The following is a 57,671-nucleotide window of genomic DNA, read 5'->3' on the forward strand; positions in this document are numbered from 1 at the left end:
CTTAACACCTAATTCCTGCGCCATCTCCACTAATTGCGGAATTGCTGGTACATTAGCTTTAGCAAACCCTTCTGCAAAATGCTCCGCTCCCACAGGCATAGGTAATGCATGCATTCCTTGCTTATGAATTAAATTTAATCCTTCGAATGTAAAGAAGATCGCTACTTCTTTCTCTGTAGCTGCCGCTGCCGTTGCAATATTGAACACTTTATACGCATCGAAAAGACCACCATTACTTGCAATTATCGCTACTTTATTTGACATAATAAATTCCTCCTAAATATGTTTTGTTAAATGTCCCGTCCAGGAAGTCATCCCTGGTAGAACGTTAAATACTTTTGTAAAACCGTGTGCCGCCATCTTTTGAGCAGCTAAATCACTACGCTTCCCAGTTCGACAAACGACATAAACTTCTTGCTCTTTATCAAGTTCAGAAAGGCGTCCCTCTAGCTCACCCATCGGAATTGACTTTGCTCCCTCGATATGACCAAAAGCAAACTCTGCCTCCTCACGAACATCGAGGATAAGTCCTTCTCTTGCCATTGCCTCTTTTAACTCAATTGTATGTTCAAAAGTTTGCTCATCCATCGTGTCGTTTGAGCATTTACGAATATAATGTTTAAGCACACTTTCTTCTTCCACTGTCCCAACATATTGATGACCCACAGATTCAGCCCACGCAGCAATATCCGCCTTCGAACCCTTATCTGTTGCTGATACTTCTAAAATTTGACCATCTACTAAATCAGCCATCGCCTTTTTCGTTTTAACAATTGGCATAGGACAAGAAAGCCCCTTGGCATCCAGCTGAAAATCTGCCTTAATACTCATAACTTCCTCCCTCATACCTATACAGGTATTATTTTTGCTAAAAAAATATAGTTAGCGCAGCGCATCCTCTTATTTTACTTCACCATTCCAAGCAAGCATACCACCAACCATATTAGATACATCAAAGCCTTGGCTTTCTAAAAACTGAGTAGCACTACCACTACGACCACCTGATCGACAGACCATAACATATGGTTCATTTTTATTTAGCTCATGCATACGAAATTCAAGTAAGCCAAGTGGGATATGAATAATGCCGGGAATGTGTCCTGACTCCACTTCATCTACTTCACGTACGTCGATTAAATTTATTTCCTGCCCTTGCTCTAAAGATTGTTGTACTTCCATTACTGAAATTTCCTTCATACTATTCTCCTCCTAATACGCGCTCATGCCTCCACGGACATTTGTCACACGCTCAAATCCTTGTTTCTTCAGTTGTTTACATGCCTGGCTACTGCGCATGCCGCTTTGGCAAATGACAACGATCTCTTTGTCCTTCGGTAACTTGTCAAAGCTAGAACCGAGCGGCATATTTTTGAATTGCGGAATATTTCGTCCCTTATATTCGGCCGGTGTACGCACATCAACAAAAACTTTATCCTTATCATTTAGTATATTTTTCAATTGTGCCGCTGAAATTGACTGCACCCCTTTCGTTGGCTTCATTCGCCAAATGAAAAATGCTATAACAACAGCAAGTATAATCCATGCTTCCAAGTAATATCGCCTCCAACTTGATACTATTAAGGGTATATAAAATCTATCTACTTTTAACGACTAAATCCATCGCTTCTTGGATGGCGTTATTCATTTTTCCCGCATCCCCTTCAGCAGTCGTTACACACTCCAATAAATTTTCACTAACGATTACTCCGATAGTTCGATCAACCGCAGAACGCACGGCAGATAGCTGTGTAATCACATCTTTACAGTTTTTTTCTTCTTCCATCATGCGTAAAACACCACGCAATTGACCTTCTATTCGCTTTACTCGATTAGCTGTCTTTACATCGTAAGCCATACTGTTCACGCCTCCTTTCAAAACGATTGATTGAACTTGCTTACGAGATTCATAATATACCCCATTAGGTATATTGTCAACATGAAACCTCTATTTTTTTCTTAAACGTCATTTCCATGTTACACCCCTTCTCTATCAACGTTTTACCACGTTAATCTCAGGTAGTTATCTACATTCCCCTTTAATTTTTCAAAAAAAAAAAAAAAAACGAGAAATTCGACGATGCTATCATCGAATTTCTCGCTTTATGAACTTTAAATAATTATTTCTTTTTAATCGTGATTGTCCAAGCCGCATCGCCAACTTGCTCATACTCTGTTACCTCGTGCCCTTCTTCAGCTGCCCAACGAGGAATGGATTCTGTACCTTGTGTACAATCAAATTGCACTTCTAATTCATCGCCTGAATGTAAGTCTTTGATCGCTTCTTTTGCCTCTACTAAAGGAAATGGACAAACCATTCCCATAACTTCTAATATTTTTTTCATATGAAAGCACTCCTTTTTTATGCGGGTATTATTTCTGTAGCTTGCTTAGCTTTTTTACTTGGTCGAACGAACACAAAGTAAGATGCAGTCCACGTACCTAAAACCATAAACCCTAATGAAATCCATCCTTGCCAAGTCATCATCGCTGTCATCACTAATCCATTACCAATTGAGCAACCTCCTGCTAAACCTGCGCCGAACCCCATCATAAGTCCACCACATAAGCTGTTAATCGCCGTTTTTGTATCTGGAATACGGAATCTAAATTCGCCACTCATTTTTGCTGCGAATAATGATCCTAAGAAAATACCTAGCACTAGGAAAACACCCCAGTTGATGAAGCTAATTTGTCCTGTAACCAAAAACTGCAAAATATTAGCAGAAGGTGTTGTAACGCCTAACCCACCTATGCGTCCAGTAGCAACACTTAATGGCCACGCTAAAGTTGCAATCACTCCAATAATTGTTGCAGTTATAAATGGATGCCAACGTTTTTCAAATAAAATATGTGCTAATCCTGTTTTTTTCGGCTTTAACCCTGGGATTTTCACTCGTGGCTTCTTTAGCTCACGGTAAATGATAAATGTAACGACTACTACAAAAATCGTAATAATCAACCAGTTATTTACACCAAGTGTCTCGGCAATAGAATTACTTTCGATTTTCGTTTCTTTAATAGCCGTATCCATCGGCAACAATACGCCTGATTTCATCATTGCTGCTACAAGCATATAACCAGCTAATGCAATCCAGCTGCCAAGTAAACCTTCCCCTGCCCGATACCAAGTACCTGTCGCACAACCACCTGCGAAAATAATGCCAATTCCAAAAATAAACGAACCAACAATAACAGCTACGATTGGTAGCGAACCAGCACTGAATTCAAATACCTTTAAACTAATTAAGGTATATACACCCACACTTTGGATTGCTATTGCAATAAGTAATGCGTAAAACATACGGTTATCTTTTGTTAAATACATATCGCGGAATCCGCCAGTTAAGCAAAAACGACCACGTTGCATAACAAATCCAAGTAAAGCTCCGCAAATAAGTCCTGTAATAACCATTTGAACCATCCGTCATTCCCCTTCCAATACCTTAGTATTCTTATAGTGTATAATACCACTTGTTTTACTATGAATCCAATAACTTTTTTTACTATTTTAAATACAATGACTTTTTTCATATTTGCGCACGCAAAAACCCCTTGCTACAAGTGCAGAAAACTGCTTCTTATAACAAGGGGTTAGATTATTATTTATTTGGCTAACTGCATTGCTGGACCAAAGAATTCATAATGAATTTTTTCGTCTTTCACGCCAATCTCATGTAAATTTTCAATGATTGCTTCCATAAAGCCAACAGGTCCACATACGTAAACATCTGCATTATCGGCTACTTTTTCGGCTAACAATTCTTTTGAGATTTTCTTATTTTCATCCGAATACAACGCTGTGTATGATGCATTTGGTAGCACATTTACTTTCTTCTTGATGTCATCGCTAAATGCTACAACTTTTTCATTGCGCGCACACTGGATAAAGCTCACTTCGTTTGTTGCATCGTCTGTTAGTGATTGCAGCATACTATTCAATGGTGTTACACCGATACCACCGCTTATAAATGTAATAGGAGTAGAAGTTTCTTCTAAGACAAATAGCCCCGCTGGAACACTTACATCCACTAAATCTCCCACTTCTAATACGTCATGAATAAAGTTAGATACTTTACCATTTGGCGTATGATCACTTTCACGTTTCACTGAAATGCGGTAGCCATCTTCTGCACTTGCTTGCGAAAGCGTATACTGACGGTTCATTAAATATTGTTCGCCTGGTACTTTCGCACGGATACTTATATATTGACCTGGCTCATAAGCTGGTAGCGGCGTACCGTCTTCATTTTCAAAGTAGATAGATGTAACAAGATCACTTTCTACTACTTTTTTCGCCACTTTCAGTTGTTTAAATAAGCGCCAACCGCCATTACGCTCAGCTTTTTGATATAGCTCTTCTTCTACTTGAATGAAGATATCTGCAATGACGCCATATGCTTCAGCCCAAGCATTAATAATATCATCTGTCGCTGCATCACCAAGCACTTCTTTAATCGCTTTTAATAAGTTTTCTCCAACAATTGGATAGTGCTCAGGTAAAATACCTAGACTACGGTGTTTATGAGCAATTAACATCACCGCTGGTAAAATAGCTTCTAAATTTTCAATATGAACCGCAGCAGCATAAACTGTGTTTGCTAATGCTGTTTGCTGGCGACCTTTTTCTTGGTTTGTATGGTTGAAAATATTTAATAATTCTGGATGAGCTTGAAACATATTTTTGTAAAACGTTTTAGTAATCTCCACTCCATGGACTTCTAATACAGGAACTGTAGCTTTAATAATTTGTACTGTTTCTTGTTTTAACATATCGCATACCATCCTTTCGTGATTACAATATAACGCTATCAATCCCTTAAAGCAATATGTAAAATACATCTTTAACAAAATGGACATAATTGATGTATTTTAAATACATCTTTAAAAAAGTATTGAATTTATTATACTTCAATGTAAAAATGCTATAATTATTTTGAACTATAGAAAGTAGGGTGTTCTTATGCGCTTAACTTTATACACCGATTATTCTCTTCGAACACTCATCTATTTGGGTGCAAAAGATGAAGGCCAATTATCAACTATCCAAGAAATTTCTGATGCTTACAATATATCGAAAAACCATTTAATGAAGGTGACACATCAGCTTGGGTTATTGGGCTATATCGAAACGATTCGAGGACGGGGTGGAGGGATTCGCCTAGCGATTGATCCAAAAACCATTACAATTGGTGAAATCGTGCGTCATACTGAAGAGGATTTTCATCTTGTCGAATGTTTTGACAAAGAAAATAATCTATGCAAAATTGCACCAGAATGTCAGCTAAAAGGCGTATTATATGAAGCATTACAAGCTTATTTATCCGTCTTAGATCGCTATACGCTTGATGATTTTTTACATTCGAAAGAAAAGTTGATGGCACTGTTGCTTGGCGAATAAAAATACCCGCACAACTCAAGTTGGACGGGTATTTCTTATGTCTATATTGTTTTATAATGCCTTTGAAAAGAAAATCATATCTAGTGCACGAATTCCATTTTCATAGATTGGCTCTGGATATTTACTGAAAAAATCTTTTTCAATTGCTTCCATACGAAAACCTGCTTTTTGATAAAATGCAATATTATCAATACTAGAATTCGCAGTTCCAACTATTATCGTTTGATATCCTTGTGTTTGACAAATTGTAGTTATTTGACGAAGCGCTTCTTTTCCAAGCCCTTTACCTTGATATTTCGGTACGATCGCAATATTTTTTAATTCGACTGTCTTATCAGACTGTTCTAGAAGTAACGCTACGCCCGCTAACTGCTCGCCACATTTAATCTCATATAATGCACCATCATTTAAATATTTCCGAACAGCTTCTTCACTTTCATCGGCTAATAATAATTGTGGTAAATAGTCTTCCCTCACGCCTTCCACTTTCTTTAAAGATGTACGATATTGGACAAAATCTTCACGCTCAAAAACATTTAAAACACAAGGCTGCTTTTCTTTGACCTCTAGCCATGAGTGCTCTTTCGGAAAATCATTTTCAACTCCGAGTCGGATAAAAGGCAATTTTTCCTGTGCCTTTTGTGAGCGAATATTGACCTTTCTAGCTCCTGCAAAAACATACTTTAACCCTAACTCAAAAAATGCAATATCTAAAATGGCAATTTTTGATTGAAGATTATAGCCTTTACCCCAAAATTCATAGCCTAGCCATGAGCCAATATGACAGCTCTTTTTATTGTGATCAATAAACATTAACGCCGTTACTCCAATCAGTTGTCCTTCCTCATCTAAGATCACACGAGGAACTGTCTTTCCTGCTTCTTCGTCCACACACTCACGTTTAATAAAATTAATCGTATCTTCCACTTTTCCAGCAGGTAACCCTAGTGCATCTCGAACCTGTGGCATGGAAGACAGTGCATGCATTGCTTCAGCATATTTTATAGCGTGTCTCACTAAAGTTACAGCCATATTCTATTCTCCTTTTAATATGATCGCGCCCTATGCATTAGATTTTTGGATCTAATGGCATAAAGCTTATTCCTAAATTTAATTATATGTTAGTTGCCAAGATACACCGAAACGATCCTGAATCCAGGCAAATTTCTTTGAAAACCCATAATTATCAAGAGGCATTAACGCCTGTCCACCCTCTAAAATTTGAGCAACCAGACTGTCGATTTCATCTATAGACTCACATTCCACAAAGATAGAAGTTGACGGTGTAAATGTAAAGTTATGTTGTATCACACTATCATTCACCATTATTTTCAAACCCTTTAAATGAAGAACAGCCATTGCAACCTGTTGTGAGTCTTCCATATAAGTTAAGCTTTCTACTTGTAACTCTGAAAACCATTGTTGATATTGCTGGATAGCTTCATTGGCTTGTCCTTGAAACATTAAAAACGTAGTGGCACTTTTCATTTATTTAACTCCCCTTCATATTTTGTAATCCATTGTGCTGGTGTCATTTTCGAAACGAGCTCTCCAATTAATTCATACGGAATATTTTTAGTGTTTGTAAAACGAATACAGCTTTTCCCCATATTAAGTTTTGTCGGAACTCGTTTCGCATATTCCTCTTGGAACCACGAGAGTAACGCTTGATTTGCATAAATGCCCATATGATAAACCGCAATATGACGTTTTTGTGCAGCAAGACTTATAAAGGGTAAAGGAGTATTCGGTGTACAATGGTAGCCCTTCGGATAAGTAGATAACGGGACAACATAGCTTATCATGTCATAATTCATACTTTCTTCAAAACCCTCTGGTAAATTGCTTTCTACCACATCTACAAGTTTAGCAAAACCTTCCTGCCATTTTTCATCTACTTGCTCAATATAAGTGTTTTTCATACTCTGTCCCCTTTTCAACATAGTATTTCATAGGATTGCCAATTAGCACGAATATAGCATCATTTAAATAAAACCTCTTTGTTATTTATGCTTTACCTTCTGCTTTTGCTTTTCGGTATAATTCCTTTGTTTTGTAGCCTAGTCTAATAATTTCACGCATCTCCTCCAAGCGCGCTACCTGCGTCTCTTCCTTTTTCGCACTATAAATATAACGGGCCCAGTCTTTTTGATAACCCGGTGTTAATCCGTCATAAAATATTAAATCATCCGTATTTTCCGCAAGTGAATCACGCAATTGAGGAATCATACCTTCATAGTCGCTTACGCACTGACTACTCGCTGTCTTCTTCTTGCCACGGCTTTTGCCATCTCTTTTTATGCTTAAAATTGAAAATGTCTCATCTAAAGACATAAGACTCGCAAATTTATAATCACTGCCAACAATGTATTTTTCATCGTCTACTTGAATAGCCGGGAAGATTTCATCGCGATGAATAAACTGTTCATACTGCTTATTCCCCTTTTTCGGATACACAAAAAATAAATAGCCTTGTTCAACGAGAGTGTTTAACTTTATTTCATTTTGTAAGTACGTTACCATTTCATCAATAGTAAATACAAAGGTAATGATTCGATCATGAGGTGTATTCCCTGATTGGGGTATTCCCTCTAGTAACATATCCTGTGGCTGATTATGAATAGCAATGGACAATCCATCTTTAAGTTTAAATTTCTTTTGCATAGTTTTGACACCTCTTTTAATGATCCATACAATTTTCTCTTAGTTTTGATAGTATAGCTGATTTAATGAAAAATTCGTACAAAAAAACGCTCAAATTTTCTTGAGCGTTTCGTTTACATTGAATTAGCTATTTTATTTTAGTAGTCGCTACTATTCCTTTAATAATCGGAATGGCTGTTCCAATTAGCACTATCGGCAGGAACCACCAGCCAAGATCCTCTACCTCACAAGTGCAATGAGTACCATTTGGAATGATATAGCTGCAAATAAAATGAGACAAAGGTTTTTTACTTCATTTACTATTTTTCGGCTATTTAAATAAAAAGCCTCAACATTACTTTCATTTAAGCGTGCTGGGTAATTATGCGTATGCGGAACCTTTTCAAGGAACCCTAGAAAAATCCATAGAAATAGTCCGATAAACGGAAGGATAAATAATTCTATTTTGGAACCCCAGCGATCAACTTCTCCTGCTCCGTTAAAATGTCCTGGAATCTCCTCAGGTAGGTTGCCCCACATAGCTAAAATATAAAGGATGGACAGTACAAATAATCCACCACCGATATAGTCCAAAATTTTTTCATATGTTGTTTTCGGCAATTTCAAAACAGGTCTATACATCTTCCCACGTCCTTGCTTATTCCTTTACTATTTCTACGTTACTACAGTTCATTTAGTTTCAAATTTGCGCAAATTGTCTTAATTGTTTGCGATATATACATAACTATCCGCTTTCACTAACCGTAAAACGGCACTTTATTCTACCTTTTTTATCATTTTATCTACAACTTACGTCCTTACTCTTCCTATTCAATATAGTAGAAATTCTCATAATACTTTGTAAAATTAATATAATCTGATATAAATGGTATATACATATTTCATTTTTTTGTAACATTTCTACTAAATTACTGAGAAAGGAAACGACAACTATGCGATTTACTATCTATAAGAAGTTAACACTCGGTTTTTTTATTGTGATTTTAGTATTAATTGGCACCATCGGATTAAATTTTAAACAGCTTAATTCCGTAAACAAGACATATCGCGTGTTACTTGAAGAACAAACAACAAAATCTATTAGTATACAAGAGCTCCGCGCAATTGCTAAACAAGAAATTGTAAATATGAGAGGCTACCTATTACTTGGAGACAAGCAAAATTTCCAAAGTAATACGGCGTCCCGTGAAGAATTTAAAAAGAAATATGATGAATTAATGGCATCGTTCGATTCTCAAAAATCAATTGAATTATTAGAGGCAATCCATAAAAGCGAGCAAGATGTCCAACAGTTCGCAGATCGAATGTTTTCATTAAAAGCAGATGGAGAAACAGAACAATATGTAAAGCTTGATAGCACACAGGGGCGCCTAATTATTAAACAATTCGATGAACGTGTAGCTAACCTCGCTAACTACCAAGATGAATATATAAAAGAAAAAATCGCTGCTACATCAAAAGAAATACAATCCATTAAATTCCAAATGATTATTCTCGGCGTGTTTGCCGTTGTCATTAGTCTAATAATCGCTATGATTATGGGAAGCCTTATTTCCCGCCCTATTAGGAGAATGGCAAAGACTGCGAAAAAGATTGCTGGGGGCGATTTAACAGCTGAGCAAATTCAAATTAAGAATCGTGATGAAGTGGGTGATTTAGCACTTGCCTTTAATCAAATGGCGGAAAATTTAAAGGATCTTATTACGAATGTACGTCATAACACTGTACAAGTAAGTGATTCTGCCGCTGAGCTAACCGCAAGTGCTGAACAAACAATTCAAGCGACAGAACAAATCACTTCCTCTATACAAGAAGTAGCAAGTGGCTCCGAAGCTCAAGGTAAAAATGCTACTGAAAGCTCGGTAGCTATGAAAACTATGACAAAAGGCATTCAACAATTGGCTGTGACTACAGCTGCTGTTTCAGAGCTTGCTATAGAGACAAATACGGAAGCGAATAAGGGAAATGCATCACTTCACCGTGTTATTACACAGATGGACACCATCAATTCATCGGTTTTAGAATCTGCTAGCGTTGTGAAAGATTTAGAAAACTATTCTGTTGAAATCGGAAATATTATTAGCCTCATTACAGATATTGCAGAGCAAACAAATTTACTAGCATTGAATGCTGCAATTGAGGCAGCACGTGCAGGTGATCATGGTCGAGGCTTCGCAGTAGTTGCGAATGAAGTAAAAAAATTAGCGGAGCAATCCAAACGATCTGCCGAACAAATTTCAACTTTGATTTTAGAAATCCAACAGAATACACACCACGCCGTAGCTGTTATGGATACTGGTACACAAGAGGTTCAAGTAGGTATGCAAGTTGTAAAAGTAGCGGAGGAAGGCTTCTCAAAAATCGTTGAACTGACCGAACATGTATCCAAACAAATTCAAGAAGCAACGACAGTTTCAGAGGAAATGTCATCAAGCGCTGAGCAAATTTACGCATCCTTTGATGAAATTGCAACAATCGCACAGATGTCTTCTTCCAATCTACAAAATGTAGCTTCTGCTTCCGAGGAACAGCTAGCGACTATTGAAGAAGTGGCCGCTTCCGCAGCCACACTATCAAACATGGCCGAGGAACTACAAACACAGGTTTCACGTTTTAAAGTGGAATAAAAATGATAAGAGTAGACACTAAGCAATATTAACACAGCAACCCTTAACCCTGATTTATTAACGAATTAATAGTATTAATTTCAAGATTATCAAAATCAAGACTTGTTGATTTTCATAATCTATTTCATTGACTAATTAACTTTTTTATAAAAAGATCCTCCAAGACTGTATTTGTTTACAATTTGGGAGGATCTTTATTTTTTTCTCCTTGCTAGGACTTTCTTTTTAAAAACAGAAATAGTATAGCTAATATGAAAAGAACAATTGGTGTTAGTCCAATATATTTAAAAGTATTTTTTGCCCCTAAAAAATAAAATGCTATAGGCAAAAATGTCATTGTACTTATCAGCATATAAACCCAAGACTTTTTAAAAATACCTACTATTAATGTGACACCAGAAATGAATAATGAGAGCTGCCAAAGGAACAAAATTGTATTAGAATCTGCCATATCGTCTTCTCCTTTTTTAACATTTCCCTATATGAAAAAGGACTCTGATTATTCCTAGATGGTATCGACAGGATTCTTCGATTTATGAAAGATCCCATCACAGGAATCTAATCAATTAAAGCCTCTTCCTTGTACTTTTCATTTAACACACTTAACATCTTAATTATTGCCGTCTCCTCACTCGGTACTTGTAAGGACGCAAGCTCACGTACTTTATGTTCACCTACACAAACGCTTTCTTTCGCCTTTGCAAACATGGACGCATCATTCGTATCATTACCAAATGCGATAAATTCACCTTCAGCGATACCTAACTTCGTTAAACCATTCCATTTATCTATGCCACTCGGGCTTATATCTACAATATTTTCAGATGTATGTTCATATAACGAGATTGGTAGTTTTTTTAGTTCACCTACTATTTCATTACATTGCTCTCCAGGGAATAATACAACTTTCACTATATCCTTCAACTCTTGCAACGAAACATTTTTCGCAAGTTTTAATGGATCTAAATTTTGAAAAATTGGATGTGTCTCACTACCTGTATATGAATAATCCCAATCACCGTCTATTAAATACGGCAATCGAAATGCTGAAATAATGTTTTGAATCTCTTCTACAATTTTTGCTTCAAATGCTGTTACCTCAATATTTTCTCCGTTCTGTGCAACAAATGCACCATTACCCCCTACCATTGAAAATTTTCGCATTGTTTCAGGTAATACTGGTAGTAAATCACGAATCGGACGAGCTGATGCAAAAATGATTTCATGCCCGTTTTCGATGCAAGCTTCTAAAGCATTAGTAACTTCCTCACTTAATGGTTGACCCTTAAAGCAAATCGTACCGTCTAAATCAAATACAAATTTCATTGTCACGCCCTCTTTCTAAACTGTTAATTACCCATTTATTATCTCACAAATATTTACATTTATTGTGGAAATAATAATTATTCTCATAATAACGTGGGGTTGATTTCCGTTCCAGCTGGACGCTTTGTTGTTGCTGCCGCTACGCTTTCGCAGAGCAGAGCTTCCTGGGGGCGTCCAATGAGCCGCTTCAATCAACATTTATACACGGCATACACTTTAACAAAGCCACCCCAAAATTTCAGAGAAAAGCTAAAAATGAAGGGATTTTTTATTATTAAATGATTGACTTTATAATATTTATTGCCCATTACAACAAAACAGAAAAGAAACAATTTTTAGAATATTATTGACAATCTTGTGATATCGCAGTATGATTGCTTTCAACAACACATTATTGTAGGCCAAGATTGGAAATAGTAGAAATGCAAGTGTACTTGTAGAGAGTCGGTGGTTGGTGCAAACCGATAGACACACATTTTGAACTCGTCCATGAGCCACTCCCTGAACTTTAAGTAAGGGACGTCGGTTTCCTCCGTTAACGGGATAGACAGTGATAGCTGTCGATAAGGGGGCTTTTTCTGTAAAGGGAAAGTCAATTAGAGTGGTACCGCGAGCATAAACTCGTCTCTATATTTTTATATAGAGGCGAGTTTTTTATTTTTATTGGCCTAGGTGTGAATTTCGTCTCTAGCAGAGCTAACGGTTCAAAGCAGAGACAATATCAATATAACTACTACAAAAGGAGTGTTTGAAAATGGGAAGAAAAATTTGGGTGTTTGATACGACTTTACGTGATGGCGAGCAAGTGCCAGGAGCAAAACTTAATTTATATGAAAAAGTAGAGATTGCTCAGCAACTCAAAAAATTAGGCGTCGATATTATCGAAGCTGGGTTCCCTGCTTCATCACAAGGAGATTTTGATGCCGTTAAAGCTGTTGCACAAAAAGTTGGGAATACAAGCGACATTATGATTACTGCTTTAGCACGTGCTGTACAGGCAGATATTGATGCTGTTTATAATGCTGTAAAATACGCAGAAAATCCGATGATTCATATGGTACTCGGTACTTCTGATATTCATGTTGAGAAAAAATTTAGTAAATCCAAGGATCAAATTCTACAGATTGGCGTAGATGCAGTAAAATATGCGAAAACTCTTCTACCACAAGTCCAATATTCAACAGAAGACGCTTCTCGTTCAGATTTCGAGTATCTTTGGAAGACGATCGAGGCTGTAATGAAGGCTGGAGCAACGATGATAAATGTCCCTGACACAGTCGGCTTTGCAGAACCAGAAGAATTTGGAGCAATGATTTATAAACTAAATGAGCGTATGAAAAACTTAGACGATAGCGTGCTGTTAAGCGTTCATTGCCATAATGATCTTGGTATGGCAACTGCTAACACGCTTGCTGCGATTAAAAACGGCGCAGATAAAGTAGAATGTACAATTAACGGTATTGGTGAACGAGCAGGAAATGCTGCATTAGAAGAAGTCGTCATGGCATTGAAGACACGCGGCTCTGTATACAATGCTGAGACGCGTATCAACACAAGAGAAATTATGAATACATCTCGTCTTGTTTCAAGCTTTATGGGCTTAGACGTACAAGTAAACAAAGCAATTACTGGAGATAATGCTTTTGCCCATTCATCTGGTATTCATCAAGACGGTCTTCTTAAATCTCGTGATGCCTATGAAATTGTCCATCCAGAAGATGTAGGTCTTGACGATATGGAGCTAGTCCTGACAGCTCGCTCTGGACGTCACGCGGTGAAAAACGCTCTTGAAAAACTTGGCTTTTCAAATCTTACAGCGGATGAGTTCGAAGGAATCTTCGAAGGCTTCTTAAAGCTGGCTGATGCAAAGAAAGAAGTTTACGATCACGATTTATATGTCATTGTAGAAAGCTATTATGAAAAGCATGACGCAAACAATGCTAATGCCACTCACTATAGTGATCAGTTCTTTGACTTCGATGATTTACAAGTCGTCAGCAACGCAAGCTTCCCTTCAGCAAGCGTGAAAGTCCGTAAAGGTGGCGAGGTATTTAAAGCAAGTGCAGTTGGCTCAGGTCCAATTGATGCCCTTTATTCAGCCATCGCAGAAATTACGAACATTGATATAAAACTTGTGGAATATAATATTAATAGCGTTTCGCGCGGTAAAGAAGCGCTTGGGAAAGTAAAAATTACAATCGAGCATGAAGGCGAAAAGTATATCGCAAAAGCCGCAGATACAGATATTTTAAAAGCGAGTGCGCTAGCTTATATTAATGCAATCAATAGTATCGTTGTTGCTAAATTAACGCCTGTTATGAATTAAATAATAGATCAACTATGCCTCGGCATAATTGCGTCTGAAATGGGAAAGAAGTTAAAAGCAGTATGACACTATTTTGAGTCATACTGCTTTTACTTTTCCTATCGACTGCCGTCAACTAACTTTTGATATTCCTCTTCGATTAGTGCAACATCAAGACGTTCAAACAGCGTTGTCACTTCGCTAATGCTTGTTGGTAAGTTTACTTGTTCATGCCACTTCACTTCTTTGATTCCTAACATTTTTCTCACCTTCTCAGCTGAAAACGGTAAAAATGGATGTAATAGCTGTCCAAGGTTAGCAATGATATAAACACATGTCGCTAATGTTTGATTTCCAGCTGCCACATTCTCTTTTACCTGTAGCCATGGCTGCTGCTCATCAAAATAGCGATTAGCCGCACGAATATATTCAAAAATAGCCTCTAACGCTACCTTAAAATGACCTGCTTCTATATGATTCCCAACATCATTAAACAGCTGTGTTGTTTGTTTTCGAATAGTTCCATCTACCTCTGCAGGAGGCACTTGACGATCAAACGATTTCTCTAAAAACTTCAATGTACGATTAACAAAATTACCGTAAGCGCCAAGTAATTCACCATTATGACTATAAATAAATTCTCGCCAAGAGAAATCCGTATCGCGATTTTCTGGCGCATTCATTGTTAAAAAATATCGAATGGAATCTGCATCGTATCGACTTAAAATATAAGGCACCCATACCGCCCAATTTTGACTCGTCGATAATTTTCGTTTTTCTAATGTTAAATATTCGTTTGATACAATATGTGTAGGTAATGCCTTCGCTCCTATCCCCATAAGAATGGCTGGCCATATAATTGTATGGAACGGGATATTATCTTTACCATGCACATAATATGAAATCGTTTCTTCATTCCACAAATCTTCAATCGCTATTTGGTGCTGCTTTGCCCATTCTAAACTCGCTGTTAAGTAGCCTGCTACTGCTTCAATCCACACATATATTTTCTTGCCTTCAAAACCTGGTACTGGCACATCTATTCCATTTGGTAAATCCCTTGTTACAGCACGATCCGGAACCCCTTCTGCCAAGTAACGCTCTGTTAGACCTAATGCATTGTCTCGCCAGCGTTTTTCTGCCTTTGCCTCCGCTAAATAAGTCTCTAGCCTCTCCTGAAACTGACTAAAGGCAAAATAAAAATGCTCTGTTTCCTTGATAATTGGCGCATTCCCACAAATCTTGCAGCGTTTATCGATTAAATCGAGCGGGTCTAAAATGGTTGAGCAATTATCACATTGGTCACCACGTGCCTTCGCACCACAGTTTGGACAAATCCCCTCGACAAATCGATCAGGCAAAAACTGCTTGTCCGTTTCACAATAAGCCTGTTCAATTTTCTTTTTGTATAAAAAATTGTTCGCTAATAGCTGTAAAAAAATTGTTTGAACAGATTCATGATGGTGCTGCGCATCTGTCCGCGTATACAAATCATAGGTAAAGCCCAATTCATTGAAGCATTTTGAAAACTCTTCGTGATAATGATTAGCAATTGCTTCAGTTGTCGTATTTTCCTGTGCAGCCCGAATAGAAATCGGGGTGCCATTACAGTCGCTTCCTGAAACATATAATACCTTCTCGCCCTTTTGTCGATAATATCTAGCCAAAATATCGCCAGGTAATAATGCGGCAACATGCCCTAAATGCAAAGAACCATTTGCATATGGCCAAGCGCCTCCAATAACAATTGTCATCCTAAGTTGCTCCCCTCGAAAAAATGTAAAAAGTGTAGATTAATTATGCCTCGGCGTAAAAATTCTTCCTTTTATCCGCCGAGGCTTTATCTTCATTCAGGCAAGTCCTGAATGAAGATAAAAAAAAACGCCCTAATCAAAATTGATTAGGACGAGTTTACCCGTGTTACCACCTACATTTACAAATAGCTCTCACTATTTGCCTCTATCAGTGCGTCTCATTTCATTTTATCAATTATGCCTTGGCATAATTGCGTCCGGAATCGGCTTTGTGCTCGCACAAAGAACTTCTTTCCGATTCTGTGACATCCGCCGGAGGCTTACTTCTTTGACCTGCTCAAAGAAGTGAGAGATACTGCCGCTGTTATAACGAGTGCCCATCTCGTCGTAATCTACTCGCAAACTTGCTTTCGGTACGAAGCTCAAAGGTCATTTTCAAAAGGGCGCATTTACCTCATTTCCACCAACAGAGGCTCTCTATATAATGCTTATCCAATTTACTTTTCCTTATCAATGCTTTTATTATAGATTTCCACTATCTTACTCTTTTTGATTATGAATTGCAATGTATGTCGATAAATCGTTCCTATTTCTCGATAAACTAAAAAACTTGGGTGATAAACCATCTAATCTTCTCGATAAAACGAAAAAGTTGGGCGATAAATCAGAAAATGTAGTCGATAAAGTTTTATCCTAACTTTACATCAAGTAGATCTTTTAAATCATCAATAACAATGTCCGCTTTCTGTAATTCTGTTTCCTGTGCAAAGTCGAAACGAACACCAACAGAGAATAACTGATTGTCATGAGCTGCTTGAATATCAGAAGAACGATCACCAACAACTGCTCCACGTTCAATGGCATTTTCCTCAATGACCTTTTTCACTAAATCCGATTTATGACCACTCGAAATGGACTGAATACTATATGTACTTTTAATAAAACGTTTTAATTGATATGTTTCTACTATCGCCTGTAAATACTCAGTTTGTCCATTACTAGCAATGAATAAATCATAGTTATCCGCCAAAGTAGCAAGTGTTTGCTCTGCATGTGGATACAATGCATCCTGACGATTCCGTATTTGTTCAATAAGTTTAACGTGGAATAATGCATTGCTTTCTTCCCGTGTCTCAAGCGTGTGCATAGGACATAACGTTTCCCACACAACCGGTAATGAAACCCCCATAATTTCGCGGTATTTCTCTATTGGCGTTTCGCCCTGCCACAAGCCCTTTGCACGTAGCACATCAAACGTTGCCGATAGTGCTGGTTCTAATATAAGATTTGTTTGAAATAAAGTACCGTCCATATCAAAAATAATAGCTTTTTTCATAAAATCACCCCTTCTACTATTATCAACGTATTCATTAGAGGGAGTGTTGCAACCTTTAGACATCAAAAAACTCCATATGCATTTTTTCCTTTTTATAATAATCCAATCGATCCCGTAAAGTCCCTGTATGAAATTCGAACTTATGACCGTCTGGATCTGTGAAATAAATCGATTTTTTATCTCTCACATCTCTTTGTCTACCTTCTAGGATATTGACATTAAGTTGGATTAACTTTTCATACATTTTGTCAAAATCATCCTCATGGATAGAAAAAGCTAAATGTGTATAGGATTGATGTATTTCATTACGAGGAATACCCTTTTCTACATTCAGGGCAAGCCACAGCCCATTTACATCAAAATAGGCTGTACTTTTCCCCTTCACTAATAATTTTGCGTCAAAAACCTTTTCATAGAATGCAATGGATTCCTCTAGATTTGAAACTGAAAATAATAAATGATTTATGTTTCGGATTGTCATATGTGTGTCCCCCAACTATGAATCCGCCGATAGCTCGCGCACTCTCCATATCAAATTTCGTTTAATTTGATTTTTTACCTTTCTTCCCCTTCGCAATTTGCTTTGATTTGCGTTGCTCATTAAGTTTTGCCTGTGCATTTGCTTTTCGTTCGATAAAAGCAAGCTCTCTTTGCAATTTAAAGTAGCTTTGAAGACGTGATTGTTCAAGCACACCATCTGTAATGGCTTGCTGTACAGCACAATGCGGCTCCTTCTGATGTTTGCAATCTCTATAACGACAGGCTGTAGAAAGTTCCTCAATGTCCTTAAAACTAGAGGATAAGCTGTCACTCTGATCCCATAATTGTAATTCTCGCATTCCAGGTGTATCAATTAAACAGCCACCACCTGGCAATAAAACTAATTCACGATGTGTGGTTGTATGGCGCCCCTTCGCATCATCTTCACGAATATCCGAAACTTTCATATAGTCCTCACCACTAAGGGCATTCGTCAATGTGGATTTCCCTGCGCCAGAAGAACCGAGCAATGCTCCTGTTACACCTTCCGTAAATAGCGCACGAATATCCTCTAAGCCCTCCCCTGACAGAGCACTAGTCACAAAAATATCTACACCGAACGCTACAGACTCAACCTCACCTATCTTACTCGAGACATCTTCACAAAGATCAGCCTTCGTCAATACAACAATCGGCTTTGCACCTGAATCCCACGCAGCTACTAAATAGCGTTCTAAACGACGAATATTAAAGTCTGCATTTAAACTCATCACTAGAAGCACGATATCAACATTCGATGCTACAATCTGCTCTTGTACTTCCCCCCCAGCTGCCTTGCGGGAAAAGACTGATTTTCGAGTAAACAATTTATGAATAATGGCCTTTTCCTCACCAGGCATTTTCTCAACTAGCACCCAATCCCCAACTGCTGGGAAATCCTCACGGGCTAGTGATGTATACGCGTAATGTCCAGCAATCGTTGCTAGCCATTCTCCCTCTTCTGCCAGTACACGATAGGAATGCTTATGCTCTAATGTCACCCTTGCAGGCACACAGTTCGCAAGCTTAGCCTCCTGTTTAAACCCAGTCATTTGCTCTTCAAAATAAGTTAAAAATCCTAAAGTTGTTAAATTCAATTTGTTTCCTCCTAAATGTGCATATCGTTTTGTCATCAATTGAAAATAAAACACAAAAAAACCATGTCTCTGCGCAATTCGGCAGTTACAAGGTTCACAGGCACATTTAAGAGAATATACAAAACACCACAATCATGAATTAAATCTCGCTACTACGTGTGGTTAAATTGTATATTTTAGGCGTGTGAAATTGAACAAACCGAATTGCTGTTCGTTAAAAGTGGCTTTATTCATCATGTCACATCACCTACTTCCATTTTTGTTATTTTCAATATAACGGAATCTTCCGAAATTGTCAATTTAAGAATTATCAACAAAACGAGTGGTTGATTTCCATTCCGGTTGGGCGCTTTCCTGGGGGCGTCCGATGAGCCGCTTCACTCGCAATGCTCGCTCCAGGGTCTCATCTGCGACGCTGATCCCCAAGGAGTCGCCCAGCCTCCACTCCAATCAACTTATTTACATAGTACATGTTTTAACATATGTCATCCACAACTATTGATGTTGAGCCCAATGTAATATGTAATCTTACAAGCATGTATCCCCTCCCTCCCCGCATACAATAAACAAGACTACTATTGGCGAAGGAGATGTTGAATTGTCAAAAATCATTTCGATTAGTACATACAAACCACCGTATACATTACAACAGACAAATGCGGAGGAGCTAACGAAGGAGCTTTTTCATGCAAAAATCCCTAAATTAGAACGCTACTTAAAAGTGTTTGAAAATGGCGGTATTGCCACACGCCATTTTTGTGTGCCACCAGAATGGCATCGTACTGATCATACCTTTGAGGAACGTAACGATTTATATATTGAGCTAGCTATACAATATAGCGTTAACGTCATTCAAGCTTGTTTACAAAACGAAGCGTTTTTACAATCACCTATTTCTCCTAAAGATATAGATGCCATCATTTTTGTGAGTAGCACAGGTATTTCTACACCAAGTATTGATGCACGGGTTATGAATCAACTTCCTTTTTCAGACCGACTTAAGCGTATTCCACTTTGGGGACTTGGCTGTGCTGGTGGTGCAGCTGGTATTAGTAGAGCCTATGATTTTTGTCGTGCTCATCCGGAAGCAAAAGTTCTTGTCGTTTGTGTCGAGCTTTGTAGTTTAACCTTTCAGCCAAATGATTTTTCAAAAAGCAATTTAATTGGTGCCTCTCTTTTTGCGGATGGCGCAGCATGTATACTCGTCTGTGGAGACGAAGTGAATATCGCAGTAAAAAAATCAACACCTACCATTATCGGAACTGGCTCTAAGTGGATGCCAGATTCAGAAAATGTTATGGGCTGGAATATTAAAAATAATGGCCTACATGTCATTTTTCAGAAAAGCATTCCTGCCATCATCACCAATTGGCTCGGTCCATTCATTGAACAATTTTTATCGGAACATGAACTGTACAGTGAACAGCTTAACCATTTTATTGCACATCCTGGCGGTAAAAAAGTATTAACAGCCTATGAAGATACGCTTTATTTAGCTCCCCAAAAAACCGACATTTCTCGGGAAATATTAAAATATCATGGAAATATGTCATCTCCTACGGTACTATACGTGTTGGAACAATTTATGTTAAACGAAGGACAAGTAGAGGATACTGGTTTGCTCGTCGCTCTTGGCCCTGGCTTTTGTGCTGAAGCTGTATTACTTAAATGGAGGGAGTAGCATGATTATTTACATTATTTTAATCCTCGTCATTCTACAAAGATTGACAGAAGTTTTCATTGCAAAACGCAATGAAAAATGGATGCTCTCACAAGGGGCCTATGAAGTCGGTTCCTCTCATTATCCGTATATGGTTACTTTGCACGTCGCCTTTTTCTTGTTTTTAATGATTGAAGTAGCTACTAATCATAAAAGTGTATCGCCTTTATTTCCGTTATTGTTTTTATTATTTATTGCCGTTCAAGCATTACGCATTTGGTGTATCCGTTCATTAGGGTCTTTTTGGAACACAAAAATACTCATATTACCTAATGCAGACGTGGTACGGAAAGGTCCTTATACATTTATGCGTCACCCAAATTACGCAGTGGTTTGTTTAGAAATTATTCTTCTGCCTTTAATGTTTCAAGCATATTTTACAGCATTCTGCTTCACACTTTTAAATATAACAATGCTATCTGTACGCATTCCAATTGAGGAAAAAGCTTTACGAGATGCGACTAATTATAATCATGTATTTCACAAGAAGATTTCGGAATCCTAGCCGAAATCTTTTTTTATTTTTCCAATTTACAACATAAAAAGGCTGTTTCATCTTACTTTTGAAACAGCCTTCCACAACATAATTTATACAGTTTTATCAGTATTGATTTCTATAGTAAGCTCGTTCAATTTGTGATCCAGGTCTTCAAGCAAGCGTAATTTATGATTCAACTGCTTTTCAAAATCCATTGATTGAGCCAATACCTTATTCACTTGGGCATCTATGTGTGTCAGGAACTCGGAATCCACCTTCGTTTTTCCACTTAGGGAAAGGCTTTGTTTTTTTACATCTGCTAACTCTTCCGATAATTTTACTATCTCAATGCTTTTCTCCTCTATTTCTTTGGCTAAATGCTTATTAAGACTGTCTGAATTATTTTGTTCTAAACGGGATCTTTCGATGGCTTCAATGATCGACTGCATTTGTTGGCTTATATCTCTTGTAAAAACATTCAACTTATTTTCAAGGCTATCCACTGTAACTTTATCTGAATTCATAGAAAGTAATTCATCTTTAGTGAATTTTAGAGATTCCTTTATTAGCTTATTTTCCGCACGCAGTTCTTCCAGTTCTTTCAATAGACTCTCTATCGAAGAAAGTTGTTTTTTCTTCTGGATTTCTCTTGCTTGTATATCATCATAGTAAGTTTTTATTGTTCTATCATGGTCTCTCTTCAGCTTTAAAAGCTCCATCGAAAGCTCCTTTTTCTGTTTTGTTAATTCAACATTTTCTCGCTCTAATCTAAGTATTAGTGAATAATAATCACCATCTCTAAGCCTTTTAACTTCATTTTTATACTTCGCTAATTCGGCTCTTAAAAAAATGATCATTTGCTGAAGCTGAATAGGATCATTGTTTTTGACAATATCATTATCCACACTTACACCTCCTATCACGACAATTTTTTAAGTAAACTAATCACTTCTTCAAATTGCTCCTTACTCTCCTCTAACATCTCATCAAGCTGTTTAATCATCCTAGTTTCTATTTCTTCATCGCCTATTTTATCAACTATTTTCTTTTCTCCTGCTATTAAATGGGTAATAAGTAGATTCAACGTGCCCTTTTCGAGATAAGCAAAGCTATTGTTTTCCTCACTCATATAGTTAGGTAGATTTGCAAGCTGTTCCTTTATAATTTGATGGGCATCACTATCTATTTTTTTACTCATTTTCATCCTCCTGTGTATAACTCATTCCATTGAGATTAATAGGATTTAAGACGACAATACCATCTTCGAACTGATCACTATATGTAAAACCCATAATACTTCCTGAATAAGATGAATTATTACCCCATTTGATTTGAAAGTTCGGAAATGATAGTGTCTCGTTTGGCTCTAACGTTGTTTTTCCTATAGGTCTAAGCCAAAACTCCTCTTTGCTCGATTGATCATTAATTCGCTCCCAGCTACTATTTCCTTTTAAATTTGGTGCGAAATGTTCATAGACATACCTTCCTGAAAAGGAGAATGGGGAGTCTTCAGGTAGCTTTATACATAGAGAAGGATTCGTTATAGGCTGAGTACCTATATTACGAATATGATAAGAGCCAAGGCATAAGCTTTCCTCATCAGGATTATAAGAAATATTGATTGAGGATGTAAAATAACTAATAACGTTGACACTTTCCGGAACGATCAACTCCTCAATCGCTTTTTTCATTTCATGAACATAAAAATCCGTTTGTTTTTTTAACTCATTTATTTTTTCTTCTACACGATCGATGCGAGTAAGCATAATCAGTACCCCCTTGCTAATAGTATTGAAATAATCAAAGCAAATTCAAACTTCTTTATGTGGCAGTTACGTCCTTTCATAAAAAAAAAGAGAGGATTTACCCTCTCTTTACAATATGATTTTCTTCTATGTGTTAGTACCATTAACCGACAGGTGGGAATACAGCAGGGCATTGCGCTGGGCGAACTACACCCGGACATGCGAACGGTAATTCTGCTCTTGGCTCGCAGAAAGTCGCTAAAAATTCCACAGTAACTGGGAATGTAGATTGAATACTTTGACAAACTGATAAAGTAATAGTTAATGCAGAAAACGTAATTGTACCTGCACCAGCTGTTAATGTTCCAGTTGTACATACGAAACAATCTAAATCTGTGAATAAAATTTCTACATCTGTCCCTTTTGGCGCACATAATGTAACTTGTTCGCAACGAGAAAGTGAAACGGTATTGCTTGTGAACATAGTGCCGTTCGGTAAGCAAACAACTATCGTAAGAACAAAGTTCTTTTGAATAGTTAAATTTTGAAGACATACAGTTGAACCATCAATGGAGAATTGGCGATTCTCACGGTTCAAAATAACGATAGGGTTAGTTGGTGATGGAACTACCTTACATGTAACTACCGCACCTGTTAAATCAGTCGTTGGCGTTACTCCTGCAAAAGTAATTGGTCCTGTAGGGGAAAAATCAAACGACATTTCCTTTACAATCCAGTCAAACACCTTATCGACGTTTATACAAATTAATTCTTGTTGCGCCTGGGATGGCATATTGTCTAGCATCCTTTTGACACCTCCATAAGTTTTTTATCTTTCGTTTGTATCATATGTTTTCTAGCTATAAGTGTATGGGCTAATGAATAATTTGTTTTGATTTTTAATCGATGATGCCTCGGCGCAGTTGTAGCTGTCGCTATAGAAAACAGTTGCCGCTGTCGTGCAGATAAAACGATGTTGTTGTCGCTTCACTTGCGCACAGTTAAACTGCCACAGAACGTGGTGTTCTTCTACTGAATTCCTCTATTTCAGCGAATGTCTTTTGTACCGAAAGCGTAGCGACAGGTACTGGTGTTTGCACACCACTAAAGGAAGTTAAAATTCTTCAATATCAGTATGAATCATTTTTGCTTTCCTCCTCTTCTAATGGAGGAACTAAAATGTTCGAAAGGACGGTATATTTGTAACAGATAGTAAGTATTTTTAATAAAATATGAATGGATAGAAAGGGGTGAAATGCAATGGAAAATTCAAAATTGTACTCCACTCAAGACATTGAAAAAATGAAGCAAAAGATAGAAACCTACAAGGACACGTTAACTTCATTAAAAGCGGGAAACTCAATTGAAGATTACTTATTTATGAAAATGGATTTTGATGAAATTAAAACGCAAATGGCACTTTTAGAAGAGCTGACTGAAACTATAGATGATAAGCAAAAAAACTCAAAAATTAGTGGATACGAGGAGCAGGTACAATTTCTATCGGCACAAATTGAGTCTCTGAATCAAACGATTGAGGGCATGAACCGAGAAATACTAATGGTTTTAAACAAATTACACACGATTGAAAATACTGAAGCTTTAACCACTATACCTAAAACTGAAAACACATCTAATTTTTTTGCTAACAGTGTACGAAGGGATCTGAACATTACACAAACAACAACTCAATCGGCGATTACATCAAAACAGCCATCTTATAAAATGCTACAAAGTTTTGCAGGTAAAGCAATAAATACGCAATTAGATGGTAACAATGGTATACCTTCTACACGTAACGAACATCAAAGAGAGGTACCTGAGGAACGCCATTTTAATCAACAATACTTTCAATCAATAAATACTCATCCAAGCCAAATATATAATGGCTTATTTAGAAATACCACTACCGAATCCACCTTCCATTTTAAACACGCTACGAACACACAGGAAATTCCAATTAGTATGAATGGACCTACCTTACCGCCTGAAGATACCTCAACTCCTGAAAATTACAGAAGAAAAAATACTGCTGTCACTGTAGATGAAATGAACTCTGCAATAATGAATGAACCAAGCAATCTTGAAGTACTTGAAACGGTTAATGAGCCTGTCATGGAAGCAACTGAAACTATTAATGAACCTGTCATTTTGGAAGCTGCTGAAACGGTTAATGAGCCTGTCATTTTGGAAGCTGCTGAAACAGTTAATGAACCTGTCATTTTGGAAGCAGCCGAAACGGTTAATGAGCCTGTCATTTTGGAAGCTGCTGAAACAGTTAATGAACCTGTCATTTTGGAAGCTGCTGAAACAGTTAATGAACCTGTCATTTTGGAAGCAGCCGAAACGGTTAATGAGCCTGTCATTTTGGAAGCTGCTGAAACAGTTAATGAACCTGTCATTTTGGAAGCTGCTGAAACGGTTAATGAACCTGTCATTTTGGAAGCAGCCGAAACGGTTAATGAGCCTGTCATTTTGGAAGCAGCCGAAACGGTTAATGAGCCTGTCATTTTGGAAGCAGCCGAAACGGTTAATGAGGCTGTCATTTTGGAAGCAGACAAGGTGTTTAACGAGCAAGCGGACGCAAATAAATCGCCTATTTTAAAAGGAGATGCATGTGAAATTCTTGAACCTACATTAGGGGAAGTATATGAAACCCATGCACAAATTGAAGTGGTAAACGAGCAACCCGAACTAAAAGACGAAGCACCTGAGGAAAACAAGAAAAAAGAGAAGGGTTCTTTGTTTTTCAATTTCTTTCGAAAGTGGAGTTAGTTTAAAGTTGAGGTGTACAGAGAGTAGTAACAATCTAGATATGTACGATAAATTTGTCCAATACGTATGAAAATACATATTGGACTTTTTCTTTTTAATTAACCAAATTAGCAGAAAGTCAAATTCATTATAGAATACTTGCCATTGACAATATCGCCTCTAAAACTGCCTCAATAATTTCCACATATAAAAACTACAATATGGATATTTGCCCTAACCCTATAATCTTAACTGAATAGAATAATGAAGAAAGGGGGTGTAAAAATGTGTATGAATTGTATGAATTCAGCGTGCGGCGGCTGCGCAAATCAAAATAATGAGTGTGCTGCACTCGGTCCTTTTGAAGCTATAGAAGCTGCATGTATTACTACTCCACCAGCTACAGGCTCCATCATCCCATTCGCGTCAGGTACTGTTCCTGTTGTTTTAACAGCAGTTCTTGGTGGCGCTATCGGCACAGTGAGCATGGTAGGATTTGGCACGTCTATTCCAGGGGTAACTCTTACTGGTACTAATATAGATTTAACAGCTGCTACAGGAACAGAAGCCTTTTCAGTTCCACGTGCAGGTACTATTACATCTATTTCTGCGTCCTTATCCGCAACAGTTGCTGCAACCCTTGTAGGAGGAACAGCAACAGTTAGAGCACAAATTTACCGCGCGCCTGCGGGAAGTAATATTTTCAGTCCTACAGATGCATTTGTTGATTTAGCACCTGCTCTTTCAACAATAGCAATAGGTACTATTACATTTGGTACTAGAAACGTTACACCAGTGCCAGTAGTTGCTGGTGATCGTTTATTAATGATATTCTCTCTTACTTCCACAGGAATTGTTGCTGCTGTTACTGGTAACGCAAGTGCAGGAATTAACATTGTATAAAAGACTATGCTCTTAAGTTAGATTAAAGCTACCATATAAGACCATTATCCGTATAACATACGATATTTACTTGAAAAACAATTTTCAAAAGTAGGTGATTTTAAAAATCGCCTACTTTTCGTTCTAAAAATATAGTAATTATTTCGCCACAGCAATCTGTATATGAGCAAGATGATGCTTCCCATGCCAAGCATATAAGGCAACTGCTTTTTCAAGCGTCATTAACCCTGAATCAGGATGATTAAATGCTCGTTGTATTTGCTCTGCTGTTAAGCTTTCCAACAAATAAACCCAGCGTGCATGTAAGCCCTCAATCAATTTATAAGATACCGAAACAGGTATTTCCGAATCCGGAAGCTGTGCCCATTCCACTTCGTTATAAGGTTTAATTGTCGGAGTATCCTCTGTTAAAGCTAGCTTAAAACGGATATAGCTATTCATATGACTATCTGCAATATGATGGACAAGCTGCGTAACCGTCCAGCCATTTTCTCGGTAGGATTTTATTAATGCTTGTTCACTTGCTCCGTTAAGTGCCTCTGCTAGTTGTGTCGGTAATAGACGTATATCCTCTATCCATTCCTTTATTTGCTGCGCTGTCACTACTTCCGGAAATTGAAATTGTCCAATTGGGTATCGTAAATTGGTCATGTAGCTATCCTCCATTTCTATTTTCTTACTTTTCATATTACCAATTTTATATTTTTCACGCTATTCGCATTTGTCATTCTAAGTAAAACCCTCGTTTTGTAAGAATTTCAGCTTACAAAACGAGGGTTACATTATATGGAATATTAATTTTTTATTCAGTAATATCATAAATTAACGTATCAAAATAGCTCCCATTCGTATAAAGTAAAATCGCCCAGTCTCCAGGTTTTGGGATTTTTACATTTGAAGGCGTATGAGCATCTGCGCCATTAACAGGTCCACCAAGCCCTATAGTCCAGCCATCTACTAAGATAGGATGCACTGTTTTAGATTCTTTATGATACCCGACAATGGTTAACTTGCTATCACGACCTTCTTCAATTCCCCAAAGATGCCACATCCATTTTTGAGTGGTTAAGCTCGGCATACTGGCACCGATAACACCTGATTTATTCACATTACCGATAATACCTCTGTCTCCAAATTCTAATGCCTTTTTGTCCCAATCAATCGATTTAAAATCACTTTCTTGCACAAAATCAGGCAAATTATTTGGCAGAGCAATCGCTTTCTCATTCATTGAACAGCCTACCAACAATAACAACACTGTTACCATAAGTACCCATCTCCGCATTACTACACTCCCTATAAGTTATGGCTTTTCTATGAAACGAATTTTTCGCACAAATTGTTACAGAGTATTCCGAAAACTAAACACAAACTATTATTCTATAGCTTTCATCACAAATTTAGCTAACGACTTTAGCGGATGCGTAATCGTTAACGTTGACTCTTTTTCGAATTGCCGTGCAGCCTCAACCATTGAAAGTTGTGCAACTGAAATATGCCGTTGCTCCTCTTCTAGATGATGAAGAGTTTGTCTAATAGCGTTATTATACGCTTCCTTTTTCCCCTGCATAATCAGTTCAAATGTATTGTCTATAACTTTTATTTTAGTATTAATGGATTTTTCATGTAGTAAAGCGTATTGCTGAAGTCTGTTCATTGTACCTTCTACGGTTTCAGGATTTGTAAAAAGAACCGTTTGAGGTTGTTTTTCTTCACATAATGTTTCAAAGAATGGCTCATCGATTTTAATAATTGGTATAGAAAGTTCCAACTGTTCTTTCTCTAACAATGCAATATAATTCGTGCACGTTATTAAGATTGCATCCATATTACAACCTTCCATCCATTCGAGTTGCTCTTTCACCTTAGAGGCTAACCTGTTAGTCCCTTTTGAAACTTGCTGTATAAGACCTGGATCCACAAAATGGATGAGTTCTACATTCTCCGTATTATGAAATGCCAGTTCTATATATTCAATATTTGAATGATGCGCATGTAAACAGCCAAGCTTTTTCTTCAAGTGCAGTCCTCCTAATTAGTAAGCTGTTTTTCCATTGTCGCTACAGAAAGAGAGAAACCGTTACGATTTTCTTCTTTGCCCTCTTTTGTGACAACATAACCTAATGAGCGATATAACTCAATGTTTCTTGGTACGCTCATACATACTTTACATTCACTAATCGTTTTTCCGCTAAGTGTAAATCTTAACATTGCAACTGGTTGTCTGGTTGTTCATCGATATACCCGATGAAGGCATCCTCTCCTTTCTTCAAATAATAGCTCATCACCATAACGTGTGGTTGATTTCCGTTCCGACTGGGCGCTTTGCCGCTGACGCTTCGCTTTCGCGCAGAGCAGAGCTTCCTAGGGGCGTCCGATGAGCCGCTTCGCTGCAGGGTCTCATCTGTGACGCTAATCCCCAAGGAGTCGCCCAGTCTCCACTCCAATCAACTTATATGCATGGCATACGTTTTAAGAAATGACATCCACAATTTTTGGTAATGAGCCAAAATAAAGTTCACTTATCAACACTCCCTTTAATTTAACATACAATACAACGCACTTTTAATCATAAATAAACCGCATTACCTTAAAATAATGCGGTCATCACTATTTATTTTTTGTTCACAAAACGTACTGCTCTACTCATAACAGTTGGAACGATTGAAGCATGATTTTCTTCCAACGCTTCATAGAAAGATATATCCATGATTTTCTGCAATTTACTCGCGATTTGTTGTGCATCATCAACCATAAAGGTTTCTAGTTCTCCCACACCGATGAATAGTTTTTCATAAGCAAATGGACGCTCTTTTAAAAATGTTGATGCATAACCTACTAGTTCATGCTTATTCCACCAAATAGAAGGGCTAATCGCTATATAACGTTGGAAGGTTGCTTGATGATGAAATAATTGCCAAAGCACAAAGTAGCCCGCTAATGAATGCCCGAACAATGATTGCTGTAGTATATTTACAGGGAATTGAGCCTGAATACTTGGCTTTAATTCCTCCTCTAAAAATGCACTGAAGTTCTCTGCTCCTCCATGTTTCTCATAGCCCTTTCCTTTAAATCTTGTAGGATACGTATATGTTTCGGCTTGTCCTGTAAAGTCATAAAATCTTCGTTCATGCATATCTGCACCATGCCCAATGCCTACAACAATAGTTGGCAAAATACCCGTTTTTGGTGCATTGCGACTTTGTAGGCGGACCGCTTCCTTAACAAGATGGAAGTAGGACGATCCATCTAATACGTATAAGACTGGAAAACCTCCTTCCGGTACTTCGCCATTCGGTACATAGATATTTACCGTATACATATAATCCGTAAACTTCGATACAATTTCTTGCGTCACATAATCAAGTGCTTTCTCCTCAATCATTTGTCGGTCTCCTTCATAACATCATAGCCGTAACATACGGGTGTTTTCGTAACTGGATCTTGCATAATACGTGCATTAATATTGAATACGTTACGCATAACATCTGCACATAAAATTTCCTCAGGTGTTCCAGTTTTAATTACAGCCCCCTGTCGCATTGCGATTAAATGATTAGAATATCGCGCCGCGTGATTAATGTCGTGCAATACCATAACAATCGTACAACGGTGTCGCTCATTTAAGTTTTTCACAATTTCTAGCACCTCTAACTGATGTGCCATATCTAAATAAGTTGTCGGTTCGTCCAACAGCAAAATACTCGTTTCTTGCGCTAAGGCCATTGCAAGCCATACACGTTGGCGTTGACCTCCAGAAAGCTGAGCAAGCTCTCGATTTCGGTACTCCACCGTATTTGTTACATGTAAAGCCCATTCAATCATTTCTTCATCTTTTTTTGTTAAGCGATTCACATTATTTCGATGTGGATAACGACCATAAGCAATGAGCTCCTCAACCTTTAACTGACCTGGTGCAATAGGCGTCTGTGATAAAATAGCTAGCTTTTTCGCAATGTCTTTCGTCGATAAATTTTGCATGTTTTGCTCCTGTAAATAAACCGTTCCCTGCTGCTTCTTTAATATACGACCAATCGTTTTTAAAAGTGTAGATTTCCCACATCCATTGGGGCCAATAATAGTCGTAATCTTGCCTTCTTCTATTGATAAATTTAAGCCTTCAAACACACGAACTTGTTCATAGCCAGAAGCCAAATTTTCCATTCTAAATGCCGTTTGCATACGATTTCCCCCTATGCCTTCGATTTCACTAGTAAATATAAGAAATACGGAATCCCGATAATCGAGACAACAATACCAACTGCCAGCTCAGACGGCGCAAATACTGTTTTTCCTATAAAATCAGCTGCAATAAGCAATCCCGCACCTATTAATGCACTTACTGGCATGACGTAACGATGTTGTATACCTACAAGCTGTTTAGCAATATGCGGTGCCATTAACCCAATAAAACCGATACTACCTGAGACCGATACACAGGCACTGACTAAGCCAACGCTTGCTAATAATAGCTTCATTTTCTCTTTTTCTACCGCTATCCCTAAGCTAGTAATACTATCCTCTTCTAATTGAAAATAATCGAGCAAATATGATTTCCGATAAACGTAAAAGCCTAATAAAATAAGCCACGGCAACATAGTCACAACAAAAATCCAGTTTGCATTATAAATGGAGCCTGCCATCCAAACTGCAGCTGCTTCAAAATCCTGAGCATTCATTTTCAATGATAAAAATAATGACAATGCCCCGAAACCACTATTAATCGCAATCCCTGTTAAAATTAGCCGTTGCATATCTAAGTGACCATTTTTCCGGGCAAATGAGAAAATTAACAGAGCGGCCATCGCGCCACCGACAAACCCAAAAATCGGCATCATCAAAATAGAGAACCAGCTACTCATATCCGCAGATGTGAGACGTAATTGAAAGAAAAACATAAATATGACCACTGCTGCACCGGCACCAGCATTAATCCCTAGAATCCCGGGGTCTGCTAGACCATTACGCGTAATACCCTGTAGTACAACCCCTGCCATTCCTAAGCCAACACCGACTAATGCTGCTATGGCAATACGTGGTAATCGGAATTCAAAAATGACAAGATCAAATTTGGGGTTCGACTCAAATCGTAGCAATGTTTTTAAGACATCCATCACCGACATATCAAAGACACCATTTGTAAGATGGAGATAGCTTGCACCAAAAATTAATAACACCAATATTGCAACAGTCATCACGAATACACTTGAGGTTTTTTTACGCACGTTTTTCACCTCCGTGTTTACGAACTAAATATAAGAAGAATGGGACACCAACCAAGGCCGTTAAGACGCCGATTGGAGTTTCGAATGGGTAATTAACAAAGCGACTGAGTACATCACAAAGCGCTAAGAAAAACGCGCCTACTACAGCTCCACACGGAATGATAAAGCGATAATCAACTCCAACAAGGAAACGTGTAATATGAGGAATAACTAATCCTACAAAGGCAATCTTTCCTACAAGTGCAACAGCCGTTCCTGTTAAACATACAACGGCAAGCATACTAATAATTTTCACGGCTTTTGTTTTTTGCCCAAGTCCAATAGCAATATCTTCTCCTAATGAAGTGATCGTAATGGCCTTAGCTGATAATAATGCAAGCACTAAACCAACTAACCCAAATGGAAGCGATAGCATGAGCATATCCATATCTACCATATGGACCTTTGTGTTATACCAAACACTTACCGTTTGAGATACTTGGAAATACATCGCAATAGCTGTAGCAATACTGCTTAAAAACGTACCAATGACCGTCCCAATGATGGCAAGCCTTACTGGTGATAAACCATTGCGAATTAAAGAGCCAAAACCAAATACAATCCCTGCGCCTAACGCTGAACCGAGCATAGAAAGTAAAATCATTTGGTAATTAGGAAGCCCTGGGAAAAATACGATGGCTAACGTAATCACAAATGCAGACCCATCATTCACTCCCATTAATGATGGAGACGCTAAATAATTCCGTGTAATACCTTGCATCACTGCGCCAGCTACTGCTAAAAATGCTCCCACCAGTAAAACCGCTGCAACTCTAGGAATACGTCCTGTTCGTATAATTTGGTGGTCCACATTCGAAGGATCAAATGCAGTAATCGCCTGCCACGCCGTTATTGCGCTAATGTCTTTTGTTCCGTACATAACGGATACTAATGCCACAATCACAATTAGGAATGGAGAAGCTGCTACTATTGAAAATGCTACAATGTTTGTTTTTTTCAACTTCCACACCTTTTTCTATTTGAACTCTATCTTATAAAAGGCCGGCAATAGCCTGGTGATTCCACCAAATCTACTACCAGCCTCTTTATACTATTTAAGTAATTTTTCAGCTGCGATATCTAAGAATTTTACCTTAGACCATGCAGTACCACCTTGTGCTAAAGGTTCAATGGCGTTCACGAAAACCTGATTATTTTGTGATGCCTTTAAGCTTGTAAAGATTGGATTCTTTTGTAGCTCTTCTAACGCTTTTGGTGCATCGGCATTTTCTGATTCCTCGAATTGAAGGAAAATAGCATCAGGATTAACCTCTGCTAATGTTTCAAGAGATAGTTCAGCCTGTGCCTTTGCAGTTTTTAAAACCTCTGGTATTGGAGCCCCTAAATCTTCATATAAAACAGGGTTTAAGTAAACGCCCGCAGGATAGATATACATGATGCCACCACGAACTCGAATAACAAGAATTTGCTTGTCCGCTAATTGCTCTTTAGATTTCACTTGAGAGTCAGCAACCTTCGCTTCATAATCTGCAATGATTTTTTTGGCCTCATCTTCTTTTCCTGTAAGCTGTGCAAGTAACGTTAAGTTCTCTTTCCAATTTGTAGAGACATGTGAATACGGAATCATCGTTTGAATTTTTTTAAGCTTTTCAGCCATTTCCTCAGGGTATTTTGAGGAACCTAAAATAACATCTGGATCAAGTTGAAGAATGGCTTCCGTATTCGGTGTCATTTTATTCCCAACAAGCTCAGCACCTTCTAATTCAGAAGCAAGATATGCTGGAATTTTCCCACCTATATCAAGCACACCAACCGGCTTGATACCGAGCATTGCCGCATCTTCCATAGATTCTAAGCTTGCAGCTACTATGTTTTTAGCATCTGCGGCAATTTCATATTTTTCGCCTAAATATGTAATCGTTTGTGTTTTCGCTCCATTTGTTTGCGTTTCTGTTGCACTAGTTTCTGCTGCATTATTTGTAGATGTAGATGACTCTTCTGCTTTATCCGTTCCACAAGCAGCCAAAGATAAAGCTAATAAAGCAGGTGCACACATTTTAAAATATTTATTCATCGATATTCTCTCCTAACGAACTTCATTATATTGATAATGATAATCATTTTCATTTATAAGTCAATAGTATTTATTTTTTAATTGATATCCATTATCATTTACGGATACTATCCTAACAAAGTGGAAAACAGTTGTGAATGGACGATTTCACGAATCGCATGGACTTTTGCCGATTTCTAACTTCTTTCAGCGGTAGTCTCACACCTCTATAGGTGTGGAGATGAACCCGGGGCAAAGTTACTTTTTAACGGGTGTCCAAACACCTACTGAAAGAAGTTAGAGCCTCCGGCGGATGTCACGGAATCGGTAAGGAGTTCTTCGTGCAAGCACAAAGCCGATTCCGGACGCAATTATGCCAAGGCATAATTGATTTACAAAAAAAGCTGCTTCTTTTTTCAAGAAACAACTTTTTATAAGTATTTAGCTTCCTCAAGCATTGTTTTTCGATAGGTTGTCGGCGACATTCCAGTACATTTTTTAAATACTCGACTGAAATAAAAGCAGTCTACATAACCTACACATTCTGCTATTTCCGCTACTGGAGAATCGTCATATTTCAGTAACTCCTTCGACCGTCGGATACGATATTCCGTTAAGTAGACGCTAGGATTCATCCCTGTGTGTTGTTCAAACAGATAGGCAAACTTTCGACGCTCCACGCCAAATTCTTCAGCAATTTTCGAAACAGAAAGTTGTGCAGCATAATTCTCATGTATATACTGTAAAGCTTGCTCCATCTGGTCACTTGCCGTATCGAGAACCTTCACTTTTGCCGACATAAGAATGGCTTCCAAAAGATTCATAAATAGAGTCTTTGCTTTTAGCACTGACATATTACCTGGCATTGCTTGGCTTTCTATTAACTGCTGTACATAGTCAATAATTTTTGTATGATAACCTGTATTGATTAAAAAGTGCTGAATTGATAATGGATATAAAATTGACTCTTCGGTAGAAAGTTGATAATGAACAACTGCATACTCCCATCCTTTATCATCAGAAGCTTTAATTTCGATTGGCATTTGTGGTCCTGCATGTACGACCATACCTGGCTCCATTGCATAAGGGGTACCGTTAAAACTAAATGTAGCGTTACCAGCAAGCGGCACAACCAATCCACACTTCCCAGGGGCTGTTGATCGCCCTTTATCTACTTGGCTTGGCTCCATTTTATTCGTAAAAACATCCGTAAATTTTACAGATGCATGTGCATAGTAATCAATTAAATGCTTGATATCCACTTTATAGCCCCTACATTCTTTAAAACTCTTTGGATTTGTGAAAAATGATGTAGATCATGATCTACTAAACTAGCAAAATATCGGTGAAGCGTTAATTCAGAAGCACCTATTGTAAAAGGTTGTTGCCATTGCTGATCAACTATTTGATAAAGCGCGTCAATTAGCTGATGTCTCTGATTGGTAAAACTGGCTATCGTTTTTTCTTTACTTTGCGCACGACTATTCCTTGCTGCGCTAGCATTCACCTCTCCTACATCCGGTCCTTTTGGTAAGCTTTCCTTTGTAAAAAGAAACGGTAAACGATGGTTTAATACGAATTCATCCCACGGTGTAAGATGTCCAATTACCTCTGCAACCGTCCATTTCCCAGGCTCTATAGGGGTACGCCATTGTTCTTCAGTTATGTTTACTAAACTTTCCACAAATACGATAGATTTTTCATAATGAGAGATAATTTGATGTTTATCGTGACACAAATCCCTTCGCTCCTTCGCTTCATTTTAGTAGAAAATCTGTAGTTTCGGCCAAATTGATTCCCACTGTTTGTTATGGATTCTACTCTTATAAACTTCATGCATTGGAGAACCCTTTGAAAATATGGTGTAGGAGCGACAATTCCAGCAACTAAGTGCTTAATACCATGAGGTGCAGCTATCTCAAGTCTTCCATTAGAAAGCCTCACACCAACAGCTGTTGGCATTTCTGGAAAATGTGCAACGCCATCAATAGATGATTGATAAGGCTCACTGTTATTTACTACGTGCATTCTTGCTTGGTTTTTCACAGACCAAGGCTCATCAGGTAAATACTTCGTCAATTCTTGTTCATAACGCCTCTCATAATTTTCTGAGAGATTTACTTTATCAAAATATATCACATCAATATCGGCTAATGGTGTTCTAAATTCTTTTTCATGCAGACAATCCCACATCTTAGATCGAATAAATCCTGCACATATCCATGAATCAGGTAATTGGAGTTTTTCTACAGTTTTTAAAATGTCCATCATCCATTCATCTGCAGCAATTAAGCTTTTTAGCTCTTCTTCTGTTTTTATCAGTTTCATTCACCTCTGAATTTGTCATACCAATGCCTGCACTCTTCTAATTAATGATTTTCAACCCATGTTCTTATTTTGTTAGCAACATCCTTAGGTGCTTCACGAAAAATATCATGGCCTGCATCAGCGATTGGTTCAATGTCCAGGTTTTTAATTCTAGATTGCAAAATCTGAACGCTCTTCTTTCTAGCAGATTCGAGTTCAACTGGTTTTGTAGCGCGTATTAAAAGAGCCGGGCAGTGTACCTGTTCTACTATATCTGTAACTGATTCTGCATAATTACCTTTTACCATGGATTGTGCTGTAAAAGTAGAAATCGTTAGTCTAATTTCTCCATCTTGTTCCTTAACTTGAGCCCTTGATGCTTCTTTAAGCTCTTCCGACCATCTTGAAAGCTCTTCTTTTTCCGATTCAAAAAATACGTCCCAAGATGGGAATCTTACTTCATTACAGAACTTCTCAATATTTAGTAGTTCGTTTTCTAATGTCATTCCTAAATCTTGAGGTGATAAATAACCGCCATCTAACAAGATAATCCCCTTTAGTTGTTTAGGGTATTTAGCAGCATAATGCACTACCAAATCAGCTCCTAAGGAATGACCAATTAAATAATGAGATGTATTACCTAACTGCTGATTTATTATTTTTTCTATTTCTACAATCAAACTGGAAGGAAAATAATCCTTTTCTTCTTCCAAGGCTTTTGCATAGCCGTGTCCAGGTAAATCAAAGGTGACAATATGGTACTCTGGTAAAAGTTTTGCTAGTTCTCCATATGCTAAGCCCGTACTCCCTAATCCATGAAAAAAGAGTAAAGTTGGATTTTGAGAGTCACCACATTGATATATATTTTGTTTCATCGCTACCATCCCCTTTGGTTAAAAAATATTCCCATCAATTACAATGATAACTATTTATAGTTTTGTTTCAAAGGGGCTAGACAGATGAAAATAAACATGTGGCAAATCAGGAGAGATTAGAACTTTATGGAGACTGTATTTTGAAGAGGATTTATAGTGGAAGAGAAAAAATCGCCTGTAATTTGTACCGATTATATTTATAAATTTATTTTATACAAAACGAAAAATAATATATTAGATTTATAAATTATTTACCCGTACCCTTTAACTAATAATGTTAAAGGAGACGCTTATGAAAAAATCTTTTATTTTGATTGTAACCTTTGCCATCGTAATGGGACTTTTTAATACAAAACTTCCACTGACACTCGTTAGTATCGGAATTATTGCCGCTTTTATCGGCACTCTAGCTGGGGGTGCTGGGCTTATTACGATCCCGGCTATGATGCTTGTTGGCATACCTATTCAAACAAGCATTGCTACGAATAAATTTTCATCGGGCATTGCAGCATTGTCGAGTATCTTTTATCTTCTTTATCATAAAGAGCTTCGACTAGCATCTATTATGAAATATGTTGCTGTAGCTTTTGCTGGAGGCGTTTGTGGAGCACTCCTAACAGTATCCATCTCCGAAAAAACAATGAATATTATTGCATGTACTCTACTTTTTTTCGCCTTGTTTATAACGTTGAAAAATAAAGAATGGACTGTTAGTTCAGAAGAAAATGACACTAAGCACAGCAATAAATTATGGCAGCCATTTTTTATCGCGGTTTATGATGGTGGCTTTGGACCTGGCTCTTCAACCTTCAGCATACTACATTTTTTACGCTATCATTACACCTACATAAAGGCTGTACAGCTCACACGCGTACTTATATTTGGGAGCTGTACAGGAGCATTTTTAGTTTTTTACCAAACTGGCTTTATTCAATGGCATTACGCAATTGCGATGGCAATAGGATCCATTATCGGCTCTCAGCTTGGCCTTTTAGTTTTACCAAAAATCCCAATGAAAACAGCGAAAATATTACTAACAGTGATCATCTCATTACTACTCATTCAAGTATCATTAAAAATTATATAACTTGAAGCTTCACTTACTGCTTAAATGTTCAATGTTCATGGATTAACTTCCATTCATTGTTTAAGACCGTAAAAATATTCGTCGCTCTCCCGCTACCTGATACAAACTTTCCGTTATGATAGCCTTCATAATGGTATGTATAAATGCAGGTAGCTGATTGTTCATCAACCGTAAGCCAATAGACATTGGTAGCCGAATAAACTTCTTCCTTTATTACATTCCAAGCATTAGTAAAATAAGCACCTATTTCTTCTAAAGACGTACATGTTTTATCCGAAAACCAATACACCGCTTGCGGATGCAAAATTTGCTTTACGTTGTTAAAATAATGGGAATTTGTAGCAGCAATATAGTTTTCTAATGCTTGATGATACTCCATTGTAATCCACCCCTTTTTAACTAATATTTGCAGAAATTATATTACAAAGAACGTTATTATTAGAAATAAAAATAACATGTTAGTTTATTATTTTTTGAACTTTCTATTTTCATATACATAATTACTCTACGCTATAATTATGGTAATCTAATACTTATTTACCAGTTGCACGAAATATCCGTTTAATGCTGGGACATCTTTTCACTTAGAATATAGTATTCGTATTTATATCATTACGTTTAAGTAAGTCGTTACAAGTGTTATCCCCTTTAAGGGAGGCATAATTGGATTTAAAATGGCGATAAACTTTTCTTTAAGGGGTTTTCTAATTGAACAACTGATGAAGGAAAAAGGCGAAAATTAAGGCTCTTGACATATTTAGTTAAGTTGCGGAAGAAAATGGTCCGAAAGGTTAGATGGATGGAACAAAGCAAATAAAAAAAGGTTAGGTGGTGAACAATAGTGATTAATAGTAAAGCTGTACTTATCCCTATGTTAGTCTTATTCATTACTCTTTTACGCCAAGTAATAATTCATTGGGGAGAAAATACAACCTTATTTTGGTTCTATTTATTCGGTGTAATTTTTTTGGCAATTGTTTTATTGTATTCATTATTTGTAACTAAAAGAAAGAAAGTACTTTAGTATCGAGAATCATGTTAACTGGATTATTAGCAATCTAAGGTACAGAATATAAACGTTTAAATAAAGATGGGATAACGTGACAAGGACAGTTCAGGCAGTATATGATGAGCTAAAGTAAGGAGGATACCCATGCTCGCTACTATTCAAAAACAACAAAATAACTATGTCGTAAAATTTAACCGTCCGCTGTCACATTCAGTTGATGCTGTTTGGGCTGTATTAACGGAGAATGGAAAGCTTCAAAAATGGATGAATAATTTAGAAATTATTGATCTTCGAAAAAACGGTAAAATGCATTTTAATATAAATGATGGTACAGATATTTATATGGAAATAACAATTACAGACTATGTTGAGAAGGAAGTGCTCGAATTTGATTGGGGCAAAGATACAGTCAGATTTGAACTCTCCCCCACTAGCAACGGTTCCATATTAGTATTACTTGAATCGATTGGTGAGCTAACTGAGCATACACCTAAAGATTTAGCCGGGTGGCATGTATGCTTAGGCCTGCTTTCGGATTTATTAAATGGAACGGTACATGAAGAATTCCCAATGGAAGAATGGCAAAAGTGGTTTGCAGAGTATAAGCAACTTGTGGATGACGTAGAGAAGATTTAACTATATTACGAATAAAACTCCTAGAGCATACGTGCTTCAGGAGTTTTCATAGTGTTGGAAACTTTAATTAAATGACACCTTTATTTTATAAATGAACTTATTTATCACGGCTTTTCAATACGCTTCATTACCATCTCGAACATTCATACGAGCGAATATTTCTTCTTGCAATAGTTTGGAAGCGCCAGCCACTTCTGCTACTCCATCGGAACCCTGAAACAAACTCTCTTCCTACAGCAGTTAGGAAGAACCAAAAGCTTGATCCATTAAACATCCATATAAACGTATTTCTAAATAGGCATGATCGAATACCACTTGTACCTATTCCGAATGGTGGAGTTGATGGTGCAAAGCTAGGTGGTGGACCTAGAGGCATTTGACCTGCTGGTGGTGGGCCAAAGCTTGGTGGTTCAAACGATGGCGGTGGGCCAAAACCTGGCGGGCCGAAACCTGGTGGTCTAGATGATGGTGGTGGGCCGAAAACAGGCGGACCAAACGATGGTGGCGGACCAAAACCAGGCGGTCTAAATGATGGTGATTGGCCAAAACCAGGTCGTCCGAATGAAGGTTCGAAATCGGATTCTGGAAGTGGCATAATCTGTTCAAATGGATTGTTCATAATAAACCCCTCCTTTTACATATTTCAATATATGTAGGAGGGCTAATAACTGTTGAGCAATTGCCTATTAGCCTTGTATTTAGTCGTCCTAACTGCTTTCGTATATTCGTGGTCAACATCGTATAATAAAGGTGTATTTCCCCAGCAGGATCTTACTACAACACATGGCAGTAATGTCACCCTCATCTATTAAATAATGCTCACAACCCTCTCCGTCATGCAAAACTAAATGGAGAGGATTTTTTGTCATCTAGACAAATAAGAGTGCATCACTCGCCAATCCTCAAGCTTTTCTTCATAAGATTTAATATTCTTCCCTGGTATTGGGCTTGTCGAAGGCATTTTTTGATATGCTCGACCATCTAAAACTGCAAGGCCGATATGCTTTTTAAACACCTCGAATGCCTTTGCACCATTAAAAAGCACTAACTCAATATTAGGATAGTGTGCAAAAAGCGTTTTAAAATCATTCGGCTTTTCATTACGAATAGCCGCGTCTAAGCTTCCTTTACGCTCGCACGACTCTATAGTATCCCAAAGTCCAATATGATGGTTCTTTAGCAAATTTAATCTTTCTCCATAATTCTGAGGTATAAACGCTTCTATTATTTCTCCAATAATCGGCCAAAAGTGATTGCGTGGGTTCCCATAATATTGCTGCTTCTCTAATGATTGCTTTCCTGGCATCGACCCAACAATTAGTACCTTTGTAGACAAATCTATAACCGGTGGTAATACATTTTTAAGTTCATTTGACATAACAATCACTCCTTCCATCTATTGTAGCGGAAGATTTGTGTCAATGTTATAGAAGGGCACAATTCGCTCGTATCAAAATTAAAGTTCCTCACCATAACGGGGGGTTGCTTTCCGTTACGGCTAGCGCTTTCTGGGAGTCGCCTAGTCATAACAACAAGGATCAGCTTATCCTCATTACATACGTTTTTCATCTCTATCTTTCAGCGATGAAGCTTTACATAGGAATTAATTATAAAGAAAAATCGGAGCCAGCAAGTATTTCATCCGAACTTTTTTCATGCAGTTTATTTGATGAATGATTTTTTATATAGGTCCTTACTATTTCGTATCCAATGCAATATCCTATCCATTGAGGAAGCTTTCCTCCATATAAGAATTCAACATGATTGTTTAATCCTTGAATATTGATTTGAGGCAAAAAATGCCCCTTCCAAATTTCTAGCATCTTATCCAATGAGTAGTACCTCAACCACGGCGCTAACCATCTATCCCCGTAAATTTCCTCTACTGCGCATTCTGCTAATCCTTCTAAAATTAAAGAATCTAATAAAGTCACTTCGTCTAGCGTTTTATTTACATATTGCAAACGACAAACATGATTATACTCATGTGCAAATAACGCTTTAAGCTCCTGCTTTTCAAGCTCTCCTATATATAAAAACAAAGCATTTGGATAGGCAACACCGTTTTTCTTAGTAATCGTTTGCTCCTGCGTGATTGGGAAGATATAGATTGGTATATTTGGACCGCTCCATTTCTCCTTTAAATAGTTAAATTCCTTCTGTACTACTTCCCAAATGTTTTGTCTTTTTAACTTGTTAATGTCTATTTTTTCATGTGACTGAAAAAGTCCCTGTTGCAGTAGTTCAAATTGTATTTCATCTAGAGATCCGCCAATAAAAATCTCTACTAAACGACTGCAAAGTATAGAGCGTTGTAAGCCCTCAAGATTTTTGTGATTAAGCTTTTGACTAGCTATTAATTCATTGAGCCACTCATCTGTAGGTATTACTGACATACATTCCCCCCTTACTATAGCTTATGTTTGAAGTAGACAATCGGCTAGTGATAATGTTTACAGCCGCATATATTAGCTTGTAAGGAAGTCGAAAGGAGGGATAGTTTGTGAATCCAGCTGATACTTATAATCTTTGTTGTCAATATCATGGTAAACGTGTAAGAATTGAAGAAAGAAGTGGCAGAGTACATTATGGAGAAATAACTAGGGTGGATAGAAGACAGGTGTGGATTCTACCTGATAGACGATTTGGTGGTTATGGTTTAGGATGGGGTTGGGGTTTTGGAGGAGCAGGAGCAGGTTTTGGAATTGGAATCGCATTTGGGGTAGTTGCCGGAATTGCCCTAGCACCACTACTATTTTGGTAACATTGAAATGACTAATTTTACTATCCGCTGCGCGAAGACATGGAGAAAAAATAAGCCATTTCAATCACTGAGATGGCTTATTGTCCTCATTGCACTTGCTCTTGTTGCTGTTTGATTTCAATCAACTCGGATATTGTGACAAATGTATAGCCTTGTTTCTTCAGTTCTGGTAATATTTTTTCCAATGCTTTGATGGTCTGCGTACGATTGCCGCCTCCATCATGGAACAAAATAACATCACCTGGCTCCGTTCCCTTCATCACTTTTTGTACAATTTTATTGACCCCTGGCTGTTTCCAATCTTGAGTATCCTGATGCCAAGACCACATCACTACTTTGTATCCATCCTTTACAGCGGCATTAATCATTTGATCATTATAGTAACCACCTACAGGACGGAACAAAATCGGTGAAAACCCAGTAATACTATAAATTATTTCCTTTGTCTTACGTAGTTGTGACTGTAATTCAGCTACGGAAGCTTTAAACGGATGTGAATACGTATGATTGGCAAGCTCATGTCCTTCTGAATAAGATCGTAAAACAAGGTCTGGATATTTTTCTGCATTTTTTCCAATAATAAAAAACGTCGCCTTTGCATCATACTTAGCCAATAAATCTAAAATAGCTGCTGTATACTCGGGATGAGGGCCGTCGTCGAAGGTTAGAGCAATTATTTTGTCTTTTGTGTTAATGTCCCATACAACTTCCCCTGTCTCCTCATAATAAGGTCGACCTTTATCCGCATAGGTTGTCACTACTGTAGAAATTACCGATATGATTAAAAAAAACAAGGATAGAACCAATACATATTTGCGTGTCATAAGCATCACCTCCCAAGTTCAAATTCACATAACTCCGTCAACTTACTATTTACGAATTACAATGAATTATACTTAGGAAGGTTTGGCTGTTTTCTCCTCTTAAAACACAGGTCGTTTTTGGTAACTAATAATTTTTTAATAAAAATGCCGAACACCTTTTTAACTATTGCCATATGTATATAGAGAAAAGGAGTGATTTCGGATGGTAACAATTGAGCCTATTATGATCAAAGGCCATTTTTTCACTGCAATAGTTGTTCAATTACCAAAAACAACACTGCTAACAATTTCTAACGACACGGGGTACATTATGTGTGGGGCTTTAGATGTTGGTCTATTAAATGACCGCTTAGCAGACCGTAAAATTATTGCCGGTCGAGCAGTTGGCGTGAAAACAATTGATGAGTTATTGACGGCTCCATTAGAATCTGTGACATATGAAGCGCATCAACTTGGTATTTCTGAAGGAATGTCTGGTGTAGAGGCATTATTAAGAATGGTATAACAAAATTATTACAAAGCGTCAGTGCAATAAGACTAGGCGCTTTTTTTCTTCAGTCTTATGTAAAAGTGTAGTGTATAAGCTATTTATTCTATTCCAATACTTTAGACAAAAGGAGTGTTTCATTTTGTCTAAAGATAATCAACGGAAAATACATGTAATTTTGTTGTTAATAGTACTTATTATTTTCGTGTGGTCTGTCATAAAACCAGTATCCTATTTAGACTGGCTCGCAGAAGTTAGTCCTGCTGTCGTTGCAATTATTATTGTAGTCGCTATTTATAACAAGTTTCGCCTTACAACACTTTCTTATTTTATCATTGCCCTTTTGTCTATTCTAACATTCATTGGTGGACACTATACTTATTCGGAGGTTCCACTTTTTAACTGGATTAAAGAGGAGTTTCACTTAAAACGAAATGACTACGATCGATTTGGGCATTTCCTAAAAGGTTTGATGGCCATTGTCATAAGAGAAATATTAATACGAAAAACACCATTAGTAAAAGGCGCCTGGTTAACAGGCATATCGATGAGTATTCTCCTTGCTATTGCTGCTCTCTATGAAATAATTGAATGGCTCAGTACAAAAATTTCAAAGGGAAGTCAAGGAGCCAAAGATTTTGTAGGTATGCAAGGAGATCCATGGGATGCACAATGGGACATGTTTTCTGCCTTCCTCGGGTCAATTTTGGCTTTACTGCTATTTACAAAATTACATGATAAATTATTGAGAAGACAGACAAAGTAAAACAATTTTCTTCTGTAGCAAGCATAGGATAACTAATATGAACCATTCGAAAGGTGGTACTCTATGTACTATGCAAGTGTTAGTCAACAATCACCCCATTTATCTCGCGTGATTGCTGTCACTGGAAATGGAAAAGTACTAGCTACTCCAAGCTATGTTCAAATTCAATTAGAAGTCCAAACAAGAGGAAAAAATGTACAAGATGCACAGCAGGAAAATGCGGTAATTATGAATCGTGTCATCCATTCACTTTTAACTCTCCATATCCCGAGAGAAAATATTCAAACAACGGTCTATACTATTTCACCACTTTATGATTATAAGGACGGCCAACAGATTTTTAAAGGCTATGAAGTTACAAATGGTATTACCGTTAAAATAACGGATACGAGCCAGATTGGTGAAATTATTGATACAGCAGTAGAAAATGGTGCAAATCGGATTTCCTCTATCCAATTCAACATTGACAATGTAGATGCCTATTATCAACAAGCTCTTAGTTTAGCCCTTCATAATGCCCTAATGAAAGCTAAAACGATTGCAGAGACGATGCATTTGCCTTTACAACTACAACCAATCGAAATTGTTGAGGAACATGAAGGTACACCTGTCCTGTATAGATCAATGGCGTTGGCTGATTCCAAAATTTCTACTCCTATTGAACAAGGTCAAATAGCCATTAATGCGAATGTTCGAGTGAAATTTCAATATTAAATTGTATAAGAGCCTTCACCCTATTTAAATAGGATGTAGGCTCTTATAGTTATTTAAGCTTGTAGAGATTATCTGTCGTTAAATTCAAACGTATTTTTTTCTAGATTCACTACTCCATCAGACGCTTTAAAAATAATATCAAAATGTTGACTATACGAATGCATAAACAATTCATATTGAATCCGACGTTCTTCATGGGACTGCTTTAAATAATTGATATCAGTTCCCCTTTCAAGTACATCACGACCGGACCTTCTCTTTAATTCCGTCTCACCATCTGTATAAAAGTAAATTTTCAAATCAAATAATATTGGGTTAATAAATGCTACACTCATTCCTTCTACAACCGTTACTTTATTTTTTGAAGAAATTAACGCACTTTTCATATAGTGCGTATCTATTGTCAATAAATCCAGACCTTGTCTAACCATTTGAATATCTCTTTCCAAAGAAGGTAAATGATGCGCCGCTGGATGGCAAGCTGTCATTTTAAAATGATGCTGCTCGTTTCGATAAGTATAATTGATCATTGAATGCTTTCGTATATCCGAACTAACAATGTACGGGTCTGTATTGATATAATTCACTTCATTTAATTGGTTAATAAGCTTATTGGCGAACGTTGTTTTTCCTGCTGCTCCATGTCCGGAAATACCGATAACAATTGGTTTATCTTCCTTGCTGGTCCAAGTAACGATTTCTTGCAATAACCTATCCATCTTTTTTCCCTCGCTACATCTATTTTATAAGTTTTTATTTTATGGTTATTGTACCCCATTTGCTAATTAGTTCCAATTTGTTCGACGCTTTACCAATCTTGCCCTTCTTTAATTTTTCCGTATTTTTTTCTTTCTGATAGCCTTCTAAATTAACGCTTAAGTCAGATGATTCACTGTTCGCTTTAAGCTCTAATGATTTCGGTGCCGCTTTGTATGATATTGTTATATCCCCTGAAGCGGTTTCTACAAATAATGATTTTCCTTCGATAACTTCTTTCATTAAAACTTCACCGCTAGTCGAAGTAATATCCGTTTTCGGACTGTTGACTCTAGTCATATAGCTATCACCATTTGTAGCAGCTATTGTTAATTCGTTTAAGGTACTGTCTTCGATACTCAATTCACCATCTTTTGATGTGATTGTCCCTTTATCAGCCGATAGTCCCTTAATGGTTTTAAAGCCAGAATCCGTTGAAATCGAAATTTCTTCTGTTTCAATGTTGTTAATTTTGATATCTCCATAGCTGTTTTTTAATGCAATCTTATTCACAGCATTTTTAGGAACAGAAATGTGAATAGTACCTTTTTTTCCAAAGCTAAAGTTTTTCATAGCTCCTTCTTCAGCGTCTTGTTGAATTACCTTTACTTTATTTCCGTCTTTCTTAATTTCAACAGGATTGTTATCCTGCTTCTCTTGTTGTTTACCTTCAACTTCAATTGTCATTTTTTCAGATTCTGTATTTTCTAATGCTATATTCCAAGACTCTATGTTTAATTCTAGTTCTTCAATTTCCTTAACATCAAAGGATTGTTCTTCATTAATGCTTTTTTCTCCGTTTATGTTAAAGGTGAAAAAAATTCCTCCTATTGTAATAACGAATATCAAAGCTATAATCGCTTTTTTCACTTTACATCCTCATTTCTCATATTAATTACGCCTCGAATCTATTCCAGCTTTTGCTGAAAGAAGATCATCAATTATGCCTCGGCATAATTGCGTTCGGAATCGGCTTTGTGCCTAGGCCTGCACGAGGGCCGACACGATGTCGGTCATTTCGGTAATGCCGCAGGACGTGGCGTTTTTACCGATGCAGGTCAGTTAGCCGTTATCGCATGGATGCGATGTTTTTAGGCTAACATCCCCTAAGAACTCCTTTCCGATTCCATAACATCCTCCGGAGGCTTTGGGCCAACAGATGTTTTGTGCGAAAGCGCAGTGATAACGTAGCGTCAGCAGAGGGTTTTTTTGTGCGAAAGCGCAGCGACAGCAACAGCATGATGTTGGTCACTCAGTCGTTGCCACAGGACGTGGCGATCTTAGAATGAGTTTCTCTATTTCAGCGGGTGTTTGGACACCCGCTGAAAGAAGTTAAATTAAATCTACTTTGTCGACTTTATAATAGGACAGATAGCCGATAATAAGCCCTAATAGACACATTATTATTGGGACCATGATAAACTGAAATAAACTGGCAGATGTATCCCCATTCGAAACCGTTGAATTAATAAGAAATCCAATTAATACAGCTGATGTAATTGTTGAAGCAGTTGTTTTTTTTCGCATGCCGAAGTACAAAGGAATTAAGCTTACCCCAGCCATCATAAAAGCATTGATGAAAGTAGACGGTATAGTAGCTACCATCTCCTGTATCTCAATAGGAGCTTCAAACAAGTTCATCATTGGATTAAAATAATAAACAGCGATATTCATCATAAAAGTCGCAATGATAATGCTAAAGAAACAGAATCCAAAAACTAGAGACAGCTTAGCAAAAATAATTTTTTTCCTTTTTAACGGATACGTAAATAATAATTGAACAGTCTTATTTTTGTATTCATCTATGACTAAACGAGATAAAATGATGCTCGAAAAAATGATAAAAACAATTCGAATTAAAATATTTGTTAAAGACATAAAATCTGTATAATCCTGAAACATCTTTTCATCTCCAGAACCCATGGCCATTAGTGCAACTGCCGCAAAAATTCCAACAATACAAATGATTAAGCCATTAAAATAGCTAGATATACGATTCTTTTTCCATTCAAGTCTTAATAGTTTAAGCAATTTGATTCCCTCCATTTATAAGATTTAAGAAATACTCTTCTAAATGCTGTTGCTGTTTTTCAATGCCATTGACAGCAATGTTATTTAAAATAAGTTCTTTATTCACTTGAGATTGGGAAATGTCATGTTCAAAAATTCGAATACAATGTTGATTCGTAATTTCATATTTCCGAATACCTAACTTGCTCTCTAGCACATGAATCGCTTTTTTCACATCGTCTATTTTAATCTCCAGATACTCCATGTTCTCTTTTCGAATATCCTCCATCCTTATCTCTTTCAATAACTTCCCATGATGAAGAATACCTATTGTATCTGCTATTGATTCAATTTCTGATACGATATGACTTGATATTAATATGGTGATTCCAAGCTTCTCCTTTAGATGAAGTAAGAGCTCTCGAATATCTTTAATACCGATTGGATCAAGACCATTTATCGGCTCATCCAAAATAAGAATTTCCGGTTTGGCAACAATTGCACGTGCGATACCTAGCCTTTGCTTCATCCCTAGCGAAAATTCATGTATTTTTTTATGTTCAACACCATTGAGACCTACTATCTCTAGCGCTTTCTCCGTGGCTCCTTTTTCATAAACCCCAATATACTCGCAGTGAAGCTCTAGATTTTCTTTAGCTGTCAGTCTTTCGTAAAATTCCGGATACTCGATAATACTGCCTATTTTGCTCAAGTATTGATAGGATGTATTTGAGATGGATTGATTCAATATTTTAATATCACCTGAAGTAGGTTTTACTAAATTTAAAATCATCTTCATAATCGTTGTTTTGCCAGCACCATTCGGACCTAGAAACCCATAAATCTCTCCCTTCTTAACATTCATATTGACATTCGATACAGTCTCGACTCCTTTAAAGCTTTTACTTAATTGATGTATTTGAATTACGGTTTCCATGTTATATACTCCTTACCCTTTTGAATTCGTTACATTAAGCTTACTAAGTGAAAGTAAAATCAAAGTAAACTCGATGGAAAATGACAGTAATTTTTTCAGGAGAGTAAGGATATGAAGATCAGAAGCTGTTATGATGAGATTGAAACGAGGGATAAAAATGGAAATTGCTGAAAAAATTCTAATCGTAGATGATGAGGTTGGTATATTAAAATTATTAGAAATTACGTTACGAAAAGAAAACTTTATACATATTGATACTGCCTCAACGGGTAAAAGCACACTACAACTTGTAAAAGAAAATCAATACGATATTATTTTGCTCGATATAATGCTACCAGATATAAGTGGCTTTGAACTTTGCACAGAAATACGTAAGCAAACAAACACCCCAATTATTTTTGTCAGTGCTCGCTCTACAGATTTTGATAAATTAACGGGATTGGGTATTGGCGGAGATGATTATATTACGAAACCTTTTAATCCGTTAGAGGTCGTCGCTCGAATAAAGGTCATCCTTCGACGTCAAAAAATGTATGAAAGTTCTCAGCAACAGCAGCATACAAAATTTGATTTCGGTTATTTTGCTCTTAATCCTGAATCTGCTACATTAATCGTTAACAATCAACTTGTCGAGTGTACAGCTAAAGAGCTAGAGCTGCTGCATTTCTTTTGTAAAAATCCAAATCGTATTTTCACAACTTCACAGCTCTATGAATTCGTGTGGGGAAATGATGTATATGGCGAGGAGAAAACCGTAACGATTCATATTTCAAAGCTAAGGAAAAAGCTTGGGGATGATACGCGTAAATCTAAAATTATTGTGAATTTAAGGGGTATTGGGTATAAATTCATTCCACCGAAAGAGGACTCACTATGCGAATAAACACTCGATTTACATTACATCTCGCACTGGGGATTATTCTGTGGATACTTTTAAGTGGTGTCTGTATTATTATCGGGCTCGAAGGGATTCTTCCTCTCTTTAAAAAATCTATTAGTGAAGATTATGAGAGTCTACTGGTAGCATGGATTTTCGGGTTCAGTACTATTGTTTGTATTGCTGTATTTGGTTGGTATTTCGGGGGTCCTCTTGGTTTTATAATGTCTTGGATTCATCAGCTGTCACAGGAAAACTACAAACAGCCTGTTGGACTATCAAAAGTCTATACCCGTAAAGGAAAGCTCCGTATGCGTTACATGTTATATCAAGAGGTACTTCAACATCTACAATCCTTATCAGGAAAATTAAAAGCTGCTGAAACAGAACGTGAAAAGGTTGAACAAGCCAAACAAGAATGGATTGCTGGTATTTCGCATGATTTAAAAACACCATTAACGTATATTACAGGCTACTCTACTCTATTATTAAACGAACAATACGATTGGTCTAAGGATGAAGCCCGTTCTTTTATTCAAGAGATCGCAGATAAAGGCAAGCATATGGAGGAACTTATTCAAGATTTAAGTCTCGTCATTCAGTTTAATAATACGGACGGTCAGTTACCCTTGCGTAAAACTAATCAGGATATCGTGGATTTTACAAAAAGAATCGTTGCTACTATAAGCAACAATCCACAGGCTAATGACTATATATTGCACTTCAAAACTGATACATCCGTTATTAACATTGACTTTGATACGAAATTCATGCAACGCATATTACAAAACATTCTTATGAATTCAATTATCCACAATCCATCTAACACAAATATTTATACACAGATTTTCGATAGTGTTGAGCATGTAGAAATCCACATTGTGGATAACGGTGTAGGGATGTCTCAACACATGATGGAGAACATATTCCAACAATATTATCGTGGAACTACAACAGATTCTTCATCTGAAGGTACTGGATTAGGCATGGCAATCGTTCATAAGCTCATTCAAGCTCATAATGGCACTGTCTCTGTACAAAGCGAATCTTCTAATGGGACAACGTTTATTATTACATTGCCTAAAAAATAATATGGAAATCGAACACTTTTGGATGTATCGCCCGAGTTGTCGGTTGTTGGACTTGAGCAGTTCACTTCTTTGGTGACCTGATCACTTTTGGGGTTAACTGATCACTTCTTCGGTGAACCCGATCACTTTTGGGGCTTACCTGATCACTTCTTTGGTGACCCGATCAATTTTGGGGTTTACCTGATCACTTCTTCGGTGAACCCGATCACTTTTGGGGTTTACCCGATTACTTCTACAGTGAACCCGATCAATTTGATGGCCCATCGGAATCATTCATGAAATTATATGGTTGGACATATATTTAAGCATCATAAATTGGTTCAACAAGGAGGATTTCATGCAATCTGAAAAATTGCGACTAAGAAAGATTCAACATCTTGCTCATGAAATTACTGATGAAATGCATAAAGGTGAAGAACTTACGCACTTAGAAACATTGATTCCTGTTATTGATAATTTATCTCGTGCGATTGGTGATTTAACAGATTCCTATGGAAAGTATTCATTAGATTATGTAGAGGAAAAAGTGAAAAATGCTCATACGCTTTTGTTTAATAAAGAAAAAGTGGATGTCTATTTATAAAAATATGAGAAAAGGGTAACCATTTATATGGTTACCCTTTAAACATTTAATGTGTTTCAGGATTAAATGTTTTACAATCTGTTTCTTCACTATTAGATGCCTGTTGTCCTTTTTGACTTACTACATAAATTTTTTCTGCACCACATCTGTTTCCAGAGTTCCAAAATGTACAGTTATTGACTTCACAAAGAATTTCTTGTGCCATCGTTTCCACACCTCCTCTTTTTTATCATTAACAAAATTGAGGTATTCAATACTTAGTTATAGAAGGTGTAATGAGTGGAAATATACATCATCTAAACTTCGATTTCATAGTGTTGAAAAATAAAATGGTCAAAGAAATCTTTGTGAATGTTGCGGCTCTTTAATTTCCGTTCGAGGCTACTCGCTTTCCTGTGGTTCAAATATAAAAGCAATTGTTGCTGCCATATTGTCTTATTACTATAAATTAAAGTGACATCTAAAAAAACACACCCAAAGTAGTGGTTGATTGGAGTGGAGACTGGGCGACTCCTTGGGGATCAGCGTCACAGATGAGACCCTGGAGCGAGCATCGCGAGTGAAGCGGCTCATCGGACGCCCCCAGGAAAGCGCCCAGTCGGAACGGAAATCACCCCCTCATTTTGCCATAAGAGTCATACTTTAATTTCATTGTCACAATAGTTTTTCTACACGTTAATCAATAACCTTTGTCGGTGTTGCCTTTTGCACAATTATAATGCCATCATATGCCTTTGCAGGTGTCATCTCAATTGTATAAAGCATTTTCACAAACTTATACCAAACACTAAAGTCATCTCCGATATTACCCATTCTTTGTTTTTTTGCTAAGATGTTCGCTAAATCCGGCGATTCATTAGCCTTTTTAAAGTCTACATAAAATATATTTTCCTTCACTTCGCTGAAAGCATCTATTAATGCATTTCGGTGCTTAATTGTATACTCTTTTCTTACGCCAGACTCATTTTGTGCCTGAAACGTATTTTTAACAAAGTCAGTCCCAATAGCAAAGTACGCATCTTTATATACTTCGTCTAAGTGTTGGCCCATAGATTTGTACCCTGCCAGATTCGCCGAAGTTTTCTCAATATGTCCATTATGAGCAGATATCAGTACTTTATCATGACCTCGAGCTGCTTCAAAATCAACGATCCATTGTAAGTTGTTCGCTAAATATTCATCACGAAGATTCATATAATTACCATCACTTAAAAATAATTGCGTTCGTTGCTTCATAATTTGCGCATATTGAGCAGCAAGTAAATAAGCTTCTTTCGACGATTTCTTTTCATAAGAATCTTTATTTGTTTGCAAATCCTTTATGATTGCATCCATATTTTTATCAAGTTCCTCTAGCTGACTACTAGATAAATCTCTCATTGTTTTATTCGTCGCATCTTTTAGCTGTGCCTTATATTTATTAGCACCTTCACTATTGACCACATCATAATAGTCTAATAACCCTTTTTTACTATAATCATAGCGCTGCATATCGTTACCGTAAAAATAAATTTTATCTTTCTCATTGGCAGTCATATTGTAATCATGCATCCACTGAACAAACTCAATCATTTGCTCTGTTTTATAAATACCATAATCCAAAGCTTTTACCGCTTCCTCAGCTGTGCCAGTACCATTTAAAATAAACTGATTAATTTGCTGAGCGCCACCAAAATCACTTTCTAACACAAACACACGAACATTTTCATTTTTTATTAGAGCTTGAAATACATCTTTCTTTAAAGTTTGGAATTCAACGTTACCATGTGTCGCTTCTCCAAAACCAATTACTTTCACGTCATTTGGAATATCGATATTTTCAACCGCGGATGTATATTTTGAAGCATCCTTAACAGCCTCTACCTTTCCCCATCCCGCTAAAACAAACACAAGAAATATTGTTGAAATTAACAAAAAACTCCTTTTAACAAGTACCATTTAAAAAAACCTCCCTTTATTTATAAAAAAGTTATTCCGCGTTAGCAGCACTTTATACAGCTTTTCTTTGGAAATATAAATATCCTCCAAGGAAAAATAGTAGGAATCCTCCTCCTACAACTGTTAATAGTTGATCCCAAGGCACGAAGAATACATCATCCGTATTGCCTCCAACATACATCATTGAAAACGGTTGAGCCCATGGATAGTAAGGTCCGATAGTTTTTGAATTGATTGCTAGTATAGAAGGTAAAGTAAAAATTACATTAACTGCAAATGGAGCAGCGAAGCTTTTAAACATGATAGACATCCACAACTGCAAAGCTACTAATGGCAATGTCGCTACCCATCCTCCGATAATGCTCTTCCAAACAATTTCCATCGGGAAAGGATCTGTATAGCCTTTTATCATGCCTACAGCAAATATAGAACATAAATATAGTAATTGCATCGCCATCATAAGAATCATAATTAACACGTATTTTGCAACAAATACTTTCCCTCTTGTTACCGGCAATGCTAGAAGCTGTTTCCAACCGCCAGATTGATGTTCATATCTACAAATAAGACTTGCTAATACCCCTGCAATTAAAGGTAGAAACAATAATGCGTATGTTAAATTCATTGAAAACAAAGAAATGTACCAAGGATTCACATCAAGATCTTGCGTATTAGATTCTAAATTTGATGTTAATCCGATAAAAAGTCCGATTATCGGCCCTGCTAAAATGATTGGCACCATTTTGGATTTTCGCAGTTTAAACCATTCAGCGCTCAGTATTGACCACATTTACTTTACATCCCTTCTAGCGAAATCTATCATTCCGATAATATACAGCAAAATACCGATGCTGATTCCAAGCCCGACATTTATAACAGGCTCATCCCATTGATTCATTAAAGATGGCCATTTCCAAATCATCCAATCAGGCAATACAAAGGAGGAATACGCAAAAATTACGCCGAAAATGCCTACTGTAATTGGGATTCCCTGATTATGACAAACACTTGCAATCCAAAGCTGAAGTGCTAATATTGGTAGCGCTGCAAAATATGGATAATAAGCAAATTTAGCAATTTCCATATATGGTGTACTATCGCCTAAGTCTAAAAAGACTCCGTATGCCAATGTCATTAGCATTAAAATCGTGGAAGACAAGAATAGTAAAATCGCTAGCACTGTGAATTTTGATAAATACACCGTTAATTTAGACACCGGTAGTGCAATTAATTGCTTCCACGCGTTCGTTTCATTTTCAATGCTCGCTATAAATGACGTTAAAATAGCAATCCCTAAAACGATAGCAAGTGGTGTAAATGAATGAACATTTAATAAATAGTAGCCCCAATCGTCCTCGCTTTGCGTTAACAAATAGTCCCTTCTTAAACCGTAATTCACCATTTGTAGAGCAACAACACCGATTGGTCCTAAAGCTGTTAAAAACCATAATCCCTTGCGTTTAATTTTCAAAAAGTCAGAAGTTAACAGTTTTCCTATCATAGCGCTTGCTCTCCTGTTGTCATTTGAAGGAAGATCTCTTCTAATGATCGCTTCTCTTCTTCTACTCGATAAACTGAAACGCCTTCTTGTACAAGGGTTTGTACAATATGTGCTACCTTTTCATCTGAGCATTCATCGAATAAAATGAGGTCATCCTTATGTTCTGCCTTAATGCCATTGGCTACTAATGAACGCCAGCCCTTTTCACTATTACTCACTTTTATTACTACCTTTGGCTGAGCAAATCTACGCATGGCTTCAATTGAATCTTGGAAAATCATTTTCCCCTTTGTCACAATGCCCACTTGTGTAGCCATTTGATCTATTTCAGATAATAGATGGCTTGAAATAATAATTGTCATTCCATACTCTGAAGGCAGTCGTTTAATCAAATTACGAATTTCGATAATACCAGATGGATCAAGACCATTCGTTGGTTCATCTAAAATAAGCAATTCAGGATTATGTAACAACGATGCAGCTATACCTAAACGTTGCTTCATCCCAAGAGAAAAGCCCTTTACTTTTTTATCTGCAGCATCCTTCAAACGAACAATTTCTAACACTTCATCGATCCGTGACTTCGGTACACCTAAAATTTTTCTTAACGCTTCTAAATTTTCATAAGCCGTTAAATGTGGATAATAAGAAGGGTTCTCTACTAATGAACCAACCTTTGATAGAATATTAATTCGTTCCTTCGTTAAATCTTTTTGGAACATTTTAATAGTCCCAGAAGATGGCTTCATTAGACCAAGAAGCATACGAATCGTCGTCGTTTTCCCCGCTCCATTCGGTCCTAAAAATCCATATATTTCACCTTTGCGTATTTTTAAATTTATATTTGATACAGCTTGCTCTTTACCAAAGCTCTTTGATAAATTTTCTGTTTGTACGATATATTCCATTGTCCTCACCTCTGTAATTATCATAAGAAATGAAGGTTAAAAATAGGTAAGGTTCAAGGTTAAATTTTGTTTAAAAAATGCTCTCTACCATAACTTGGGGTTGATTTCCGTTCCGGCTAGGCGCTTTCCTGGGGGCGTCCGATGAGCCGCTTCACTCGCGTTGCTCGCTCCAGGGTCTCGGGGCAACAGGATGTTGGTCACGAAGGCGTTATCACAGGACGTGATGTTTTTAGCCTTCGTTCCCCTATCGCTAATCCCCAAGGAGTCGCCTAGCCTCCACTCCAATCAACCTATTCGCATGATAAACGTTTTAACAAAAATGATATCTAACTTCCGACGATGGATCAATTTAGATCATATGTATGCCTCAACACTAGACCGTAAAGCTCTCTATGCTTTCCCACAGGAATCTGCACATTTTTTTACCTGTAATCTAATAAACAGCATGCCATATGCTTTTCTGGCATACTGTTTGACAATTACTGAAATGATGCATGCATTAACACACTTCGCGAATTATTCTATTTGTAGTGTTTAATTTTAATCTTGGTGCCAGATTCACTTGACTCAATATCCCAATCTAAATTCATGCCCTTCACCATAATATCGACTATAGATAAGCCGATACCAGCGCCTTTAGCATCGGATTCATTTTTCATTCCGTTCCCGTGATCTTTTATAATAAATGCATCATAATGCTCCGTCGATTCGGTCTCAACGCCAATATATTTCCCGTTACTTGCATGGCGTAATATATTTTGGAATAAATTATCAAATATACGTCCAAGCCAAATCGGATCCACTTGCCATTCATTTTTCTCAAATGAATGTAGTTCAATATCGATTTCAAAGCCTTCCTTTTCAAACACTGAATACCATGTAGTCAGTTGTTCACGCACAAAACGAATAACATTGATTTCTTTCGCCTCAAATTTATATTTGCTTGCCATCAATAATGTATAGGACATTAAATTTTCTATTAAAGCGTCAACACTAACAATCGATGCTTCCATTGCCTTAATCGCTTGTTTTCCATCCTCTGATAATGCTTCTTTACTTATTGAATAGGATTGCGCCCGTATTTTCGTTAATGGCGTTCGTAAATCATGTGATAAATTAGCAATCAATTCACGTCTTAACTGTTCTTCCTTCTGCTCGCGATTCTTACTTTCCCTAAGCTCACATACCATGCGATTAAAGCTTTGTTCAAGCTGACCGATTTCGTCCTTCTTCTTGACCTTCGTTTCAATAGGTAAGCCATCTACATCACGAATTTCCATTGCTTCCTGTAGGTGCAATAGTCGTTTTCGAATCCCTTTGAAAAATAAAAAGGAGACTATAATGAAAAATAGAATAACCGCAACAACACCGACAATTAAAAGGCTTCCATATTGTTCATAAACATTTTTTAGAGGTGGATTAAACACTTCTCTTGGAACCTCAAAAACGATAAATCCATTCGATTCGTCCTGTCCTAAAAAAGCTATAACTGTAAACGGATCTCCACCATAACGCTCTTTTATAAATTTTGTCGTAAATGCTGGCGTCCATTTTAATGGCAGTTGCTCCGTCACATTCAATGTTGTAAGCAATGTACCGTCCTCACTTACCCAAAACATGGATGATTTAGGGTACTGGTCCTTCCAATCTTTAAAATGTTGCACCATTGTTTCCTCTGTAAATTTTTTTATACTCTT

66 protein-coding genes, 1 pseudogene and 2 other annotated features (2 of these 69 cut by a window edge) are annotated in these 57,671 nt (G+C 37.2%); of the genes and pseudogenes, 16 read left to right on the top strand and 51 right to left on the bottom strand.

Features of this window, described 5'->3' with window-relative positions:
- From ABE34_RS17990 to hmpA, 8 genes are all read right to left on the bottom strand, one after another.
- Positions 1–264: the 5' portion of a DsrE/DsrF/DrsH-like family protein gene (locus ABE34_RS17990; RefSeq protein WP_197143830.1), read on the bottom strand. Its footprint begins 132 nt before the window's first position; the window shows 264 of its 396 coding nt (coding positions 1–264); it begins with the start codon at positions 262–264; the stop codon falls past the left edge of the window.
- Between the two features lie 12 nt (positions 265–276).
- Positions 277–831: a sulfurtransferase TusA family protein gene (locus tag ABE34_RS17995; protein WP_197143831.1), complete on the bottom strand. Its 555-nt coding sequence runs from the start codon at positions 829–831 to the stop codon at positions 277–279.
- Between the two features lie 69 nt (positions 832–900).
- The gene (locus tag ABE34_RS18000; protein WP_197143832.1) at positions 901–1,197 is read right to left on the bottom strand and encodes a rhodanese-like domain-containing protein; all 297 of its coding nucleotides are present in this window, start codon (positions 1,195–1,197) and stop codon (positions 901–903) included.
- 12 nt (positions 1,198–1,209) lie between these two features.
- Positions 1,210–1,551: a rhodanese-like domain-containing protein gene (locus tag ABE34_RS18005; protein WP_197143833.1), complete on the bottom strand. Its 342-nt coding sequence runs from the start codon at positions 1,549–1,551 to the stop codon at positions 1,210–1,212.
- A gap of 43 nt (positions 1,552–1,594) precedes the next feature.
- Positions 1,595–1,855 (bottom strand): metal-sensitive transcriptional regulator, encoded by a 261-nt coding sequence (locus ABE34_RS18010; protein ID WP_197143834.1) that lies wholly within the window; start codon positions 1,853–1,855, stop codon positions 1,595–1,597.
- Positions 1,856–2,117: 262 nt separating this feature from the next.
- Complete coding sequence (locus ABE34_RS18015) at positions 2,118–2,342, bottom strand: sulfurtransferase TusA family protein (RefSeq protein WP_197143835.1); 225 nt, start codon at positions 2,340–2,342, stop codon at positions 2,118–2,120.
- Positions 2,343–2,359: 17 nt separating this feature from the next.
- Positions 2,360–3,421 carry a YeeE/YedE family protein gene (locus ABE34_RS18020; RefSeq protein WP_197143836.1) on the bottom strand — a complete coding sequence of 354 codons (1,062 nt, stop codon included), beginning with the start codon at positions 3,419–3,421 and terminating at the stop codon, positions 2,360–2,362.
- Between the two features lie 182 nt (positions 3,422–3,603).
- Positions 3,604–4,770 carry an NO-inducible flavohemoprotein gene (gene hmpA / locus ABE34_RS18025; RefSeq protein ID WP_197143837.1) on the bottom strand — a complete coding sequence of 389 codons (1,167 nt, stop codon included), beginning with the start codon at positions 4,768–4,770 and terminating at the stop codon, positions 3,604–3,606.
- Between the two features lie 190 nt (positions 4,771–4,960).
- Here hmpA and ABE34_RS18030 point away from each other — a divergent pair, with 190 nt between their 5' ends.
- Complete coding sequence (locus ABE34_RS18030; protein WP_079562208.1) at positions 4,961–5,398, top strand: Rrf2 family transcriptional regulator; 438 nt, start codon at positions 4,961–4,963, stop codon at positions 5,396–5,398.
- A gap of 51 nt (positions 5,399–5,449) precedes the next feature.
- Here the strand turns inward: ABE34_RS18030 and ABE34_RS18035 are convergent, their stop codons facing one another.
- The 5 genes and pseudogenes from ABE34_RS18035 to ABE34_RS18055 form a co-directional block, all read right to left on the bottom strand.
- Entirely contained in the window at positions 5,450–6,430 is a 981-nt protein-coding gene (locus ABE34_RS18035; RefSeq protein WP_197143838.1) for a GNAT family N-acetyltransferase, read from the bottom strand.
- Between the two features lie 78 nt (positions 6,431–6,508).
- Positions 6,509–6,886, bottom strand: coding sequence for a VOC family protein (locus ABE34_RS18040; RefSeq protein WP_197143839.1), 378 nt, complete (start codon positions 6,884–6,886; stop codon positions 6,509–6,511).
- The gene (locus ABE34_RS18045; RefSeq protein WP_197143840.1) at positions 6,883–7,320 is read right to left on the bottom strand and encodes a DUF1801 domain-containing protein; all 438 of its coding nucleotides are present in this window, start codon (positions 7,318–7,320) and stop codon (positions 6,883–6,885) included. Before ABE34_RS18045 ends, ABE34_RS18040 begins: the two co-directional genes overlap by 4 nt.
- A gap of 85 nt (positions 7,321–7,405) precedes the next feature.
- Entirely contained in the window at positions 7,406–8,062 is a 657-nt protein-coding gene (locus ABE34_RS18050; RefSeq protein WP_197143841.1) for a YdeI/OmpD-associated family protein, read from the bottom strand.
- A 127-nt stretch (positions 8,063–8,189) separates the two neighbouring features.
- Positions 8,190–8,683, bottom strand: a pseudogene (locus tag ABE34_RS18055) (DUF1648 domain-containing protein).
- Between the two features lie 311 nt (positions 8,684–8,994).
- On the opposite strand from ABE34_RS18055, the gene ABE34_RS18060 reads away from it, so the two are divergent.
- Positions 8,995–10,689 (top strand): methyl-accepting chemotaxis protein, encoded by a 1,695-nt coding sequence (locus ABE34_RS18060; protein ID WP_197143842.1) that lies wholly within the window; start codon positions 8,995–8,997, stop codon positions 10,687–10,689.
- 211 nt (positions 10,690–10,900) lie between these two features.
- On the opposite strand, the gene ABE34_RS18065 is transcribed toward ABE34_RS18060, so the two are convergent.
- Complete coding sequence (locus ABE34_RS18065) at positions 10,901–11,140, bottom strand: hypothetical protein (protein ID WP_197143843.1); 240 nt, start codon at positions 11,138–11,140, stop codon at positions 10,901–10,903.
- 107 nt (positions 11,141–11,247) lie between these two features.
- Positions 11,248–12,015 (bottom strand): HAD-IIB family hydrolase, encoded by a 768-nt coding sequence (locus tag ABE34_RS18070; protein WP_197143844.1) that lies wholly within the window; start codon positions 12,013–12,015, stop codon positions 11,248–11,250.
- Between the two features lie 394 nt (positions 12,016–12,409).
- Positions 12,410–12,647 (top strand) — a binding site (T-box leader).
- Between the two features lie 122 nt (positions 12,648–12,769).
- Between ABE34_RS18070 and ABE34_RS18075 the strand changes: the two genes are divergently transcribed.
- Positions 12,770–14,341, top strand: a complete 1,572-nt coding sequence (locus ABE34_RS18075) for a 2-isopropylmalate synthase (RefSeq protein ID WP_197143845.1) — start codon at positions 12,770–12,772, stop codon at positions 14,339–14,341.
- Between the two features lie 98 nt (positions 14,342–14,439).
- Here ABE34_RS18075 and metG read toward each other — a convergent pair whose 3' ends face one another.
- The 4 genes from metG to rsgA all read right to left on the bottom strand — a co-directional run bounded on the left by metG (position 14,440) and on the right by rsgA (position 19,062).
- Complete coding sequence (gene metG, locus ABE34_RS18080) at positions 14,440–16,074, bottom strand: methionine--tRNA ligase (RefSeq protein WP_197143846.1); 1,635 nt, start codon at positions 16,072–16,074, stop codon at positions 14,440–14,442.
- Between the two features lie 144 nt (positions 16,075–16,218).
- Positions 16,219–16,597, bottom strand: a binding site (T-box leader).
- 165 nt (positions 16,598–16,762) lie between these two features.
- A complete protein-coding gene (locus ABE34_RS18085; RefSeq protein ID WP_197143847.1) occupies positions 16,763–17,410 on the bottom strand; it encodes an HAD hydrolase-like protein in 648 nt (215 codons plus the stop codon).
- A 55-nt stretch (positions 17,411–17,465) separates the two neighbouring features.
- Positions 17,466–17,891, bottom strand: coding sequence for a FosM family fosfomycin resistance protein (gene fosM, locus ABE34_RS18090; protein WP_197143848.1), 426 nt, complete (start codon positions 17,889–17,891; stop codon positions 17,466–17,468).
- Positions 17,892–17,952: 61 nt separating this feature from the next.
- Positions 17,953–19,062 (bottom strand): ribosome small subunit-dependent GTPase A, encoded by a 1,110-nt coding sequence (gene rsgA / locus ABE34_RS18095; RefSeq protein WP_197143849.1) that lies wholly within the window; start codon positions 19,060–19,062, stop codon positions 17,953–17,955.
- Positions 19,063–19,624: 562 nt separating this feature from the next.
- Between rsgA and ABE34_RS18100 the strand changes: the two genes are divergently transcribed.
- Positions 19,625–20,707, top strand: a complete 1,083-nt coding sequence (locus tag ABE34_RS18100) for a type III polyketide synthase (RefSeq protein ID WP_197143850.1) — start codon at positions 19,625–19,627, stop codon at positions 20,705–20,707.
- Between the two features lies 1 nt (position 20,708).
- Complete coding sequence (locus ABE34_RS18105) at positions 20,709–21,251, top strand: isoprenylcysteine carboxyl methyltransferase family protein (protein WP_197143851.1); 543 nt, start codon at positions 20,709–20,711, stop codon at positions 21,249–21,251.
- 83 nt (positions 21,252–21,334) lie between these two features.
- Here ABE34_RS18105 and ABE34_RS18110 read toward each other — a convergent pair whose 3' ends face one another.
- The 4 genes from ABE34_RS18110 to ABE34_RS18125 all read right to left on the bottom strand — a co-directional run bounded on the left by ABE34_RS18110 (position 21,335) and on the right by ABE34_RS18125 (position 23,774).
- Positions 21,335–22,129, bottom strand: coding sequence for a hypothetical protein (locus ABE34_RS18110; RefSeq protein ID WP_197143852.1), 795 nt, complete (start codon positions 22,127–22,129; stop codon positions 21,335–21,337).
- A gap of 14 nt (positions 22,130–22,143) precedes the next feature.
- Positions 22,144–22,422, bottom strand: coding sequence for a hypothetical protein (locus ABE34_RS18115; RefSeq protein ID WP_241747118.1), 279 nt, complete (start codon positions 22,420–22,422; stop codon positions 22,144–22,146).
- A complete protein-coding gene (locus ABE34_RS18120) occupies positions 22,415–22,990 on the bottom strand; it encodes a hypothetical protein (RefSeq protein WP_197143854.1) in 576 nt (191 codons plus the stop codon). Before ABE34_RS18120 ends, ABE34_RS18115 begins: the two co-directional genes overlap by 8 nt.
- A 142-nt stretch (positions 22,991–23,132) precedes the next feature.
- Positions 23,133–23,774 (bottom strand): hypothetical protein, encoded by a 642-nt coding sequence (locus tag ABE34_RS18125; protein WP_197143855.1) that lies wholly within the window; start codon positions 23,772–23,774, stop codon positions 23,133–23,135.
- Between the two features lie 455 nt (positions 23,775–24,229).
- On the opposite strand from ABE34_RS18125, the gene ABE34_RS18130 reads away from it, so the two are divergent.
- Both ABE34_RS18130 and ABE34_RS18135 read left to right on the top strand, forming a co-directional pair.
- Positions 24,230–25,744 carry a hypothetical protein gene (locus ABE34_RS18130; RefSeq protein WP_197143856.1) on the top strand — a complete coding sequence of 505 codons (1,515 nt, stop codon included), beginning with the start codon at positions 24,230–24,232 and terminating at the stop codon, positions 25,742–25,744.
- 264 nt (positions 25,745–26,008) lie between these two features.
- Entirely contained in the window at positions 26,009–26,626 is a 618-nt protein-coding gene (locus tag ABE34_RS18135; RefSeq protein WP_197143857.1) for an exosporium glycoprotein BclB-related protein, read from the top strand.
- 138 nt (positions 26,627–26,764) lie between these two features.
- Here ABE34_RS18135 and ABE34_RS18140 read toward each other — a convergent pair whose 3' ends face one another.
- From ABE34_RS18140 to ABE34_RS18195, 13 genes are all read right to left on the bottom strand, one after another.
- Positions 26,765–27,277, bottom strand: a complete 513-nt coding sequence (locus ABE34_RS18140; protein WP_197143858.1) for a YfiT family bacillithiol transferase — start codon at positions 27,275–27,277, stop codon at positions 26,765–26,767.
- A 151-nt stretch (positions 27,278–27,428) separates the two neighbouring features.
- Positions 27,429–27,911: a hypothetical protein gene (locus tag ABE34_RS18145; RefSeq protein ID WP_197143859.1), complete on the bottom strand. Its 483-nt coding sequence runs from the start codon at positions 27,909–27,911 to the stop codon at positions 27,429–27,431.
- 90 nt (positions 27,912–28,001) lie between these two features.
- Entirely contained in the window at positions 28,002–28,652 is a 651-nt protein-coding gene (locus ABE34_RS18150) for a hypothetical protein (protein ID WP_197143953.1), read from the bottom strand.
- 5 nt (positions 28,653–28,657) lie between these two features.
- Positions 28,658–28,786, bottom strand: coding sequence for a hypothetical protein (locus ABE34_RS25535; RefSeq protein WP_276569519.1), 129 nt, complete (start codon positions 28,784–28,786; stop codon positions 28,658–28,660).
- A 454-nt stretch (positions 28,787–29,240) separates the two neighbouring features.
- Entirely contained in the window at positions 29,241–30,011 is a 771-nt protein-coding gene (locus tag ABE34_RS18155; RefSeq protein WP_197143860.1) for an alpha/beta hydrolase, read from the bottom strand.
- Positions 30,008–30,808: an ABC transporter ATP-binding protein gene (locus ABE34_RS18160; protein WP_197143861.1), complete on the bottom strand. Its 801-nt coding sequence runs from the start codon at positions 30,806–30,808 to the stop codon at positions 30,008–30,010. The genes ABE34_RS18155 and ABE34_RS18160 overlap by 4 nt, the downstream gene beginning before the upstream one ends.
- Before the next feature lie 11 nt (positions 30,809–30,819).
- On the bottom strand, positions 30,820–31,851 hold the full coding sequence (locus ABE34_RS18165) for a FecCD family ABC transporter permease (RefSeq protein ID WP_346655585.1): 1,032 nt from the start codon (positions 31,849–31,851) through the stop codon (positions 30,820–30,822).
- Positions 31,844–32,851, bottom strand: coding sequence for a FecCD family ABC transporter permease (locus ABE34_RS18170; RefSeq protein ID WP_197143862.1), 1,008 nt, complete (start codon positions 32,849–32,851; stop codon positions 31,844–31,846). Before ABE34_RS18170 ends, ABE34_RS18165 begins: the two co-directional genes overlap by 8 nt.
- 90 nt (positions 32,852–32,941) lie before the next feature.
- Positions 32,942–33,925 (bottom strand): ABC transporter substrate-binding protein, encoded by a 984-nt coding sequence (locus ABE34_RS18175; protein ID WP_197143863.1) that lies wholly within the window; start codon positions 33,923–33,925, stop codon positions 32,942–32,944.
- Positions 33,926–34,335: 410 nt separating this feature from the next.
- Positions 34,336–35,166, bottom strand: a complete 831-nt coding sequence (locus ABE34_RS18180) for a helix-turn-helix domain-containing protein (RefSeq protein ID WP_197143864.1) — start codon at positions 35,164–35,166, stop codon at positions 34,336–34,338.
- Positions 35,148–35,642 (bottom strand): DinB family protein, encoded by a 495-nt coding sequence (locus tag ABE34_RS18185; protein ID WP_197143865.1) that lies wholly within the window; start codon positions 35,640–35,642, stop codon positions 35,148–35,150. Before ABE34_RS18185 ends, ABE34_RS18180 begins: the two co-directional genes overlap by 19 nt.
- Positions 35,576–36,232, bottom strand: a complete 657-nt coding sequence (locus tag ABE34_RS18190; RefSeq protein WP_241747119.1) for a nucleotidyltransferase family protein — start codon at positions 36,230–36,232, stop codon at positions 35,576–35,578. Before ABE34_RS18190 ends, ABE34_RS18185 begins: the two co-directional genes overlap by 67 nt.
- A gap of 41 nt (positions 36,233–36,273) precedes the next feature.
- Positions 36,274–37,086, bottom strand: a complete 813-nt coding sequence (locus ABE34_RS18195) for an alpha/beta fold hydrolase (protein WP_197143866.1) — start codon at positions 37,084–37,086, stop codon at positions 36,274–36,276.
- 334 nt (positions 37,087–37,420) lie between these two features.
- On the opposite strand from ABE34_RS18195, the gene ABE34_RS18200 reads away from it, so the two are divergent.
- The gene (locus ABE34_RS18200; protein WP_430982172.1) at positions 37,421–38,173 is read left to right on the top strand and encodes a sulfite exporter TauE/SafE family protein; all 753 of its coding nucleotides are present in this window, start codon (positions 37,421–37,423) and stop codon (positions 38,171–38,173) included.
- Positions 38,174–38,201: 28 nt separating this feature from the next.
- Here ABE34_RS18200 and ABE34_RS18205 read toward each other — a convergent pair whose 3' ends face one another.
- The gene (locus ABE34_RS18205; protein ID WP_197143868.1) at positions 38,202–38,552 is read right to left on the bottom strand and encodes a YybH family protein; all 351 of its coding nucleotides are present in this window, start codon (positions 38,550–38,552) and stop codon (positions 38,202–38,204) included.
- 774 nt (positions 38,553–39,326) lie between these two features.
- On the opposite strand from ABE34_RS18205, the gene ABE34_RS18210 reads away from it, so the two are divergent.
- Positions 39,327–39,818: an SRPBCC family protein gene (locus ABE34_RS18210; protein WP_197143869.1), complete on the top strand. Its 492-nt coding sequence runs from the start codon at positions 39,327–39,329 to the stop codon at positions 39,816–39,818.
- A gap of 127 nt (positions 39,819–39,945) precedes the next feature.
- Here the strand turns inward: ABE34_RS18210 and ABE34_RS18215 are convergent, their stop codons facing one another.
- The 3 genes from ABE34_RS18215 to ABE34_RS18225 all read right to left on the bottom strand — a co-directional run bounded on the left by ABE34_RS18215 (position 39,946) and on the right by ABE34_RS18225 (position 42,214).
- Positions 39,946–40,437 (bottom strand): transporter, encoded by a 492-nt coding sequence (locus ABE34_RS18215; RefSeq protein ID WP_197143870.1) that lies wholly within the window; start codon positions 40,435–40,437, stop codon positions 39,946–39,948.
- Between the two features lie 246 nt (positions 40,438–40,683).
- Complete coding sequence (locus ABE34_RS18220) at positions 40,684–41,196, bottom strand: DNA-deoxyinosine glycosylase (protein WP_197143871.1); 513 nt, start codon at positions 41,194–41,196, stop codon at positions 40,684–40,686.
- A gap of 229 nt (positions 41,197–41,425) precedes the next feature.
- Complete coding sequence (locus tag ABE34_RS18225) at positions 41,426–42,214, bottom strand: DUF2268 domain-containing protein (protein ID WP_197143872.1); 789 nt, start codon at positions 42,212–42,214, stop codon at positions 41,426–41,428.
- A 107-nt stretch (positions 42,215–42,321) separates the two neighbouring features.
- Here ABE34_RS18225 and ABE34_RS18230 point away from each other — a divergent pair, with 107 nt between their 5' ends.
- On the top strand, positions 42,322–42,582 hold the full coding sequence (locus ABE34_RS18230; protein WP_197143873.1) for a hypothetical protein: 261 nt from the start codon (positions 42,322–42,324) through the stop codon (positions 42,580–42,582).
- Between the two features lie 86 nt (positions 42,583–42,668).
- On the opposite strand, the gene ABE34_RS18235 is transcribed toward ABE34_RS18230, so the two are convergent.
- The gene (locus tag ABE34_RS18235) at positions 42,669–43,406 is read right to left on the bottom strand and encodes a polysaccharide deacetylase family protein (protein ID WP_197143874.1); all 738 of its coding nucleotides are present in this window, start codon (positions 43,404–43,406) and stop codon (positions 42,669–42,671) included.
- A gap of 202 nt (positions 43,407–43,608) precedes the next feature.
- Here ABE34_RS18235 and ABE34_RS18240 point away from each other — a divergent pair, with 202 nt between their 5' ends.
- The 3 genes from ABE34_RS18240 (at position 43,609) to ABE34_RS18250 (ending at position 45,373) form a co-directional block, all read left to right on the top strand.
- Positions 43,609–43,911: a YunC family protein gene (locus ABE34_RS18240; protein ID WP_079562172.1), complete on the top strand. Its 303-nt coding sequence runs from the start codon at positions 43,609–43,611 to the stop codon at positions 43,909–43,911.
- A gap of 124 nt (positions 43,912–44,035) precedes the next feature.
- On the top strand, positions 44,036–44,659 hold the full coding sequence (locus tag ABE34_RS18245) for a DUF2238 domain-containing protein (RefSeq protein WP_197143875.1): 624 nt from the start codon (positions 44,036–44,038) through the stop codon (positions 44,657–44,659).
- 63 nt (positions 44,660–44,722) lie between these two features.
- Complete coding sequence (locus ABE34_RS18250; RefSeq protein WP_197143876.1) at positions 44,723–45,373, top strand: SIMPL domain-containing protein; 651 nt, start codon at positions 44,723–44,725, stop codon at positions 45,371–45,373.
- Positions 45,374–45,441: 68 nt separating this feature from the next.
- Here ABE34_RS18250 and ABE34_RS18255 read toward each other — a convergent pair whose 3' ends face one another.
- The 4 genes from ABE34_RS18255 to ABE34_RS18270 all read right to left on the bottom strand — a co-directional run bounded on the left by ABE34_RS18255 (position 45,442) and on the right by ABE34_RS18270 (position 49,076).
- On the bottom strand, positions 45,442–46,092 hold the full coding sequence (locus ABE34_RS18255) for a uridine kinase family protein (protein ID WP_197143877.1): 651 nt from the start codon (positions 46,090–46,092) through the stop codon (positions 45,442–45,444).
- 34 nt (positions 46,093–46,126) lie between these two features.
- Positions 46,127–46,999 carry a DUF4097 family beta strand repeat-containing protein gene (locus ABE34_RS18260; protein WP_197143878.1) on the bottom strand — a complete coding sequence of 291 codons (873 nt, stop codon included), beginning with the start codon at positions 46,997–46,999 and terminating at the stop codon, positions 46,127–46,129.
- Positions 47,000–47,461: 462 nt separating this feature from the next.
- The gene (locus ABE34_RS18265; protein ID WP_197143879.1) at positions 47,462–48,160 is read right to left on the bottom strand and encodes an ABC transporter permease; all 699 of its coding nucleotides are present in this window, start codon (positions 48,158–48,160) and stop codon (positions 47,462–47,464) included.
- Positions 48,153–49,076 (bottom strand): ABC transporter ATP-binding protein, encoded by a 924-nt coding sequence (locus ABE34_RS18270; protein ID WP_197143880.1) that lies wholly within the window; start codon positions 49,074–49,076, stop codon positions 48,153–48,155. The genes ABE34_RS18265 and ABE34_RS18270 overlap by 8 nt, the downstream gene beginning before the upstream one ends.
- A 157-nt stretch (positions 49,077–49,233) precedes the next feature.
- Here ABE34_RS18270 and ABE34_RS18275 point away from each other — a divergent pair, with 157 nt between their 5' ends.
- The 3 genes from ABE34_RS18275 to ABE34_RS18285 all read left to right on the top strand — a co-directional run bounded on the left by ABE34_RS18275 (position 49,234) and on the right by ABE34_RS18285 (position 51,627).
- Entirely contained in the window at positions 49,234–49,959 is a 726-nt protein-coding gene (locus tag ABE34_RS18275; RefSeq protein WP_197143881.1) for a response regulator transcription factor, read from the top strand.
- The gene (locus ABE34_RS18280) at positions 49,950–51,044 is read left to right on the top strand and encodes a sensor histidine kinase (protein WP_197143882.1); all 1,095 of its coding nucleotides are present in this window, start codon (positions 49,950–49,952) and stop codon (positions 51,042–51,044) included. Before ABE34_RS18275 ends, ABE34_RS18280 begins: the two co-directional genes overlap by 10 nt.
- 337 nt (positions 51,045–51,381) lie before the next feature.
- A complete protein-coding gene (locus tag ABE34_RS18285; RefSeq protein ID WP_197143883.1) occupies positions 51,382–51,627 on the top strand; it encodes a group-specific protein in 246 nt (81 codons plus the stop codon).
- A gap of 46 nt (positions 51,628–51,673) precedes the next feature.
- Here ABE34_RS18285 and ABE34_RS18290 read toward each other — a convergent pair whose 3' ends face one another.
- The 6 genes from ABE34_RS18290 to ABE34_RS18315 form a co-directional block, all read right to left on the bottom strand.
- Positions 51,674–51,832, bottom strand: coding sequence for a DUF1540 domain-containing protein (locus ABE34_RS18290; protein WP_082172635.1), 159 nt, complete (start codon positions 51,830–51,832; stop codon positions 51,674–51,676).
- A 470-nt stretch (positions 51,833–52,302) separates the two neighbouring features.
- Positions 52,303–53,565, bottom strand: a complete 1,263-nt coding sequence (locus ABE34_RS18295) for an erythromycin esterase family protein (protein WP_197143884.1) — start codon at positions 53,563–53,565, stop codon at positions 52,303–52,305.
- 52 nt (positions 53,566–53,617) lie between these two features.
- On the bottom strand, positions 53,618–54,355 hold the full coding sequence (locus ABE34_RS18300) for an ABC transporter permease (protein ID WP_197143885.1): 738 nt from the start codon (positions 54,353–54,355) through the stop codon (positions 53,618–53,620).
- A complete protein-coding gene (locus ABE34_RS18305) occupies positions 54,356–55,066 on the bottom strand; it encodes an ABC transporter permease (protein ID WP_197143886.1) in 711 nt (236 codons plus the stop codon).
- Positions 55,063–55,974: an ABC transporter ATP-binding protein gene (locus ABE34_RS18310; protein ID WP_197143887.1), complete on the bottom strand. Its 912-nt coding sequence runs from the start codon at positions 55,972–55,974 to the stop codon at positions 55,063–55,065. Before ABE34_RS18310 ends, ABE34_RS18305 begins: the two co-directional genes overlap by 4 nt.
- Before the next feature lie 521 nt (positions 55,975–56,495).
- Positions 56,496–57,671, bottom strand: partial view of a sensor histidine kinase gene (locus ABE34_RS18315; RefSeq protein ID WP_197143888.1) — the 3' portion only. 177 nt of this gene lie beyond the right edge of the window; only the last 1,176 of its 1,353 coding nucleotides appear in the window; its start codon lies off the right edge, out of view; it ends in the stop codon at positions 56,496–56,498.

The organism is Lysinibacillus sphaericus, assembly GCF_015844675.1.
GTDB classification, from domain to species: Bacteria; Bacillota; Bacilli; order Bacillales_A; family Planococcaceae; genus Lysinibacillus; species Lysinibacillus sphaericus_E.

Bases quoted from the DNA above. Each gene is read 5' to 3' on its own strand.
- ABE34_RS18290 (WP_082172635.1), bottom strand. From the start codon at position 51,832: ATGGCACAAGAAATTCTTTGTGAAGTCAATAACTGTACATTTTGGAAC.
- ABE34_RS18275 (WP_197143881.1), top strand. From the start codon at position 49,234: ATGGAAATTGCTGAAAAAATTCTAATCGTAGATGATGAGGTTGGTATA.
- ABE34_RS18190 (WP_241747119.1), bottom strand. From the start codon at position 36,232: ATGAAACTGATAAAAACAGAAGAAGAGCTAAAAAGCTTAATTGCTGCA.
- ABE34_RS18015 (WP_197143835.1), bottom strand. From the start codon at position 2,342: ATGAAAAAAATATTAGAAGTTATGGGAATGGTTTGTCCATTTCCTTTA.
- ABE34_RS18045 (WP_197143840.1), bottom strand. From the start codon at position 7,320: ATGAAAAACACTTATATTGAGCAAGTAGATGAAAAATGGCAGGAAGGT.
- ABE34_RS18175 (WP_197143863.1), bottom strand. From the start codon at position 33,925: ATGAATAAATATTTTAAAATGTGTGCACCTGCTTTATTAGCTTTATCT.
- ABE34_RS18035 (WP_197143838.1), bottom strand. From the start codon at position 6,430: ATGGCTGTAACTTTAGTGAGACACGCTATAAAATATGCTGAAGCAATG.
- hmpA (WP_197143837.1), bottom strand. From the start codon at position 4,770: ATGTTAAAACAAGAAACAGTACAAATTATTAAAGCTACAGTTCCTGTA.
- ABE34_RS18220 (WP_197143871.1), bottom strand. From the start codon at position 41,196: ATGTCAAATGAACTTAAAAATGTATTACCACCGGTTATAGATTTGTCT.
- ABE34_RS18130 (WP_197143856.1), top strand. From the start codon at position 24,230: ATGGAAAATTCAAAATTGTACTCCACTCAAGACATTGAAAAAATGAAG.
- ABE34_RS18140 (WP_197143858.1), bottom strand. From the start codon at position 27,277: ATGACCAATTTACGATACCCAATTGGACAATTTCAATTTCCGGAAGTA.
- ABE34_RS18255 (WP_197143877.1), bottom strand. From the start codon at position 46,092: ATGGATAGGTTATTGCAAGAAATCGTTACTTGGACCAGCAAGGAAGAT.
- ABE34_RS17995 (WP_197143831.1), bottom strand. From the start codon at position 831: ATGAGTATTAAGGCAGATTTTCAGCTGGATGCCAAGGGGCTTTCTTGT.
- ABE34_RS25535 (WP_276569519.1), bottom strand. From the start codon at position 28,786: ATGAGCGTACCAAGAAACATTGAGTTATATCGCTCATTAGGTTATGTT.
- ABE34_RS18085 (WP_197143847.1), bottom strand. From the start codon at position 17,410: ATGAAAAAAGCTATTATTTTTGATATGGACGGTACTTTATTTCAAACA.
- ABE34_RS18225 (WP_197143872.1), bottom strand. From the start codon at position 42,214: ATGTCAGTAATACCTACAGATGAGTGGCTCAATGAATTAATAGCTAGT.
- ABE34_RS18240 (WP_079562172.1), top strand. From the start codon at position 43,609: ATGGTAACAATTGAGCCTATTATGATCAAAGGCCATTTTTTCACTGCA.
- ABE34_RS18105 (WP_197143851.1), top strand. From the start codon at position 20,709: ATGATTATTTACATTATTTTAATCCTCGTCATTCTACAAAGATTGACA.
- ABE34_RS18125 (WP_197143855.1), bottom strand. From the start codon at position 23,774: ATGCTAGACAATATGCCATCCCAGGCGCAACAAGAATTAATTTGTATA.
- ABE34_RS18040 (WP_197143839.1), bottom strand. From the start codon at position 6,886: ATGAAAAGTGCCACTACGTTTTTAATGTTTCAAGGACAAGCCAATGAA.
- ABE34_RS18060 (WP_197143842.1), top strand. From the start codon at position 8,995: ATGCGATTTACTATCTATAAGAAGTTAACACTCGGTTTTTTTATTGTG.
- ABE34_RS18160 (WP_197143861.1), bottom strand. From the start codon at position 30,808: ATGCAAACGGCATTTAGAATGGAAAATTTGGCTTCTGGCTATGAACAA.
- ABE34_RS18070 (WP_197143844.1), bottom strand. From the start codon at position 12,015: ATGAAATTTGTATTTGATTTAGACGGTACGATTTGCTTTAAGGGTCAA.
- ABE34_RS18280 (WP_197143882.1), top strand. From the start codon at position 49,950: ATGCGAATAAACACTCGATTTACATTACATCTCGCACTGGGGATTATT.
- ABE34_RS18285 (WP_197143883.1), top strand. From the start codon at position 51,382: ATGCAATCTGAAAAATTGCGACTAAGAAAGATTCAACATCTTGCTCAT.
- ABE34_RS18145 (WP_197143859.1), bottom strand. From the start codon at position 27,911: ATGCGGAGATGGGTACTTATGGTAACAGTGTTGTTATTGTTGGTAGGC.
- ABE34_RS18235 (WP_197143874.1), bottom strand. From the start codon at position 43,406: ATGACACGCAAATATGTATTGGTTCTATCCTTGTTTTTTTTAATCATA.
- ABE34_RS18295 (WP_197143884.1), bottom strand. From the start codon at position 53,565: ATGGTACTTGTTAAAAGGAGTTTTTTGTTAATTTCAACAATATTTCTT.
- ABE34_RS18200 (WP_430982172.1), top strand. From the start codon at position 37,421: ATGGGACTTTTTAATACAAAACTTCCACTGACACTCGTTAGTATCGGA.
- ABE34_RS18270 (WP_197143880.1), bottom strand. From the start codon at position 49,076: ATGGAAACCGTAATTCAAATACATCAATTAAGTAAAAGCTTTAAAGGA.
- ABE34_RS18030 (WP_079562208.1), top strand. From the start codon at position 4,961: ATGCGCTTAACTTTATACACCGATTATTCTCTTCGAACACTCATCTAT.
- ABE34_RS18075 (WP_197143845.1), top strand. From the start codon at position 12,770: ATGGGAAGAAAAATTTGGGTGTTTGATACGACTTTACGTGATGGCGAG.
- metG (WP_197143846.1), bottom strand. From the start codon at position 16,074: ATGACAATTGTTATTGGAGGCGCTTGGCCATATGCAAATGGTTCTTTG.
- ABE34_RS18155 (WP_197143860.1), bottom strand. From the start codon at position 30,011: ATGATTGAGGAGAAAGCACTTGATTATGTGACGCAAGAAATTGTATCG.
- ABE34_RS18020 (WP_197143836.1), bottom strand. From the start codon at position 3,421: ATGGTTCAAATGGTTATTACAGGACTTATTTGCGGAGCTTTACTTGGA.
- ABE34_RS18000 (WP_197143832.1), bottom strand. From the start codon at position 1,197: ATGAAGGAAATTTCAGTAATGGAAGTACAACAATCTTTAGAGCAAGGG.
- ABE34_RS18310 (WP_197143887.1), bottom strand. From the start codon at position 55,974: ATGGAATATATCGTACAAACAGAAAATTTATCAAAGAGCTTTGGTAAA.
- ABE34_RS18010 (WP_197143834.1), bottom strand. From the start codon at position 1,855: ATGGCTTACGATGTAAAGACAGCTAATCGAGTAAAGCGAATAGAAGGT.
- ABE34_RS18050 (WP_197143841.1), bottom strand. From the start codon at position 8,062: ATGCAAAAGAAATTTAAACTTAAAGATGGATTGTCCATTGCTATTCAT.
- ABE34_RS18210 (WP_197143869.1), top strand. From the start codon at position 39,327: ATGCTCGCTACTATTCAAAAACAACAAAATAACTATGTCGTAAAATTT.
- ABE34_RS18120 (WP_197143854.1), bottom strand. From the start codon at position 22,990: ATGCTTACTCGCATCGATCGTGTAGAAGAAAAAATAAATGAGTTAAAA.
- ABE34_RS18215 (WP_197143870.1), bottom strand. From the start codon at position 40,437: ATGAACAATCCATTTGAACAGATTATGCCACTTCCAGAATCCGATTTC.
- ABE34_RS18205 (WP_197143868.1), bottom strand. From the start codon at position 38,552: ATGGAGTATCATCAAGCATTAGAAAACTATATTGCTGCTACAAATTCC.
- ABE34_RS18115 (WP_241747118.1), bottom strand. From the start codon at position 22,422: ATGAGTAAAAAAATAGATAGTGATGCCCATCAAATTATAAAGGAACAG.
- fosM (WP_197143848.1), bottom strand. From the start codon at position 17,891: ATGACAATCCGAAACATAAATCATTTATTATTTTCAGTTTCAAATCTA.
- ABE34_RS18195 (WP_197143866.1), bottom strand. From the start codon at position 37,086: ATGAAACAAAATATATATCAATGTGGTGACTCTCAAAATCCAACTTTA.
- ABE34_RS18300 (WP_197143885.1), bottom strand. From the start codon at position 54,355: ATGTGGTCAATACTGAGCGCTGAATGGTTTAAACTGCGAAAATCCAAA.
- ABE34_RS18250 (WP_197143876.1), top strand. From the start codon at position 44,723: ATGTACTATGCAAGTGTTAGTCAACAATCACCCCATTTATCTCGCGTG.
- ABE34_RS18065 (WP_197143843.1), bottom strand. From the start codon at position 11,140: ATGGCAGATTCTAATACAATTTTGTTCCTTTGGCAGCTCTCATTATTC.
- rsgA (WP_197143849.1), bottom strand. From the start codon at position 19,062: ATGACAAAACGATATGCACATTTAGGAGGAAACAAATTGAATTTAACA.
- ABE34_RS18135 (WP_197143857.1), top strand. From the start codon at position 26,009: ATGTGTATGAATTGTATGAATTCAGCGTGCGGCGGCTGCGCAAATCAA.
- ABE34_RS18305 (WP_197143886.1), bottom strand. From the start codon at position 55,066: ATGATAGGAAAACTGTTAACTTCTGACTTTTTGAAAATTAAACGCAAG.